At 55.6% G+C, this 57,671-nt stretch carries 49 protein-coding genes and 1 riboswitch (2 of these 50 running past the window's edge); of the genes, 14 read left to right on the top strand and 35 right to left on the bottom strand.

Annotated elements, in window-relative coordinates; genetic code table 11:
* Positions 1-955 carry the 3' portion of a methyl-accepting chemotaxis protein gene (locus tag ET33_RS13915; RefSeq protein WP_036682073.1) on the top strand. It extends 1,025 nt beyond the left edge of the window, so the window shows 955 of its 1,980 coding nt (coding positions 1,026-1,980); the start codon falls outside the window, past its left edge; it ends in the stop codon at positions 953-955.
* Between the two features lie 71 nt (positions 956-1,026).
* Here the strand turns inward: ET33_RS13915 and ET33_RS13910 are convergent, their stop codons facing one another.
* The 6 genes from ET33_RS13910 to ET33_RS13885 all read right to left on the bottom strand — a co-directional run bounded on the left by ET33_RS13910 (position 1,027) and on the right by ET33_RS13885 (position 8,634).
* The gene (locus tag ET33_RS13910) at positions 1,027-2,109 is read right to left on the bottom strand and encodes a Gfo/Idh/MocA family protein (RefSeq protein WP_036682070.1); all 1,083 of its coding nucleotides are present in this window, start codon (positions 2,107-2,109) and stop codon (positions 1,027-1,029) included.
* A 172-nt stretch (positions 2,110-2,281) separates the two neighbouring features.
* On the bottom strand, positions 2,282-3,286 hold the full coding sequence (locus tag ET33_RS13905) for a Gfo/Idh/MocA family protein (protein WP_036682066.1): 1,005 nt from the start codon (positions 3,284-3,286) through the stop codon (positions 2,282-2,284).
* 130 nt (positions 3,287-3,416) lie between these two features.
* Entirely contained in the window at positions 3,417-4,136 is a 720-nt protein-coding gene (locus ET33_RS13900) for a response regulator transcription factor (RefSeq protein ID WP_036682055.1), read from the bottom strand.
* A 96-nt stretch (positions 4,137-4,232) separates the two neighbouring features.
* Positions 4,233-6,032 (bottom strand): two-component system histidine kinase PnpS, encoded by a 1,800-nt coding sequence (gene pnpS / locus ET33_RS13895; protein WP_036682052.1) that lies wholly within the window; start codon positions 6,030-6,032, stop codon positions 4,233-4,235.
* 61 nt (positions 6,033-6,093) lie between these two features.
* Complete coding sequence (locus ET33_RS13890) at positions 6,094-7,089, bottom strand: bile acid:sodium symporter family protein (protein WP_036682050.1); 996 nt, start codon at positions 7,087-7,089, stop codon at positions 6,094-6,096.
* Positions 7,090-7,098: 9 nt separating this feature from the next.
* Positions 7,099-8,634, bottom strand: a complete 1,536-nt coding sequence (locus ET33_RS13885) for a fumarate hydratase (protein WP_036682048.1) — start codon at positions 8,632-8,634, stop codon at positions 7,099-7,101.
* A 271-nt stretch (positions 8,635-8,905) separates the two neighbouring features.
* Here ET33_RS13885 and ET33_RS13880 point away from each other — a divergent pair, with 271 nt between their 5' ends.
* Together ET33_RS13880 and yfbR are read left to right on the top strand one after the other, a co-directional pair.
* Positions 8,906-10,057: a polysaccharide deacetylase family protein gene (locus tag ET33_RS13880; protein WP_051775325.1), complete on the top strand. Its 1,152-nt coding sequence runs from the start codon at positions 8,906-8,908 to the stop codon at positions 10,055-10,057.
* 52 nt (positions 10,058-10,109) lie between these two features.
* A complete protein-coding gene (gene yfbR, locus ET33_RS13875) occupies positions 10,110-10,691 on the top strand; it encodes a 5'-deoxynucleotidase (protein WP_036682045.1) in 582 nt (193 codons plus the stop codon).
* 131 nt (positions 10,692-10,822) lie between these two features.
* Here yfbR and ytaF read toward each other — a convergent pair whose 3' ends face one another.
* Positions 10,823-11,458 carry a sporulation membrane protein YtaF gene (gene ytaF / locus ET33_RS13870; protein WP_036682042.1) on the bottom strand — a complete coding sequence of 212 codons (636 nt, stop codon included), beginning with the start codon at positions 11,456-11,458 and terminating at the stop codon, positions 10,823-10,825.
* A gap of 130 nt (positions 11,459-11,588) precedes the next feature.
* On the opposite strand from ytaF, the gene ET33_RS13865 reads away from it, so the two are divergent.
* Entirely contained in the window at positions 11,589-12,251 is a 663-nt protein-coding gene (locus tag ET33_RS13865) for a DUF1232 domain-containing protein (RefSeq protein ID WP_036682037.1), read from the top strand.
* A gap of 19 nt (positions 12,252-12,270) precedes the next feature.
* Here the strand turns inward: ET33_RS13865 and mgtA are convergent, their stop codons facing one another.
* On the bottom strand, positions 12,271-14,907 hold the full coding sequence (gene mgtA / locus ET33_RS13860) for a magnesium-translocating P-type ATPase (protein ID WP_036682589.1): 2,637 nt from the start codon (positions 14,905-14,907) through the stop codon (positions 12,271-12,273).
* 350 nt (positions 14,908-15,257) lie between these two features.
* A riboswitch (M-box (ykoK) riboswitch) is annotated at positions 15,258-15,429 on the bottom strand.
* 114 nt (positions 15,430-15,543) lie between these two features.
* Here mgtA and ET33_RS13855 point away from each other — a divergent pair.
* Together ET33_RS13855 and ET33_RS13850 are read left to right on the top strand one after the other, a co-directional pair.
* Complete coding sequence (locus ET33_RS13855; protein ID WP_051775324.1) at positions 15,544-16,032, top strand: MgtC/SapB family protein; 489 nt, start codon at positions 15,544-15,546, stop codon at positions 16,030-16,032.
* A 107-nt stretch (positions 16,033-16,139) separates the two neighbouring features.
* Complete coding sequence (locus tag ET33_RS13850) at positions 16,140-16,961, top strand: undecaprenyl-diphosphate phosphatase (protein ID WP_036682034.1); 822 nt, start codon at positions 16,140-16,142, stop codon at positions 16,959-16,961.
* Here the strand turns inward: ET33_RS13850 and ET33_RS13845 are convergent, their stop codons facing one another.
* Both ET33_RS13845 and pepF read right to left on the bottom strand, forming a co-directional pair.
* A complete protein-coding gene (locus ET33_RS13845; RefSeq protein WP_235206710.1) occupies positions 16,962-19,511 on the bottom strand; it encodes a S8 family serine peptidase in 2,550 nt (849 codons plus the stop codon).
* 3 nt (positions 19,512-19,514) lie between these two features.
* Positions 19,515-21,326 (bottom strand): oligoendopeptidase F, encoded by a 1,812-nt coding sequence (gene pepF, locus ET33_RS13840; protein ID WP_036682028.1) that lies wholly within the window; start codon positions 21,324-21,326, stop codon positions 19,515-19,517.
* Positions 21,327-21,413: 87 nt separating this feature from the next.
* Between pepF and ET33_RS13835 the strand changes: the two genes are divergently transcribed.
* On the top strand, positions 21,414-21,716 hold the full coding sequence (locus ET33_RS13835) for a hypothetical protein (protein WP_036682024.1): 303 nt from the start codon (positions 21,414-21,416) through the stop codon (positions 21,714-21,716).
* Here ET33_RS13835 and ET33_RS13830 read toward each other — a convergent pair.
* On the bottom strand, positions 21,703-22,644 hold the full coding sequence (locus tag ET33_RS13830; protein WP_036682023.1) for an MsnO8 family LLM class oxidoreductase: 942 nt from the start codon (positions 22,642-22,644) through the stop codon (positions 21,703-21,705). The genes ET33_RS13835 and ET33_RS13830 overlap by 14 nt on opposite strands.
* A 128-nt stretch (positions 22,645-22,772) precedes the next feature.
* The gene (locus ET33_RS13825; RefSeq protein ID WP_036682021.1) at positions 22,773-23,552 is read right to left on the bottom strand and encodes an SDR family oxidoreductase; all 780 of its coding nucleotides are present in this window, start codon (positions 23,550-23,552) and stop codon (positions 22,773-22,775) included.
* 606 nt (positions 23,553-24,158) lie between these two features.
* Here ET33_RS13825 and serS point away from each other — a divergent pair.
* The gene (serS, locus tag ET33_RS13820) at positions 24,159-25,457 is read left to right on the top strand and encodes a serine--tRNA ligase (RefSeq protein WP_036682018.1); all 1,299 of its coding nucleotides are present in this window, start codon (positions 24,159-24,161) and stop codon (positions 25,455-25,457) included.
* 56 nt (positions 25,458-25,513) lie between these two features.
* On the opposite strand, the gene ET33_RS13815 is transcribed toward serS, so the two are convergent.
* From ET33_RS13815 to citZ, 6 genes are all read right to left on the bottom strand, one after another.
* Positions 25,514-25,933: a hypothetical protein gene (locus ET33_RS13815; protein ID WP_036682016.1), complete on the bottom strand. Its 420-nt coding sequence runs from the start codon at positions 25,931-25,933 to the stop codon at positions 25,514-25,516.
* 87 nt (positions 25,934-26,020) lie between these two features.
* A complete protein-coding gene (locus ET33_RS13810; RefSeq protein ID WP_036682014.1) occupies positions 26,021-29,134 on the bottom strand; it encodes an efflux RND transporter permease subunit in 3,114 nt (1,037 codons plus the stop codon).
* Positions 29,131-29,730, bottom strand: coding sequence for a TetR/AcrR family transcriptional regulator (locus tag ET33_RS13805; protein WP_036682013.1), 600 nt, complete (start codon positions 29,728-29,730; stop codon positions 29,131-29,133). Before ET33_RS13805 ends, ET33_RS13810 begins: the two co-directional genes overlap by 4 nt.
* A 249-nt stretch (positions 29,731-29,979) precedes the next feature.
* Positions 29,980-30,921, bottom strand: coding sequence for a malate dehydrogenase (gene mdh, locus ET33_RS13800; protein ID WP_036682012.1), 942 nt, complete (start codon positions 30,919-30,921; stop codon positions 29,980-29,982).
* Positions 30,922-31,298: 377 nt separating this feature from the next.
* On the bottom strand, positions 31,299-32,594 hold the full coding sequence (gene icd / locus ET33_RS13795) for an NADP-dependent isocitrate dehydrogenase (protein WP_036682011.1): 1,296 nt from the start codon (positions 32,592-32,594) through the stop codon (positions 31,299-31,301).
* A gap of 191 nt (positions 32,595-32,785) precedes the next feature.
* Positions 32,786-33,898, bottom strand: a complete 1,113-nt coding sequence (gene citZ / locus ET33_RS13790; protein ID WP_036682010.1) for a citrate synthase — start codon at positions 33,896-33,898, stop codon at positions 32,786-32,788.
* A gap of 1,090 nt (positions 33,899-34,988) precedes the next feature.
* On the opposite strand from citZ, the gene ET33_RS39225 reads away from it, so the two are divergent.
* The gene (locus tag ET33_RS39225; RefSeq protein WP_051775323.1) at positions 34,989-35,414 is read left to right on the top strand and encodes a hypothetical protein; all 426 of its coding nucleotides are present in this window, start codon (positions 34,989-34,991) and stop codon (positions 35,412-35,414) included.
* A 24-nt stretch (positions 35,415-35,438) separates the two neighbouring features.
* A complete protein-coding gene (locus ET33_RS13775; protein ID WP_036682004.1) occupies positions 35,439-35,768 on the top strand; it encodes a hypothetical protein in 330 nt (109 codons plus the stop codon).
* A 3-nt stretch (positions 35,769-35,771) separates the two neighbouring features.
* On the opposite strand, the gene ET33_RS13770 is transcribed toward ET33_RS13775, so the two are convergent.
* On the bottom strand, positions 35,772-36,269 hold the full coding sequence (locus ET33_RS13770) for a hypothetical protein (protein WP_036682002.1): 498 nt from the start codon (positions 36,267-36,269) through the stop codon (positions 35,772-35,774).
* A 13-nt stretch (positions 36,270-36,282) separates the two neighbouring features.
* On the bottom strand, positions 36,283-36,528 hold the full coding sequence (locus ET33_RS13765) for a hypothetical protein (RefSeq protein ID WP_036681999.1): 246 nt from the start codon (positions 36,526-36,528) through the stop codon (positions 36,283-36,285).
* A 150-nt stretch (positions 36,529-36,678) separates the two neighbouring features.
* Between ET33_RS13765 and ET33_RS13760 the strand changes: the two genes are divergently transcribed.
* Positions 36,679-38,220, top strand: coding sequence for a Ppx/GppA phosphatase family protein (locus ET33_RS13760; protein WP_036681996.1), 1,542 nt, complete (start codon positions 36,679-36,681; stop codon positions 38,218-38,220).
* Here the strand turns inward: ET33_RS13760 and ET33_RS13755 are convergent.
* From ET33_RS13755 to ET33_RS13700, 12 genes are all read right to left on the bottom strand, one after another.
* Positions 38,186-40,279 (bottom strand): RNA degradosome polyphosphate kinase, encoded by a 2,094-nt coding sequence (locus tag ET33_RS13755; RefSeq protein WP_036681993.1) that lies wholly within the window; start codon positions 40,277-40,279, stop codon positions 38,186-38,188. The genes ET33_RS13760 and ET33_RS13755 overlap by 35 nt on opposite strands.
* Positions 40,280-40,527: 248 nt before the next feature.
* A complete protein-coding gene (prpB, locus tag ET33_RS13750; protein ID WP_036681984.1) occupies positions 40,528-41,436 on the bottom strand; it encodes a methylisocitrate lyase in 909 nt (302 codons plus the stop codon).
* A gap of 45 nt (positions 41,437-41,481) precedes the next feature.
* Positions 41,482-42,942: a bifunctional 2-methylcitrate dehydratase/aconitate hydratase gene (locus tag ET33_RS13745; RefSeq protein WP_036681982.1), complete on the bottom strand. Its 1,461-nt coding sequence runs from the start codon at positions 42,940-42,942 to the stop codon at positions 41,482-41,484.
* 24 nt (positions 42,943-42,966) lie between these two features.
* Positions 42,967-44,097 carry a citrate synthase gene (gene mmgD, locus ET33_RS13740; protein ID WP_036681980.1) on the bottom strand — a complete coding sequence of 377 codons (1,131 nt, stop codon included), beginning with the start codon at positions 44,095-44,097 and terminating at the stop codon, positions 42,967-42,969.
* Between the two features lie 129 nt (positions 44,098-44,226).
* Positions 44,227-45,102 carry a LysR family transcriptional regulator gene (locus tag ET33_RS13735; protein ID WP_036681978.1) on the bottom strand — a complete coding sequence of 292 codons (876 nt, stop codon included), beginning with the start codon at positions 45,100-45,102 and terminating at the stop codon, positions 44,227-44,229.
* 156 nt (positions 45,103-45,258) lie between these two features.
* Entirely contained in the window at positions 45,259-45,660 is a 402-nt protein-coding gene (locus ET33_RS13730; RefSeq protein ID WP_081890319.1) for an acyl-CoA thioesterase, read from the bottom strand.
* A gap of 109 nt (positions 45,661-45,769) precedes the next feature.
* Entirely contained in the window at positions 45,770-47,527 is a 1,758-nt protein-coding gene (gene pyk, locus ET33_RS13725) for a pyruvate kinase (RefSeq protein ID WP_036681955.1), read from the bottom strand.
* On the bottom strand, positions 47,520-48,494 hold the full coding sequence (locus tag ET33_RS13720; RefSeq protein ID WP_036681953.1) for an acetyl-CoA carboxylase carboxyltransferase subunit alpha: 975 nt from the start codon (positions 48,492-48,494) through the stop codon (positions 47,520-47,522). The genes pyk and ET33_RS13720 overlap by 8 nt, the downstream gene beginning before the upstream one ends.
* Positions 48,487-49,410, bottom strand: coding sequence for an acetyl-CoA carboxylase, carboxyltransferase subunit beta (gene accD, locus ET33_RS13715; RefSeq protein WP_036681951.1), 924 nt, complete (start codon positions 49,408-49,410; stop codon positions 48,487-48,489). The genes ET33_RS13720 and accD overlap by 8 nt, the downstream gene beginning before the upstream one ends.
* A 33-nt stretch (positions 49,411-49,443) precedes the next feature.
* Positions 49,444-49,635, bottom strand: a complete 192-nt coding sequence (locus ET33_RS13710) for a hypothetical protein (RefSeq protein WP_010496159.1) — start codon at positions 49,633-49,635, stop codon at positions 49,444-49,446.
* Between the two features lie 137 nt (positions 49,636-49,772).
* Positions 49,773-50,267 (bottom strand): phosphatidylglycerophosphatase A family protein, encoded by a 495-nt coding sequence (locus ET33_RS13705; protein WP_036681948.1) that lies wholly within the window; start codon positions 50,265-50,267, stop codon positions 49,773-49,775.
* A 106-nt stretch (positions 50,268-50,373) separates the two neighbouring features.
* Positions 50,374-54,057, bottom strand: a complete 3,684-nt coding sequence (locus ET33_RS13700) for a DNA polymerase III subunit alpha (RefSeq protein WP_036681945.1) — start codon at positions 54,055-54,057, stop codon at positions 50,374-50,376.
* A gap of 142 nt (positions 54,058-54,199) precedes the next feature.
* Between ET33_RS13700 and ET33_RS13695 the strand changes: the two genes are divergently transcribed.
* From ET33_RS13695 to ET33_RS13685, 3 genes are read left to right on the top strand one after another with little or no spacing between them, the layout of a single operon-like run.
* Positions 54,200-54,532, top strand: a complete 333-nt coding sequence (locus tag ET33_RS13695; protein ID WP_010496167.1) for a YtrH family sporulation protein — start codon at positions 54,200-54,202, stop codon at positions 54,530-54,532.
* The gene (locus tag ET33_RS13690) at positions 54,529-55,056 is read left to right on the top strand and encodes a hypothetical protein (protein WP_036681939.1); all 528 of its coding nucleotides are present in this window, start codon (positions 54,529-54,531) and stop codon (positions 55,054-55,056) included. The genes ET33_RS13695 and ET33_RS13690 overlap by 4 nt, the downstream gene beginning before the upstream one ends.
* Entirely contained in the window at positions 54,996-55,406 is a 411-nt protein-coding gene (locus tag ET33_RS13685) for a YtpI family protein (RefSeq protein WP_327204059.1), read from the top strand. The genes ET33_RS13690 and ET33_RS13685 overlap by 61 nt, the downstream gene beginning before the upstream one ends.
* 96 nt (positions 55,407-55,502) lie before the next feature.
* Here ET33_RS13685 and ET33_RS13680 read toward each other — a convergent pair whose 3' ends face one another.
* The 3 genes from ET33_RS13680 to ET33_RS13670 all read right to left on the bottom strand — a co-directional run.
* Entirely contained in the window at positions 55,503-56,849 is a 1,347-nt protein-coding gene (locus ET33_RS13680; RefSeq protein ID WP_036681936.1) for a DRTGG domain-containing protein, read from the bottom strand.
* Positions 56,850-57,060: 211 nt separating this feature from the next.
* Entirely contained in the window at positions 57,061-57,342 is a 282-nt protein-coding gene (locus ET33_RS13675; RefSeq protein WP_036682581.1) for a hypothetical protein, read from the bottom strand.
* Positions 57,343-57,424: 82 nt separating this feature from the next.
* Positions 57,425-57,671 carry the final stretch of an acyltransferase gene (locus ET33_RS13670; protein WP_036682579.1) on the bottom strand. It continues 860 nt past the right edge of the window, so the window shows 247 of its 1,107 coding nt (coding positions 861-1,107); its start codon lies off the right edge, out of view — the gene reads right to left on this strand; it ends in the stop codon at positions 57,425-57,427.

Below are 57,671 nucleotides of genomic sequence, written 5' to 3'. Positions count from 1 at the left end.
CGAAGCCGCATTCAATACCCACACCGGTTCCCGGTCGATGGAAGCGCTCAGACAGTCGGCCGACCGGTCGGGAGACGTTCTCCGGCAAGTGACCGTCGCGATGGAGACCTTGTCGCAAAGCTCGGCGCAAATCGGCAAAATTGTCGGCACGATTGCGGAAATCGCCACGCAGACCAACGTGCTGGCGCTCAATGCGTCCATCGAAGCGGCGCGGGCCGGAGAACACGGCAAAGGCTTCTCCGTCATCGCGGAGGAGGTCCGCCAGCTCTCTTCGCAGACGGCCGAATCGTCCAAGAGGATCGGGCTGATCGTCAAGTCGCTGCAGATCCAAATGAGCGAGATGGAAGCCTCGTTTGAGGAAGCCCGCCGCTCGTTTGACGAGCAGAACGGGAAGATGGACGAGAGCATGGAAGCATTCAGCTCGATTCGTTCCTCGATGGACGAGCTTTCCGGCCACATCGGCCAAATTCACGAGCTGATCACCGATGCGCAGGAGAAAAACGGCCAGCTCGTCGATGCCGTACAGCACGTTGCCGCCATTGCCCAGGAATCCGCGGCGGGTGTGGAAGAGGTCAATTCCTCATCGCACCAGCAGGATACGGCCATTCGGCACATTGCTTCGCAGGCGGACGATATGCTTTCGCTATCGCGGCGGCTGTTCGAGGAAATCGACAAGTTCAAGATGGATGATATCGAAGCGGAGGAAGCTGGGAAAGCCGAGATTCCCGTATCGCCGGAGATGGACGAAAGCCGGGTCCAGAAGGAAGAGGATCGCGAGGTAAGCCCCGCGGTCAAGAGTGCGGGGCAAGCCGTGGCCGAGGTCGTAGCTGCACCATCGGCACCTGCAGCGTCGACTGACACCGGGACGCAAGCAGCGCCTCAAGAGCAGGCGGAATGCAAGGATTACGATGCCGCCCGCCGGGAAGAAGAGGAAAAGAAGCTGCAGCCGGTTTGATGCCAAGAAGTCGGCAGGCATACGAAAAGCCCCGGTTTTCGCATCCAATGCGAGGCCGGGGCTCCCTACGTTTATTCGAAATAGATGGCTTTACCCGTACGGGAAGATTCGTAGATCGCTTCGAGAATTTCCGATACGACGCAGGCCTGCTCCGGCGTAACGACCGGATCGATATCCTTGTCGATCGCTTCCAGCCACAAGCGGGCTTCAAGATCGGCCGGGTTTTCGCCGTTGCCTTCGTAAAAATCGACGCCTTTAGCATCCAGCTGAATTTCGTTCATGAACAAGCGGCTGTGCTTCTCGCCGTTGATGCGCAAGCCGTCCCACATGTCGGCGCCGCCCTCGGTGCCGCACAGCGTCGTTTTGGCTTCGCCGGTTTGCAGCAGGTTAATCGCCCAGCTCGATTCGAGCACGATCGTCGCTCCGTTCTGCATCGTAATCATGCCGAACGCGGAATCCTCGACCGTGAATTTCTCCGGGTCCCAAGAGCCCCAAGCGTTGGCAGCGTTTGCTTTCTTCGACAGCTTATGAAACGCGGTCCCGAGAACGGCCTTCGGCTTGTAATTGTCCATCATCCACAGCGTCAAATCAAGCGCGTGCGTCCCGATATCGATCAGCGGGCCTCCGCCTTGCTTCTCTTCATCCAGAAAGACGCCCCAGGTCGGCACGGCGCGGCGGCGGATCGCGTGCGCTTTAGCGTAGTAAACGTCGCCGAGCTCGCCTTCCTCGCAAACCTTTTTCAAATATTGGCTGTCCGCGCGGAAACGGTTTTGATAGCCGACCGTCAGCTTTTTGCCGGTCCGCTTCGCGGCTTCCACCATACGTCTCGCATCCGCTGCGGTTTTCGCCATCGGCTTCTCGCACATCACGTGCTTACCGGATTCCAGAGCGTCGATCGTAATGTCGGCGTGGGAATCGTTCGGCGTACAAATATGAACGAGATCGAGCGTCGTATCGGCCAGCAGCTGCTTATAATCCGAATACACTTTCGCTCCCGGCGCGCCGAACTTGCTTGCGGCCTCATGCGCCCGCTCTTCGACAATATCGCAAAATGCGACCATTTCAGCGTTAGGTTGATTTTTCAGCGCAGGCATGTGCTTGCCGTTGGCAATCCCCCCGCAGCCGATAATTCCAATTCGGTATACTTTAGACATGAAGACGGCGCCTCCTTCGTCATTCGCGGTTTGATTCGTAATCCCAAGCCTTAGTATAGACAAGTTGCGGGCAAAAAGATATTTCGGAATTGGCGTTCGTTATATGCGATTGTGTCATCATAGCTTCCGGTTCCGTAATAGAGCACCGCTGCGTTCGTCATATATCGGCTTCTCATTCGGCAGACGCCTGTACGCTCACCCTGCGCTCTGTACGGGCTGCCTCCAGCAGCGCATCCATAACCCGCGCTTGTCGGAGCGCTTCTTCGGCTCCGTCGCTGTCTTCTGAACGCCCCTGCTTCCGAAGCAGCACCGCATCCGCGAAGCTCTCCGCCTGCAAGCGAAACGGCGTGAGCCGGTCGGTGACCCATTCCTTCCACCGGCTATCGAGCCGACAGCGAATCCGCAGCTCCTCCGCGGTCACGTCGAGCTCAACCTGCAGCTTCCCCTTCGTGCCCCATAGCTCGAAGCTGGCTCCATGAGGCAGATCCAGAGCCGCATCCAATTGGGCCGTACGCCCCTCGCCAAAGTAGAGTGTACCCGTGAACCGCCGGTCTACGCCATGCAGGGGATGCAGGTCCAGAGCCGCATCTGCGGCTATCGGCTCCTCCCGGGTGAAGTACCGCGCCCAAGCGACCGGATAACAGCCGATGTCGTACAGCGCGCCACCGCCCCAGTCTTTGCGCCAGCGGCTGCTGGCCTCGTCGGCCAGGAACGAAAAGCGCCCGTAAAAACGGGCCCATTGCCCAATCGCGCCTTCCCCGATCCAATCGCGTATCTGCTCGAATCCGGGGTAATATTTCCACACAAATGCTTCCCGGACCAGCACGTTATGCTTTTGGGCCGCATCGGCAATCGCATTAGCCTCGCTCCCGCTCAAAGCAAGCGGCTTTTCCAGCAGCACGTGCTTTCCAGCTTCGCACGCTTTCACCGCCCATTCTTTATGCAGATGATTAAGTAAAGCGATATACACCGCATCAATCTCGGGATCGCGCAATAAGGCCTCATAGTTCTCATAAGAATGAGGCACACCGAAGCGTTCGGCAGCAGAATGCCCGTTCTCTTCCGTCCTTCCGGCTACTCCATGCCACATTCCGTTTGCCGCTTCTTTTATCGCCATACCGGCTTTGCCTATAATGCGTCCCGTCCCTAGAACTCCCCATTTGATTCGATCCGACATCAATTCACCCGCCTTTCGACCTATTTCCCGGGAAATGGATACTGATCGCCACGATTCGACCCAAAGAATTCCGCTTATGCAAAAAGAAAAGGAGGCCGCGATATCTGCTGCCTCCTCCCTGCTGCGTAAGCTATCCTTTTTTTCCTGCCGAACTGACCAGCTTGTAGCCGACGCCGCGAATCGATTCGATCTGCACCGATTGCTGGTTCATTTCCAGCTTTTTGCGGAGGGAACTGACGTGCACGTCCACCGTCCGCTGACCGCCGATATAGTCGAAGCCCCAGACGATGTTCATCAGGTCATCCCGCGTCACGACGACGCCCGGCCGCTGCACAAGATACAGCAGCACTTCGAACTCCTTCGGACGAAGCGGAATCGATTCGCCGCCGAGCAGCACCTCGTATTTTTCCGGATAAATATACAGGTCGCCCGCAGTGATGACCTTCTCCCCGCTTCCGGGCTTATCCAGCAGGCCGTCATCAGCCGTCGTCCGTCGCAGCACGGCGGATACCCGTGCCAACAGCTCCGCCACGCCGAAAGGCTTCGTAATATAGTCGTCGGCTCCGTATTTGAGCCCCTGCACGACTTCTTCCTCGGCATTGCGGGCGGTCAGGATGATCACCGGCGTTTTGTTTCCTTTTTGCCGGAGCTTGGATAAAATCTCAAAACCGTTCATCCCGGGAAGCATGATGTCCAGGACGATGAGATCGAACTGATGCTGCAGCGCTGCCTGCAATCCGTCGCTTCCGTGATCGACCACTTTGGTTTCGTAGCCTTCTTGCGTAAGATTATAAGACAACAGCCTCGCCAGCGTAGGCTCGTCCTCAATAACCAAAATTTTTTGCGGCATGTTACTCCCCCGGGCATTTATTCTATATCTAAAGCTTAACATAGCCTATATTTATTGACAAACGGTAAATGCTTTTTTGGCTAAAACAGCCTGAGCTCAGTGAATCATCGGCATATCGATCTCGAACTTCGTTCCCACGCCGACTTCGCTTTCCACCCGGATCGTACCCTTGTGAAGCTCCACCAGATGCTTGACGATCGACAGTCCGAGTCCCGTGCCCCCGGAGCTGCGGGAACGCGCCTTGTCCACCCGGTAAAACCGCTCGAAGATGCGCGGCAGGTCCTTCTTCGGAATGCCGATCCCCGTATCCGCAATCGTAAACCGGACCTTGTCGTCCGCCGCCTCCGACGTTCCGCCGAGCAGCTGCTCGACCTTCACTTTCACTTTGCCGCCCTCCGGCGTATAGTTGATCCCGTTGGACAGCAGGTTGATCAAAATCTGCCGCAGCCGGTCCTCGTCCGCTTCCATATAAATGTCCTCGGGCACCTGCATGTCCAGCTCGATCGATTTCTTCGCCGCCTCCGTCCGCATCACGTTGACGCAATGACCGACGAACGTTTCCAGATGCACCGGCGAGAACTGGAGCGGAATGCGCTTCGATTCGATTTTGGACAGCTCCAGAATGTCCCCGATCAACCGGTTGAGCCGCTCGCTCTCGTCGAAAATGATCTGGAGAAACGACCGCGCCGTTTCCTTGTCGTTCAGCGCCCCGGCCAGCAGCGTTTCGGCGAAGCCTTTGACCGCGGCGATCGGCGTCTTCAGCTCGTGGGACACGTTGGCGACGAATTCGCTGCGCATCCGCTCCAGCCTCCGGACGGCGGTGATATCGTGCAGCACGATGAGAAGCCCCGTCCATTCCTGGCTCGAATCCGAGATCGGACTCAGGTTAATTTCCAATATGCGCTCGCTTGGGTAGTAGAAAATCATTTCGTCCCGCATATGCTCGCGCACATCGATACATTCCTGGATCAACTGGGTGAATTCGAACTGCTGCTTCGCCTGATCGAATTTTTTCCCTAGAAGCTCTTGCGCGGAAAAGCCGAGAATGTCTTCGGCCGAACGGTTCAGAAGCACGATCTTGCCTTCCCGGTCGATCATCATGACGCCGCTGATCATGTTCTCCAGCACGCTCTTGAGCCGGTTCTCGTCCTCCAGAATGCGATTCATCTGCAGCTGCAGACTATCCGCCATCCGGTTGATTGCATGGCCCAGCTGCCCGATCTCGTCTTTTTTGTTGAGCCGGACACGGTACTTGTAATTCATATCCGTAATCTGCTGCGCGACGCTTGTGATCAGCTCGATCGGCCGCGTAATGCCGTAGGCCACGCGATAGCTGATTAGACCGGCCAGCAGGAACACCGCCAGCAGCCCGCCGAGCAGAACGTACCATACTTTGCGGATGGACTGCTCGACCTCCGCCAGACTCATCGCGAGCCGCAGATAGCCTTCGGTCTTGTCTCCTATCTGCACCGGAATGGCGACGTAGAGCATATTTTGACCGATCGTGCTGCTGTAGCGCTTCGCGTAGCCGACTTTCCCCGAGCTTGCCGCAGCTTCAATCTCTTCGCGGTGAAGGTGATTCTCCATCTCCGCCGGATTGGAATCCGAATCGGCCAATACTTTGCCGTCTCCGCGGATATACGTGACCCGGGCGTCGGCAAACTGTTTCAACCGGGCGGCCCGTTCCGAGAACTCCTTCATCAGCTCCGGCTCCGATCCCCGGTGGCTCCAATCCATCGTCGCGAGAATAATTCGCAGCTCCCGCTCCATATTCGTTTTCAGCGAGTCGATATACGATTGCTGCAGCATTTGGGCCATGAACAAACCGGCCATCAGCACGGAAGCGCCGATCAAAGCGATAAAAATCAAGGTCAATCGGGCGCGGAACATCTTCATAAGGTGCGTTTTCCCTCCAAGCGAGCTGCGCGGGCGCCAAGGTCCCGACAAACGTTTTTACTCAATATCGTACTTGTTCGTCCGGCGAAGCGCCAGTTAATTTTGTGTAAAGGGACGAGCGCAAATACTTTTTCATCAACCAATGATTGAGCGTCGCCATCGGCTGCTGGATCAAAATCGACAGAACGACGGGCACCGCGGTCAACGGCTCGAAATAAGCGAGCGCCAGCACCAGCCCGAGCGAAATGTTGCGCATGCCGGACGAATACGTAATGGTAATGACCAAATCGGGCTTGCGCAGCCAAACCGAGCCTGCGAAGCCGATCAAGTATGACAAAAGCACCAGTAGCACGACCAACGGAATAACGACGATCATATCGCTCTTCATCTGCGCCACATACGGCTCAATCGCAGCCGCATTGATCATGACCACGACGGCCAGCGCCAGCTTGGAGGTCGGGCCGCAGACGGGAGCCGACCAACTCTTGAAGCGCTGCTTGGACACCTCGTTCACGAGCACGCCGAGAATCGTCGGCACCACGATGATTTCGACCAAATCCAGCATCACCTTCGTATGGTCAAACGCGATAGCTTCGCCGAAGATCAGTTCCACCGCGGCCGGAATGACAAACGGGCTAAGGGCCGAATCGATCACGATCATGGCCAGGGCCAGCGGCACATGCCCTTTGGACAATCCGACCCAGATAACGGACGATACCCCGAGCGGGATGATCGCGAACAGGACGAACCCGACCACATAAGGCGATTCCGCGCCGAAGGCGGTACGGCCGATCGCATAACCGAGCGCCGGCGCCACGATATGCGATAGCACGAACGTCAGCGCCATCGGCACCGGCATCCGAAACGCCTCGCGGATTTGGCCGAAGCTGCAGCCGGTCGCCATGACGAAGGTCAAATAGGCGAACAGCAGCGGCACGGCCGCCGTCCAGCTATTCATATAATGAGACAAAAGAAACCCCAGTATCAACGATACCGGGACAATGACGGACAAATATTTTTCTATCCAGGCGTTCAGCCTGATGCCGAATGATCCCATGGCCGGGCCTTATACGAACACCGGTTCTTTGAACTGGGCCAGCTTCTCGCGCGACTCCTGCTCGACGTCGGCATGCAGGCTGTTGCCGTGGGAATCCATCGTGACGATGGCTGCAAAGCCTTCCGTTTGGAGATGCCACATCGCTTCCGGAATGCCGAATTCCATGAAGTCGACGCCTTCCACTTTCTTAAAGCATTCCGCATAGTATTGGGCTGCGCCGCCGATCGCATTCAGGTACACCGCGCCGTGCTCCTGCAGCGCTTTGAGCGTTTTGGCGCCCATGCCGCCTTTGCCGATGACCGCGCGGATGCCGAACTTCTTAATAATGTCGCCTTGGTAAGGCTCCTCGCGGATGCTGGTCGTCGGGCCTGCCGCTTTCACGACCCAGTTTCCTTCCGCATCCTTGGCCATAACCGGTCCGCAGTGATAAATCACCGCGCCGTTCAGATCCACCGGAGAATCGTGATCCATCAAATATTTGTGCAGCGCATCGCGGCCCGTGTGCATCGGTCCGTTGATAATTACGACGTCGCCGACGCGGAGCTGGCGGATCTGCTCCTCGGAGATCGGCGTCTGCAGCACGACTTCACGGCGTTCGCCCGACTCGGATGCGGCAGCCGGCTCGTCCTTCTGCATCGGCAGCTCTTCACCCTTGCGGTATGCCCACTTCGTGATCGCGCCTGTTGCCGGATCAAGCAGCACGCCTTGTCTGCGGAACGCCCAGCAGTTATATGCGACGGAGACGAAGAAGCTTGCCGGCAGCCGGTTCATGACGCCGACCTTGCAGCCGAGCAGCGTCACTTGACCGCCGAAGCCCATCGTTCCGATGCCGAGCTTGTTGGCGTTGTCCATAATGTATTCTTCCAGCTTGCGGAGCTCATCGTTCGGATTGACGTCGTCCGCCGCCCGGAACAGCTGGTGCTTCGCCAGCTCGTAGCCGGTCGTCCGGTCGCCGCCGATGCCTACGCCGATGAACCCGGCGCTACAGCCTTGGCCTTGCGCTTGATAGACCGCATGCAGGATGCATTTGCGGATGCCGTCGAGATCGCGGCCCGCTTTGCCGAGGCCTTCGAGCTCGGTCGGCAGGCTGTATTGAATGTTCTTATTTTCACAGCCGCCGCCCTTGAGGATCAGCTTCGCTTCGATTTCATTCCGTTCCCACTGTTCGAAGTGGATGACCGGGGTGCCCGGACCGATGTTGTCCCCGCTGTTCGCGCCGGTCAGCGAATCGACGGAGTTCGTCCGCAGCTTGCTGTCCTTCGTCGCTTGGGCAACGGCGGCGATAATCTGTTTCTTCATCTCGATCTGGTTGGCGCCGACCGGACAATGAACGATAAACGTCGGCATTCCCGTATCCTGACAGATCGGCGATACGTTGCACTCCGCCATCCGAATGTTGTCTGCAATCGTAGACAGCGAAAGCGCGGAACGCGTTCCTGCATCCTCCCGGGCACGGGCGGCTTGAATCGCTTCCCGGACGTCGGCCGGAAGGTTCGTGGACGTTTCGACGATCAATTGGTAGATGCTCTCTTGAAAATGCTGCATGATGGCAAAAGACTCCTTTCGTTTTTCGCAAAAACGTTACTTGATAACATGGAAACGCATAAATCTATAATAGCATATTCGGACGGGGACCAACACCGCGTTTTTGCGCGATTCCGAAGGGAGGAAAGCCCGGTTCAAGGGGATCGGCTTTACAAAACATTATTTTTTGATAAAAGCGCTTTCTTGAAGGAAATGAAAGCAGATTTGTCGAATGATGTAGAAAAAAGCGAATAGGTCCATTTAACCACGTCCGAAGGAGTTAAGAACTACCATGAGAAAGCTGGTCCTCCAAACGGTCCTTCTGGCCTTCCTTGGCCTCGGCCTCATCTTCCAGCCGCTGAGTGCGGCCAAAAGCGCTATCCTTTATAAAGACCAGGTGGCCGTGATCATCTACCACCACATCGACGACGACGCCAAGAGCGGCGGGACGATCACCGCCCAGCTCCTCAAGGATCAGCTGACCTATCTCAAAAGCAAAGGGTACCAGTTCATCACGCTCAAGCAATTCAAGGCGTACATGGAAGGAGCGCCGGTTCCGAACAACGCGGTGCTGGTAACGTTCGACGACGGATACGAAAGCTTCTACGTCAACGCCTATCCCCTCTTGAAGCAAATGCGCGTCCCCGCGGTCAATTTCGTCATCACGGGCGATTTGGAAAATCCGCTCGCCAGCTATATTCCGTCTATGTCGCGGGACGATATTATGGAAATGACGAGCGATACCAACTTCACCGATTTTCAGTGCCACAGCCATCATTTTCATTATAAGCTGCCAAGCGGCGGCGCCGCATTGGTCAGCCGGCTCGTGAAAGACGGCGTCAAGGAAACGGAGGAGCAGTACAAGCAGCGGGTCGTCGGCGATACGAAAGCCTGCGTCGGAGCGCTAAGCGAGCTGTATACGGAGCCGGTCGATTCGTACGCTTACCCCTTCGGCATATACGACAAGCCGGCGATGGAGCATATCCGGCAGGGCGGCATCAAATACGCGTTCACCGTTGTCCCGGAGGTGGCTACCCGCGAGGTGGACCGGATGCAAATTCCGCGGATCGACGCCGGCAACAGCGGGGTATCGCCGGAGCGGCTACATCAAGCGATCCAGCGGCGCGTCGTCGCTCCGATGCCGCCAACGAGCGAAGTGCCGCTGGCCGAGACGGTCAGTGCATTCGGCGGCAAGGTCGCGCAGTCCCGTGACGGCACCGTGCAGATCGGATTCGGAACGCATACCTGGAGCGGCGCAGCCGGCGGCACGAAGCTGACCGCGCCGGACGGCCGGACGCTGGCGCTTCATAAACCGCTGACATGGAAAAACAATAAAATCTTCATCACTCTGAAAGATTTAGAGCAGGCGATCGGGGGACAAATCGTGTATAATCCAAATGTACAAAGCTTCGCCTTACGCCAAACGATCGATACGAAGCCTTGACCGGATGCGCGCATGAAGCCGAAGCTGAATTCTTAACTTAGGATGATGATGGATGGAAAGTCATTTTTTGGCTTATTTGTACCGACTGCGGTATATTGAGCGCTGGAGCCTCATGCGGAACGTGCTGAAGGAAAATGTCGCTGAGCACTCATTTCACGTCTCGATTCTGACCCATGTGCTTTGCACGATTGCCAACGAGGTGTACGGCAAGGAGGTGCCGACGGAGCGTGCCGTCAGCATGGCGCTGTTCCACGACGCGACGGAAGTTTTTACGGGAGACATTCCGACGCCGGTGAAGCACCACAATCCGAAGATTCTTTCCAACTTCCGCGAGATCGAGCAGCTTGCCGCCGAGCGTCTGCTGGACATGGTTCCGGAGCCGCTGCGACACGTGTACGACCCGCTGATCGTTGCGAAGAAGGATGCCGATCCCGAGCTGAAAAAATACGTCAAGGGCGCCGATCTTCTGGACGCCTATCTCAAATGCGTGTCCGAGCTGTCCGCCGGCAATCGCGAATTCGCCACGGCGAAGAAGCAGATCGAGCAATCGATTGAAGCGCTGAACATGCCCGAGCTGGACTATTTCTTGCAGCATCTGGCCCCGAGCCTGGAGAAGACGCTCGACGAACTATAGCCCTAACGAAAAAAGCAGTCCGACGCAAACCCGCGCCAGACTGCTTTTCTCCTATCTTTCGTTTCTTTCCTGTCATAACAAGCAGCCGCAGCCCGTAGTATAGTAAAGACAAGTAGCCGAGAACAGCTTCCTTAGTCAAACAGGGAGTTGCATGCAATCAAGAGAAGAATCACCCCGCTGATCAACGTCCCGAATTGTCCCAAGGAGAAGGACCCGATGCGGACCCCCGCCACTTTCCGGCCGATCACGACGCCGATCCAGATCGTAATGAAGCTTCCTTGCGCGGCCGTGAGCGAGATAGCAAGCGGCGACAAGCCCATCAGCCCTGCGCTGAGACCGTTCGTGACGGCATTCGCCGAAAGCGCGATGCCCAGAACAACCGATTCGCCGATCCCGATGGAGCCGGATTTATCCTTGTCGGCCTTTTCGGGATGCTGCAGGATATCTTTTAACGATGAACCGTCGGACTGGTCCTCTTTTACCTCGGGAGACGTCGATTGTTTTCGCGGGATGGCCAACAAAACGATGCGCAACCCGATGACCGTCATGATGAAGGCACTGATCAATACAGGAAGAATTCCCGGAAGCACCTCCGAAAGCCACTGTCCGAATAAAATCCCCGTTTCACTGAACATAAAACAAATCATGGCGATGATCAAATTCGATAATACGCCGACGCGGATTCGCCGGATCCCATAGGATAAACCTGCACCCAAATTATCCAGACTCGACGAGACGGCAAAGCCTACGATAAGCAACCAAGTCATGTTGTTTCACTCCTTTTTACTTTATATTGGCATCATATTGAGGATTCGGTAAAAATGTGCCTATCCGTCTCAACACTGTTGAGAATTTTTCAACATGCTGGCTCAATATAAGCAATCGGGAGGAATGGCGATGACCGACAAGAAAAAAGAACCGGAGCTGGGCTCAACCTTAAAATCACTGCTCAAAGGCCGCTCTTTATCCATGCGCAAGCTGAGCCTACTTACCGGAATCGATACGGCGACGATCTCGCGTATCGTCAACGGCAAGCAGCAGGCAAAGCCCGACCACCTGCAGCAGTTCGCCGTCCATCTCGGCGTTCCGACGGAGCAGCTGTTTCAAGCGGCCGGGTTCGACGTCGGTTCCCGCCAGTCGGAACAAAGCTCGGATATTTACGCCTCCGTCGAAAGCATCAAGGATGTTCTTCTCTCGTCCAACTTATTCGATCGGCAGTTTACAACCGAGCTTGTCAGCAAGGAATTGAGCAAATACGAGCAATATGCGATGACCGAAGAAGGACAGCGGATCATCGTCGACGATTTCCGCACGAAGGTGGAAAGCGTCAATGGCGCCGGGCCTTTTATCGACGAGCTGAGGCAATTGTATGAGCTGTACTGCCGGGAGGACACGACGCCGGAGAGGCGCGCGATCGCCGGCAGCGCTCTGCTTTACTTTATTTTGTCGGCGGATATTATCCCCGATTACGTCTTTCCCTTGGGGTATCTGGACGATGCCATCGCCGTTCAGATTGTTACCGGCCGGCTTTCCCAATCGGCGGATAAAATCGAACCGTAAGCCTCGTTCGTACTTGATCCTACAGCCACTCGTTGAATTTGCGGATATACCATGTTTTCACCAGCTGCGTCAGCACGCAGTAGCTTAACAAGATTCCGACCAGCCAAGGGAAATAGCTGAGCGGCAGCGGCTGCAGCCCGATGCTGGCCCCGAAAGCGGAGAACGGAATATAGATGCCCGCCATGATGATGAGGCTGGTCAGCAGAATGACGGGGAAGCTCGCCCGGCTTTGGAAAAACGGAATTTTCTCCGTACGGATCATATGCACGATCAAGGTTTGCGACAAGAGCCCTTCGATAAACCAACCGGATTGAAACAGCGATTGCGCCTCGCCTGTATTGGCCGCAAAAACGTAATACATCAGGAAATACGTGGCGTAATCGAATATGGAACTGATCGGGCCGATAAACAGCATAAATCGGCCGACCGATTTGGCGTCCCATTTTCTCGGCTTGCGCAAAAACTCCTTATCCATCCGGTCCCACGGAATCGAAAGCTGCGAAATGTCGTAAAACAAATTTTGAATCAGCAGATGGATCGGCAGCATAGGCAGAAAAGGCAGGAATGCGCTGGCGCCCAGTACGCTGAACACGTTGCCGAAGTTGGAGCTGGCCGTCATTTTGATATATTTGACGATGTTGCCGAACGTCTGGCGCCCTTCAATGACTCCGGCTTCCAGAACCATTAAGCTTTTTTCCAGCAGGATGATATCTGCGGACTCCTTGGCGATATCGACCGCCGTATCCACGGAAATGCCGACATCCGCATCCCGCAGCGACGCCGCGTCGTTGATGCCGTCGCCCATGAAGCCCACAGTATGCCCTTTCGTTTGCAGCGCTCTAACGATTCTCGCTTTCTGGAGCGGGTTCAGCTTGGCAAATACCGTCGTACGCTCCGCCAAATCGGCCAACTGCGCCTCGTTCAGCCGATCAATGTCGTTCCCCAGCACAACCCGGTCGACTTCCAAGCCGACGTCCCGGCACACTTTCCTCGCGACAGCCCCGTTGTCTCCCGTTAATACCTTGACCTCCACGCCGCTTTCTTGCAGCGCCCGAATCGCCGAGGCCGCCGTTTCTTTCGGCGGGTCCAGGAAGCCGATATACCCGACCAGCACGAGGTCCTTCTCATCTTTCAAGCCGTACGGCTCGTCATTCCGCTCCGTCGTTTTCACGGCCACGGCAATGACGCGCAGCCCATCGTTATTCCATTTGCGCACATGCTGCTTTGCTTTGACCGTGAATTGCGGCGTCAGCGGCACGACTTCGCCTTGATCGGATACATGCGTGCACACGCTGAGAATTTCCTCAATCGCTCCCTTGCAAATCAGGAGATGGCCGTTTCCTCCTTTTTCCAGCACAACCGACATCCGGCGGCGGTTAAAGTCGAACGGAACCTCATCGATTTTCGTATAATTCCCTCTTGTTACCAGAACGTCCGTCAATTCCGCATGCTCCAGGACGGCGACATCCAGCAAATTTTTCAGACCCGTTTGATGATAGCTGTTTAAATAGGCGTATTCCAGAACCGTCAGGTCTTGGTTGCCGTGAATGTCCGAATACGTCTCAAGAATGATTTTATCCTGCGTGAGCGTCCCCGTTTTATCGGTGCACAAAATGTTCATCGCGCCAAAATTTTGAATCGCGTTCAGCTTTTTCACGACGACTTTGTTGCGGGCCATGACGGAGGCGCCTTTGGCCAGATTGGCGGTGACGATCACCGGCAGCATTTCCGGCGTAAGCCCGACGGCAACGGACAGACCGAAGAAGAATGCCTCCCACCAGTCTCCTTTGGTGAAGCCGTTGATGAAGAAAATAATCGGCACCATGATGAGAATAAATCGGATCAGGACGAAGGTAACGTTATTGACTCCTTTATCGAAGCTGGTCGGCGGCCGCTTGCCCGTCAACGTTTTGGCCATCGAACCGAAGTAGGTGGAATCGCCCGTGGAGGCCACGATTCCCGTTGCCGTTCCGCTAATGACGTTCGTGCCCATGTAGCACATATTGGAAAGCTCCAAAGCGTTGCGAGACTTGACATGTTGCACTGGTGAACGGGCCGCTCCCCGCGGCGACGTATCCTGCTTCTCCACAGGCAGCGCTTCCCCCGTGAGCGCCGATTCGCTGACGAACAAGTCCTTGGATTGAAGCAGCCGGACGTCCGCCGGTACCAAGTCCCCTGCCGACAGGTGAATGATGTCCCCGGGAACGAGATCCTCCATATCGATCTCCTGCTTGAGCGATTGTCGGGTCACGGTTGCGGTCGTTTTGACCATCGCCTTCAGCTTTTCCGCCGTCCGGATCGAGCGGTATTCCTGCGTGAACGTAATCAGCACGCTGATCGATACCATGGTGCTGATAATAATGACGGCCTCCATGTCGTCGGTAAAATACGAAAATAGTGCAAGTCCCAGCAAAATCAGAATGAACGGATTTTTAAAGCAAAGCAGCAGCTGCACGAACCATACCGGCGGTTTTTCGTAAGCGATCCGGTTGCTTCCGTACTGCTCCATCCGCTCTTGGGCTACCCTTTGGGGAAGTCCTTGCGGGGACGTGGACAATTCTTCCATCATTTCTTCAACCGTACATTCGGAGGATTTCAACAGGCGCTCGGAGATTTCGTGCTTCCAAGCTTCGCCATTCGCTTTGTTCATTTTCATTTTCATGTTCGGTTCCTCCACTACGTAAAAATTTGAACGCAAAAAAGCTCTTTCCTTGGAGGAAAGAGCCCGTAGCTTACGAACGCGAAACTCATGGCGCCTGAACCCATGTCAAATAAGCATACCTAACTATACCCGTCCGCCAGATCAAGAGCAGGGGAAAAGAGGCATGGGAAACATGGGAGGGCCACAGCTGCGCGGCTCTTCCTCGTTACAACATATGGACTTGTAGAAAATAACCGTCTAAATCGACTACTACTGCTACTGTCCATGTGTATGTTTCCCCCCTCTCAAAATGAAAAACCCCTCAGTTGACTTGAGGGGTTCGATAAGCGCACAAAATACACCATCGCTAACCCCCTGGTCGAGTTTTGGCACTATACAACGTAAAGAACGCACTTGCTCTTAGCCACGTTAAGAAAAGCCTTAATCCGGCAGTTCCTGTTCTACCCATTGGCATCTTTCGATATTTCCGGGCAGTGGCCTATGTTTGTATAGGAGCCTCACCTAACGAGGTCATGTGAAATTACATAGCTCATCATATGCTCGCGCAGTTCAATTGTCAACCCTTTTTTATAAAAAGGCGAAGGCCTGGGAATCTTTAAAAGAATACAAGCCGAAACAAAGGAGTCCGGGATGGAAACTTTTTTAGTAGAAATCCATAATTTTCCCGTTATTGCACTGCGGCTGATCGCCGCTTTCATCGCGGGCGGATTTATAGGATGGGAAAGAGAAACGTATATCGATTTGCCCGTCTCGCACCGGGGCTCCATTTTCCGATTATACGCGCTCGTTTGCTTCGGGTCCTGCCTGTTTACCATTGCGGGTTTATTTGGCTTTTCCCTGCCCAATAACATTTCCGATAGAATCTCCGCCCAAGTGGTCAGCGGCGTCGGATTTCTGGGGGCCGGAACCATATTAAGAGACCGCAAAGGAATCATTCGCGGCTTGCCGACAGCGGCAGGAATTTGGGTAAGCGCTTCGATCGGACTGACGATCGGTTCCGGTCATCTGCTTTCCGGTTTTTTTGGAACCTTATTGGCCTATATCATTATGATTTTGCCGCACCGTTTTCCTCATTTTTTTGTCGGTCGCAAAAAGAAGATGGATCACAGTGACGAATAAATTGTCCCGAAATTCATCTTTACAAAACATTAACAATTTTTAACATATATCATGCTATACTTTAGGAAAAGTCTTATACTTCCTAAACTATTGGAGGAACTTGTGGCATGGATTTTATTCAAACCGTCATTTTTGCCATTATCCAAGGAATCACCGAGCTGTTCCCGGTAAGCAGCGTGGCACATGGAGTTTTAACTCCTTATGTCTTTCATTGGAATCTGGACCCCGAATTCCTCAAAGAGCACTTTTTGCCTTACGTCGTCATGCTTCACTTGGGGACAGCCGTTGCCCTGCTTCTCTTTTTCAGCCGGGATTGGGTCAATATGCTCCGCTCTCTATTTTCAGGCGGGCAGTCGAAATCCAGAAAGATCCTGCTTCTTGTCATCGCGGGAACCATACCGGCGGCCGTGATCGGAGTCGTTTTCGAAAAAACGCTCCGACACCTGTTCAGCAGCGTGACCAGCGCCGCCATTTTTCTTATCATCAACGGACTGTTATTGTTCCTCGGAGAAAAAGCTTCCGGCCGTGGCACTAAAGAAGTGGAAGAGCTAGGCTACGGGCAAGCGTTTATTATCGGCTTGTTCCAATCGTTGGCCTTGGTCCCCGGTTTTTCGAGATCCGGCTCAAGCATGACCGCAGGTTTTTGGATGGGGCTTAAGCATGAAGCCTCCGCACGCTTTTCCATGCTTTTGGCCACACCGATTATTGTAGGCGCAAGCATCCTGGAAATTCCCAAGCTGAAGTCCGGGATGAACGGACTGCTGGGCATGTCGATCGTAGGCGGCGTATTGTCCGGGATTTTTGCCTTGCTCGCCGTCTGGCTGCTGATGCGGTGGTTCAAAACCCATGAAATCAAAGCCATGAGGCCCTTTGCTTATTATTGCTGGATCGTAGGCGCGATTGTTCTGTTGTCTGTGTACGCTTTTTGATCAATTCATCGTTCGCGTCAGCAGGGTCACAAACTCAGCCCGCGTCGCCTGGTTTTCCGGACGGAACGTTCCGTCCGGGAAGCCGGTAATCCAACCTTCCGCTTTCAGCTGCTTCAAAATGCTTACTCCCCAATCCGTCTCTTTCACATCTGCAAAAGGCGACGTTCCTCTTTGTTTCCCGCTCATCTTCATGCTTCTTGCCAGCATGGCGGCCATTTCCATACGGGTAAGGTACCGGTCCGGGGCTAGCGATCCATCGGGGTAACCGTCGATGATCTCCGCCTGGGCCGCTTTGGCGATGAACGGGTAAGCCCAATGATCGGGTCCAAAATCCGTATAGCGGACTTCTTTTTGCTTCGTTAGCTTTAACCCCCGGACCAGCACCGCCGCAGCCTCCGCCCGTGTGATCGGTCGATCCGGCATGAAGCGGTATTGATCATACCCGTCGATGATTTTCCGCTCGGACGCCTGCTTGATCACCGCCTCGGCCCAATGCCCTTTGATGTCGGCATATCCGCCAACCAGCGGCTTTACCTCGGCTTTAAGCTCATAGAACCGGTCATCGAATGCCGTATCCGCCGTTAAGCGGATGTAATAAACGCCCGGCTGCCAAAGCTGACTGAGCCGTGCCTCCGACGTGCCGTCCGGATTCGTGACGGAGTCGATCGGCTTGAGCGTGCCGTTATAAGCGGACATCGTCATCCGTATGTTCTGCGGAATGCCGGATAAACGAAGCTCGACCAGGCTTTCCTCGTTGATGTTCACCGAAAACCAGTTTGCGCCGCCGCTCTTGTCCAGTAGCCCTTGATATTTCGTTCCGGGCTGCATGACCGTAGCCGAGTATGGCTTATCGTGCGGACCGTTCGGATCGAGCAGCTTGGGCTTGTATTGGATCGCTAGCGTGTATTCGCCCGTAATGGGAGGGATGTAGCCCTCGGCATTGCTGACTCGAATGTAATAGTCGCCCGGATAGACGTCCGTCACCGGAAAATATTCGGACTCCCCTTCACCGCCTTCATCGATCGTCTTGCCCTTTTCCCCTCTCTTTTGAACGAACAACACCGGGTCCATCCGGTTCGTATCGACGGATAACCGGACGCTCAGCTTGCCCGTTTGCGTAATCGGGAGCATGTACCAGTCCTGATCGTTGTTCCGGTGAAACGTCCCTTTCAAGGTCTGACTTTGCGCCGGAAGCACGTAGGCCTTAAACTGCTTGCCGTTATCGGCATAGGCATCCTTATAAATTTCAAAGGAGGTCGTAAGCTTGAATTCAAGCTTGCGCTTGGCGGCGGCGTTTTTGAGCTGCAGCTTCAAGTAGCTTTTACCTTTCTTCACCGGCATCGTGACCGGCCCCGCTGCGCTTAAGGAATAATCTTTTACGCCTCCTCCGGCATCCGTATGCGTAACGGCTATCTCCTCCTTCGGGTCCAACTCCAGCTCCAGCTTGACGCTGCCGTCGTAAGGCGCCTCGAAGGTAAACCAGTTCGGATCGCTCCCGTTCTCAAACGAACCGCTGACCGTTTTGCTTACCGAGATGGGGGTGGCCTGCTCCTTTCGGTCGTTCCGCTTATACATATGCTCCGAATAAGGGTCTTTCAGAACGCGGTCGGCGCGCAGCAAACCGTAGCCGGTTCCGGGGCTCCAGCCGTTCCCGCTAAGGTCTTCAGCCGTTTGTCGGAGCAGGCTGCGAATTTGATACGGCTTCATCCAAGGATACTTAGCCCAGGCCAAAGCGCAAACCGCCGCAACCTGAGGCGCCGCCATGGAGGTGCCGTCCTTGTGTTCGTATCTCCCGCCGATCGCCGTCGTAAAAACATCCCACGGCGCCACCAGATCGACCTCGGGGCCGCTGTTGGACAGCTTATGCGCCTTCTTGTCCGCCGCCATTCCGCCGACGGCCAGAACGGTCGGATACGCCGCCGGGTATTTGACGCTGTTTCCCTCGTTGCCGGTGGCGGCGACGAGCAGTACCCCCTTCGTCTCGGCATAGCGCACGATTTCGCTCATGTAGTCCGAATACTTATTTAAACCGAGCGACAGTACGACGATTTTGGCTCCGTGATCAACGGCGTAGCGGATGCCCTCGCCCAATTTGGCTTCGCTGCCCGTGCCGTCGTTCTCTACCGCCTTCACGGGCATCAGCTTGGCCTTCCATAAAATACCGGCGATTCCTTTATCGTTGTTGGCCGCAGCGCCGATGATTCCGGCGACGTTCGTGCCGTGTCCGTTGTCGTCGCGCGGCGGCTGGCCGGGCTCGATCAGATTGATTCCTTTCACCAAATTCGGCATAAGATCCGGATGATTCAAATCGACGCCCGTATCCACGATCGCAATCACGATCGAGTCGTTTCCGGTCGCGACGTCCCAAGCCTCGCTCATATGAATTTGCTGTAAATAGGCTTGCTTTTCCACCAACGGGTCGGTCGGGTAAGCCGAGATCTGCACATCCCTCGCTTCCTCGGCCGCCGCTATGGAAGGAAACGGAACCCATGATGACCATAGGAGTAAAATACAGAGAGTGACGATAATATTAAATTTTTTAACAGGCATCGCTTATTGGAATAACTCCTCCAGTTCGTCGATCAAGGAGCCGACATAGGCGACCGCGCTGCGAATCGGCTGCGGCTCGGACATATCGACGCCGGCGAGCTTCATCAGCTCAAGCGGCCGCATCGTGCCTCCGGCCTTGAGTACATCAAGCCAGCGGTCCACGGCCGGCTGCCCTTCCTCGCGGATGAGCTCGGCTACGGCTGTCGAAGCCGTTAACCCCGCGGCATACGTATACGGATATAGCCCCATATAATAATGCGGCTGGCGCATCCAGGTTAATTCCGCTCCCGCGTCGATGTCGACCGCATCGCCCCAGAACTCCGACAGCACACTTCCCTTCAGCTCACGGAGCTTTTTCGCCGTCAGCGCCTTGCCCGCTTCCGCCGCCTCGTACACCCTTCTCTGCATGTCGCCTTCCAGCAGGTGCGTGACAAAATTGTGATAGTAGGTGTTCAGAAGCTGAAGAATCACCCAGCGTTTTAGACGCGGATCGTCGGACTGCTCCATCAGATGCCGGGCGAGAAGCAGCTCGTTCATCGTCGAAGGCGCTTCGATAAAATAGGTAGACGGCCTGTAGTTCGTATACCGTTGATTGCGCGCAGCCAACATCAGATGGCCCGCATGCCCCAGCTCGTGCGCCAGCGTAAAGGCGCTGCGCATGTTACCCGCCCACGTGATCAGGATGTAGGAATGCGTGCTGTATGGACTCGAACAGAAAGCTCCAGTCGACTTGCCGATATTATCGGCGTAATCGATCCAACGCCCGGTCAGCGCCTGCTCCATAAGCTCCGTATATTCGGGCCCCAGCACCCGCAGAGCGTCCAAAATCGTCTGGCCCGCCTCTTCGAACGTGACCGAAGGACTGAAATCCGGATCAAGCGGAGTTTTCAAGTCGCAGAACCGGATGCGATCCAATCCGAGCACCCGCTGCTTCAACCGAGCCAATCGCCGCATGTGCGGCGCCAACTCCGTGCGGATAATATCAAGGATGTTATGATACATCGGAATCGTAACCTGCTGCGGCTGAAGCAGCATTTGCGTCACGGATTCGTAGCCGCGCAGCCGGGAAATGACCGTCTGTTTCTTCACTTCGGCGGCATATACGGCGGCAAACGTATTCTGGTAAGATTCCAGCGTCCCGGTAAACGACTGATAAGCATTCCGCCGCTGCACGGTATCCGGCGACAGCTCGTAGTCGGTTTCGTACAGCGCGAACGAAACCGGACGCGTCACGCCCTCGCCGTCCTCTACGGAAGCGAAGGACATGTCCGACAGCTTGCTTCGCTGGTAGATCGTATAGGGGGCGCCCAGCACTTCCCCGAGCGACGCCAGGACCGCTTCCGTTTCCGCCTGAAGCCGATGCGGCTTCGTTTCCAGCAGATCCGTCAAGCTTTTGCGGAACGATTCCAATTTCGCTTCCTCTCCTATGTAACGCTCCAGCCACCCGTCCGGCAGCTCCAGCAGCTCCAGCAGCTCCGAGCGAATGAACGAAAGCGCGGCTCCCGCTTGCGCAGCGACATCTCCGACCCGGGCAGAATTCGCTTGGTACGCCGGGTTCGTTCCGTCGCCGGATAGCTGCAAGCGAGCATATGTAGCGGCGCGTAAAAGCCGGACGTGCAGCGCCTCCTGGGCTTCCAGACATTCCAGAAGCAGGCCGGCCCCTTCGTGCAGCTTTCCTTGAAATCGCTCCATGGACGGGAGAGCTTCGGCGATGCCGGTCATCTCGGCCTCCCAAGCTTCGTCTCCTGCATATAAATCGGCCAAATTCCAAGTGGATTGCGGCTCGACCTGATCTCTTCTTTTTCTCTCTTTCATTTCCGCTTTCTCCTTTACATTTGAAGTAGACCGTTCCATCCGTCATAATAAAACAATAATAAAATCATCGATAAGGATGACCGGCTTATGGCATTCGGTATTAAAAGAAAAGAGCTCATTCAGTGGAAAGAAGCGGTCACACGCGGGGAGATCGCTTTTTTAACCCATTTTTGGTTCGACCCGCACTTCCCGCAGTTTCATTCGGTCACCAAGGTCGGATGCTCGGATATGAAGCGGCTTATCGCATGGTGCGAAGCCAACAGACTGAATCCCCGGTATATCCACGACCGCGAAAGCTTCCCGCACTACGACCTGATCGGACCGAAGCAGATCGAAATTTTGCAGAAGGAAGGGCTTGGGGAGCACATCGAACGGTTCAAGCTGTGCTGATGCCTCCCGCAGCTCCCCATACGGCATCCGCCAGCAGCTCATACGAACGAAGACGGCTTTCGTAATCGGGCCCCAGCGTCACGATCATAAATTCGTCGACACCGCAATCCCTCTGCAGCTGCTCCAATGCCGCCTTCACTTGTCTCGGAGTTCCGATCATCGGCTTGGGCCGGTCCGCTCCGCTGTCGCCTTCCGGCTGAAGTAGCCGCTTCGACTCGGACGCGAGCCTGTGCGCCTCCTCTTCCGTATCCGCACAGAGGACGCTCACGGCCACGATGGCACGCGGAGCGGCTCCCAAGGACGTCGGCCGGAACTCCCGAGCATAGGCGGAAAACACTTCCGCCCCGTCCCGATCGCTCATGAATTGGCCGAAGACGTATCCGGTCCCGAACTCCGCGGCATACGAGGCGCTCTTCTGATTCGTCCCGAGCAGCCACACCTCCGGATCGGCAGGAGGAACGGGCATGGCCCGAACCGGCACATCTTCCACGCGAAATTCGTCGGCAAGCAAGGCAGACAAAGAACGAAGCGATTCGGGCAGCTGCCGGACATTTTCCAAAAAATTGCCGCTCAGCGCCATGCTCATATGCGCCGACCCTCCCGGGGCTCGGCCAATTCCGAGATCGATCCGCCCGGGATACAAAGCCGCGAGCAGCCGAAACGTCTCGGCCACCTTGATCGGCTTGTAATGCGGCAGCAGCAGCGCCCCGGAGCCGAGCCGTATCCCCTCCGTGTGCGCCCCGATATGCGACAGCAGCACCTCCGGCGCAGGACAGGCCAGCCCCGGCATATCATGATGCTCTGCGGCCCAGTAGCGTGAATACCCCAGCCTCTCCGCCGTCTGCGCAAGTCTGCGCGCTTGCGCCAATGCGGTTGCGGCATCCGCCCCTTCAAGCAAAGGAACAAGATCCAGCAGGCTTAACTTCATGTGCGTCCATTGCTCCTCTCTCAGGGCTTGCTTCATTACTCCCTAAGTTTATCCAACATCTGCCGCGGCATCAACTTTGTCGCATGACGAATTGGCTTCAGACCTTCAGGATCGTTGGCGGGAAAGCCTCAATCCCAAAATCCGCCGTCCGAGTGAATGATTTGTCCTGTCACCCACTGAGCGTCATCGCCGGCCAGAAACCGGATCAACCTTGCGGCATCTTCCGGCTGTCCGATGCGTTCCATCGGAAATTTGGGAAGCAGCATCCGCTTCAGCGCTTCGTCCATCCAGCCCGAATCGGTCGGTCCGGGATCGACCGCATTGACCGTGATCCGGTGCGGGGCCAGTTCCGCCGCGAGCGAGACGGTAAACGCCGAGATGGCCCCTTTGGTCGCAACATATGCCAGATTTCCCGGCATCGGACCTTTGTCTTGTCCCGATACCAGATTGATGATCCGTCCGCCGCTCCCCCCTTTTAACCTGCGGGCAAATTCCACCGAAAGCATGCAAGTGCCGCGAACATTGACGGCGTGATGCGCATCGAGAATATCTGCGTTCAGCGCCTCGAAACCGACTTCTTCGCAATGCGTTGCGTTATTGATCAATATAAACGGGGTGCCCAGCCGGTGCTGCACTTCATCCAACAGCCGAATCGCCGAATCTTGGTCAGATAAATCCAACTCCATTGACCCTGTCCTTACGCCGAGCGCGACAAGCTCCTCCGTCATCTGCTTCGGCCACTCCCACTCGCTTCCGTAAGGCTGAGCTTCGTCATATTTGCGCCAATGGGTAAAAAACAGATCGGCGCCTTCTTCCGCCAGCGCGCGGGCAATGGCGCTCCCGATGCCCCTACGGCGGCTCACTCCCGTCACAATGGCGATTTTGCCTTGCAGTCTTTTCTCGTTCATACGATCTCCTCCTGTAGATGGAGACGCGGCGGTGTGAACTGCCGGAGATGCAATCATTCCCGGCTGACTAAAAAAGCGGATACCATAAGGTATCCGCTTGCCGGGTGTCGGGCTCGTTCCCATAGCGTCCCTGTAATGGTGACAGACAGGCACACCTCTCCCGTTAAACCGATCGGGATCGTGCGCTATCCGGTTCGTCTACCATTACAAAGTACCTGCCATCGGAAAAAATTCCCCTTTCCTGCATCTCTACCCTGATTGTACAAGAATGGCAGTGACCGGTCAATCCAAAACAGGCCGGAAGCCCCCCGCGACTCCATCGCCTCGCTGCCCTGCACTTGAATCCTTTGCCCGAATAAGCTATACTACAACAAATTGAATGACCGACCATTTGCCTATGAAGAGCATCCAACTCGGAGGCGTTCTCGTTAAAGGGACCGATACCGTCCCTCAAGTGAACCGGGCCCGCCCGTTAACGCGGAACCAAAGCGGATCGGACCGCCATGCTGTCCGGTCAAGTTGGGTGGCACCGCGAGACAAGCGCTCCTCGTCCCAAAAGGATAGAGGGCGCTTTTTGTCATTTTCCAAAAAAAGGAGCGGTATCACATGCTGGACATTCACTGGATTCGCCAAAATCACGAAAGGGTACAAACGATCGCCGAGCAAAAAGGAATCGCCGTTTCCGTCGCCGAGCTGCTTGCCTGGGACGAGAAGAAGCGAAATCTGCTTCAAGAGACCGAGAAGCTGCGCCATGCCCGAAACAAGCTGTCGGAGGAGATCGGCACACTCGTTCGTTCGGGAGGCCATAAAGAAGCTGAGCCGTTGAAACGTAACGTGAAGGAGCTGGGCAGCCGCTTGGCGGAGACGGAACCAGAGTTGGCCGAGGTGCAGCGTCAGTTCGATCAACTGATGCTGCGCATCCCCAACGTCGTATCTCCTGACACGCCTGTCGGACGTTCGGATGCCGATAATATTGAAATTCGGCGTACCGGAACGCTGCCCGTGTTCGCTTTCGAGCCCAAAGACCACGTAGCCCTTGGCGAGCTTCATCGGATGATCGACATCCCGCGCGGCGTTAAGACGGCCGGAACCCGGAACTATTTCCTGCGGGGCCCCGGAGCGCTGCTGCACCGCGCCGTACAGCAGCTTGCGGTGGATATGCTGCTAACCCGGGGCTTTACGCTTATGGAGGTTCCGCTGCTCGTACGCGCGGATGCCTTGACCCATACGGGCTACTTCCCCTTCGGCCAAGACCAGGTGTACCGGATCGCGGACGAGGACAAGTGGCTGGTCGGCACCTCGGAAGTACCGCTTGTTTCGTATTACAGCCATGAGGTGGTCGATGTCCGCGAACCGCTCATGCTTGCCGCCGTCTCGCCGTGTTTTCGAAGCGAGGTCGGCTCGGCAGGCAAAGATGTTCATGGCTTATACCGCGTGCATCAATTTTCCAAGGTGGAGCAGGTTATCGTGTGCGAAGCCGAGATTGACCGCTCCGAGCCGCTGCTGGAAGCCATTACGAGCAACGCGGAAGAGCTTTTGCAGCTTCTGGAGCTGCCCTACCGGGTCATGGCTGTCTGCACCGGAGATATGTCGCAAAAAACGTATAAACAGTACGACATTGAAACTTGGATGCCGAGCCGCCAAGCCTACGGCGAAACCCATTCGTCGTCCCACCTGCTCGACTTCCAGGCACGCCGTTCGAACATACGGTATCGCGATTCGGGCGGTAAGCTGCGCTACTGCCATACGCTCAACAATACGGCCGTCGCATCGCCTAGAATATTAATCCCGCTGCTGGAAAATCATCAGGCCGAGGACGGCTCGATCCGCATTCCAGCGGCGCTACGTCGATACATGAACGGCTTGGAGCGGCTGCTCCCTCTGTCCGTCACTTCCAGCGAATAAAGATATGCAAAAAAGGCCGGGATTGTTATCCCGGCCTTTTTATACTCTAACCTGAACTAAAATGGGAATTTCATCAGCGTAACGACAAGAAAGAAGATAATGCCGTTGATCACGCTAAGCGACTTGATGGAACCGATGTGAGCCTTGATGTTGCCGCCAGACGGATCTTGCAGCGCCTTGCGTATTTTGCTGCCAAGAATGCCTGTCAGCGCCCCGATGGCGAGGAACAGAACGACTGCCAGCACCATCCAAAGCACCGAATAGTGCGCCTTGCTGACCAGATAACCTCCGGACAAAAATGCGATCACGAGCGCCAGCTGCCCCGCACGGTTGGCGGCAAACAACACATTCAAGAAACCGAACTGCGCCGTTCCCGATTGCAGTGCCTCCACTCGCATCGCCAAAAACGGCAGCATGAGATAAAAGCCCATCAAAATGGCGCCGAGCACATGTAAATACAAAAACACTTGCTGCATAATCCCGGGACCCTCCCTATTCAACCTCGTTTTCTCTCTCTCCTAGTATACAAGACTACGAGCTTCCTAAGCAAATGCAACCTAGGCTTACGAATGAACCGCTTTACCTGCTTTCGCCGAGCGTTTGTCGCGCCACTTTTGTAAAATGACGAATAGCGACGGCACGACGATCAGCGTCAGCATGGTCGAATACAGCAGGCCGGAAATAATCGTAATTCCCATCGGGCGCCACAGATTCCCGCCCATAATCGTCATCGGCAGCAAGCCGCCGATCGCCGTGGCCGTCGTCAGCAGAATCGGTCGGAGCCGCGCTTTCCCCGCTTCCGCTACCGCTTCGTACAGAGGCAGTCCGCGTTCGCGCGCCTGCTCGATAAATTCGATCAGGATGATCCCGTTCCGCACCACGATGCCCGCCAAGCTGACGAGCCCCATGAGCGCCATGAAGCCGATCGGCGAACCGGAAAGAAACAGACCGATGATCGCGCCGCCTGCCGCCAAATAGACGGTCGAAAGAATGAGCAGCGGAATCGACAACGAGTAAAACTGCATGACCATAATGATGTAAATCAGCAAAAGAACGATAGCCGACAGCTTTCCGATCGAAGCGAACGCTTCGTTACGCTCCTCGTTTTCGCCGCCGAACTGAATCGAATAGCCTGCAGGAACATTGTAGCTTCCCAGCTTGGCCTGCAGATCCTTCACGATATCGTCCGCCAGCCGGTCCTGCGTATAGCTGCGCACGGTAATCGTCCGGGTCTGGTCGCGGTGATGAATCGACTTGATCATTTGGCTGGTGCGGATATCTCCCAACTCGCGCATCTGAACCGTGCCGCCTTTTTGCGTCGAGACGTACATTTTCTTCATCGTCTCCAACGGGTCGGCGGAACGCAGCTTGGCGTACAGAGTCACGTCGATCAGATCTTCGCCTTTCTGCATCTCCGACACTTCCAGCCCTTCGGTTGCAATTCTGAGCGTCGTGGAAAGATCCTTCTCATTCACGCCGAATAGACTCAGCTTCGCCGGGTTCGGTTCCACCTCATAGGTGTTCATAACCTCTCCGACATCGTCGCTTACGCTGATCGTACCCGGGATTTCTTTCAGCATCGATTGAACATCCGCCGAAATCTGGCGAAGCTCCGACAGCTCGCTGCCGCTGATGCGAAGGGCGATCGGCGCACCGACAGGCGGTCCTTGTTCCAGCTCACGCGGAGTAATCTCCACATCGGAGGGGAACATGGCCTTCAACTGCTCCCGCCATTGCACGACGGCGGCTTTCGTATTCAGCTGCTTCACATCGACCTTAACGAACAACTGCCCGATCGAGATGCCCGTCTGATCCGCTTCCGAGTAGTAAAAATGCGGAGCCGTCCGCCCGGCATAAGCCGACACGAAACGCACGCCCGGCTGCTCTCCCATCCATGCCGCGGCTTTGCGGATCGTAAACTCCGTTTCCGCAAACTGACGGCCGGACGGAAGCTTGAAGTCGATGAGCATCTCTTCCTTCTCCGCAGGCGGGAAATACTGCACCCCAAGCAACGGCATCAATCCGAAGGCGGAGGTGCCCAGCAGCAGTGCAGCGAGCCCGGTCAGCAGCGGACGCCGCAAGAAGCGGTGAATCTGTTTGCCGTAAAAGGCGCTCAGCCTTGCGATCAGCTTGCCGAGCAGACCCGGAGTTTCCGTCCCTTCGCTTCCGGCGCCTTTGGTTGGCTCGGCCTTGGAGCCTTTGCGGCGAAGCAGTCGCTCGCCCACCCATTGTCGGAAAATCGGAATAATCGTCAGCGACATCGCCATGGAAGCCGCAAGCGATAAAGAAATGACGACAGGAAGCGGGCGAATGAAGCTCCCGATGTTGCCCTGCAGGAAAAACAGCGGCAAAAACGCAGCAGCCGTCGCAATCGTCGCCGTCAGGATCGAAATGGCAACATCGCGGCTTCCCTCCAGCGAGGCCGTGGCCGGATCGTCACCCAGTTGCAGGCGGCGCTGGATATTGTCGTTCACAACAATGGCGTCGTCGACTAGAATTCCGAGCACGATGACGAGCGCAACGATCGTAATCTGATTCAAATCGATCCCCATCGTTTCGACGGGAATAAAACCGATCGTAATGGACACCGGAATGGCCAAGGCTACGATCAGCGAGGTGCCGAACGTCAGTCCGAGAGAGCAGACGACGATGACCGAAAGAATCCCCATCAGCAGCTCTCTGCCCAGCTCGTTGAACAGATGGTCGAGACTTTCCTTTTGCGTAAACAGCGACTCGATCCTCACATTGGCCGGCAGTTTCGGCCCCAGCTCTGCGACCTTCTTGTCGATGCGCTTCTGCAGCGACGGGACATCCGTTCCTTTCTCCGCATTGATAACCAGATCAAGGGCGGGCTTTCCGTTATGTAAGATGGATACTTCTTTTTTCTTAGAACGCAGCTTGACGTCGGCGACGTCCTTGATCTTCAGCGCACTGCCCGGGGGCAGGCCCAAAAGCTCCGTGTTCGCGATATCCTCGGCGGATTTCCATTCTCCACCCATATTGACGTAATACTGCTTGGCGCCCTTATCCACCGTACCGAGCGGCACCCGGTCATGCTTGCTTTTCAGCGATTGCGCCACGATTCCCCATGGCAGCCTAAGCGTATCGAGCTTGTCAGTATCGAGCGTAATCGCTACTTCCTGCTCGGGCAGTCCGACGACCTCGACGTTGCTCACGCCGGGGACGGTTGCGAGCTGCTTTTTCCAGTAGTCCATCGTCGTCCGCAGCGATTCCAGCTCCTCCGGCGTGTCCACGACAAAATGCAAAATTTGCGCCGCAATTTTGCTTAAGTCGTCGTTCACTTCCGGCTGGTGCGCGTCTGCGGGCAAGTCTCCTTGTGCGGACTGCACCTTCTGGCGCAGCGAGTCCCACGCCCTGCGGATATCCGTATCCGACTTCAGCTCGACTTGTATGACCGACATGTTGGCGGCCGAAGTGGAGCTGAGAACCTTGATTCCGCTGATTTCTTTAATTTTATCTTCCAGCGGACGGGTGACGAACTGTTCTACTTTTTCCGGCGAAGCCCCCGGATAGACGGTTTTCACCAACGCGTACGTGATCTCAATCTCAGGATTCTCCCGCTGCTTCAAGGTGAAAATATTGAACACCCCGAGCACGACCGCCATGACGAAAAACAGCAGCGTCACCTTGCGGTATTTCAGCAGCTTCGCGATCATTCTCCGCTCACATCCGTTTCCGACAGGCAGTTGACGTTGATCCCGACGAGCACCTCGGCAAGCGGGTCAAGCTTTTCCAGACCGTATCCTCTTTCGATGAACCACTGGTAAGCGACCATCTCCAGCATCCCGATTTCCGCGTAAGCGGTCATTTCCAATTGCTCCTCCGTATACCCGGGATAAACGTTGAAGTGCTTGAACATGCCCTTGACAACCTCGCAAACATTGCCGTAAAACTGCTTCGAGATGTCCGCTATTTCCGGTGAGGCGGCGCCATGCCGCTTCAAGATGTTAAGTATGGTCCGGTTCTGGTAATAAATAGTCAGCGTTTGCCGAATCAAACGGTCGTGCATCTTGTCGTTGTGCAATTCACGAGGGTCCAGCGATTCCGGTTCGAGCGCGACGACGATTTCCTTCAAGCATTCCTCCGCCACGCTGCGGAACAAGTCTTCCTTGCTTTTGAAATAAAGATAAAACGTGCCCTGCGCCATACCGGCATCCTTCACAATGTCCGACACTTTGGTGCTGTGGTACCCTTTCTGCTCAAAAAGCTTCAGCGCCGACTCGACGATTTTGTCTCTCTTCTCTACGGCCAATGGCGAATTCTCCTCCCTAGGACTCTCCTCACGGCAGGTCCCGACGTTATGACTGATTCGTCAGTCATTTTGTATCGTACCATGGATTATCATGGCTTTCAATCCCTCGATCGGCAGTTTTTTCACCGGCTCCGCAAAAGAAAAGGGACTGCTCTTATTTCGTTTCATGTTCTTTCCTGAAAATAAAAAAAAGACCAGCTTCGGCCTTTTCAGCGAAAGCTGGTCTTTCTTTGAACAGATAATATGCGATTAGCCCGTAACGACTTTGATAACGTTACGTACGGATTCTGCGGATTTGTCGAGTGCCGCTTTTTCTTCCGGAAGCAGCTCCAGCTCGAATACTTTCTCGATGCCGTCGCCGCCAAGCAGCGTCGGTACGCCCATGAACAGGTTGTCATAGCCGTATTCGCCTTGGAGCAAAGCGATGGAAGGCAGAACGCGTTTCTTGTCTTTCAAGATTGCTTCCGTCATTTGCACGAGGGAAGCAGCCGGTGCGTAGTAAGCGGAACCGTTGCCCAGCAGGTTCACGATCTCGCCGCCGCCGGTACGCGTACGCTTCACGATCGCTTCGATGCGGTCAGCCGGAATGAGCTTCTCGATCGGAATCCCGCCAACATTGGAGTAACGAACGAGCGGAACCATATCGTCGCCATGGCCGCCGAGTACAAAGCCGCGCACGTCTTCTACGGAAACGTTCAGCTCTTGCGCGATGAACGTGCAGTAACGGGCCGTATCCAATACGCCGGATTGGCCGATGACGCGGTTTTTCGGGAAGCCGAGCGCTTGGTAAGCGACATACGTCATGGCGTCTACCGGGTTGCTCAAGATGATGACGATCGATTGTGGGCTCGTTCTCTTGATGTTTTCGCAAACGGATTTCACGATGCCTGCGTTCGTGTTCACGAGGTCGTCGCGGCTCATGCCCGGTTTGCGGGCAATCCCTGCCGTGATAATCACGATGTCGGAACCGCTGGTCTCGTCATAGTTGGACGTGCCGACAATGTTCGCGTCGAACCCTTGCACCGGAGAAGCTTCAAGCATATCTAGTGCTTTCCCTTTGGTCGGGTTCTCCAGCTGAGGGATGTCCAGCAATACGACGTCGCCGAGTTCTTTTTGCGCCAGCATCAGCGCTGTTGTCGCACCTGTGAAACCTGCGCCGACAACCGTAATTTTTTTACGTTGGATTGCCATAATCAATTCCTCCCATTGGTTTGTGCTCTATCGCACATTAATTTTATGTTTCAATTTCGGGAATTAGCATTATTTGTAACGCATGGAAGCGTGTTCTTGTGCAGCACGGCTTTAGCTCGTGCGCACAAGGACGAACGCGTTCCTACACCAACCTTCCGTTCAAACGCCCCGGCACGCATGAAAGCGTGTCTGCGGGCGCCTGGCTTCAGCCGGGCCGCCCGCAGACAAACGCGTTCCATTCTCAAACGCCTCATGGGTGATTCTGTGTCGTACATGCCGACAGCTTTCGTCGTCCAGGGGCCGAAGCCTCCGAGTTTTGCGAAGCAAAACTGCTTCGTAAGCTCTCCCTTACCAAGGGAGGTTTGGAGGGTTGGATCTTAGAAATTCTTAATGATCTCGTCGGCAAACGCGGAGCACTTCACTTCGGTTGCGCCTTCCATCAGACGGGCGAAGTCGTAAGTTACCGTTTTATGGTTGATCGCCGTTTCCATTCCTTTGTAGATCAGGCTAGCAGCTTCCAGCCAGCCCAGGTGCTCCAGCATCATAACACCAGACAAAATAACGGAGCCCGGGTTAACAACGTCGAGACCTGCGTATTTCGGAGCCGTACCATGCGTTGCTTCGAAGATCGCATGACCGGTTACGTAGTTAATATTTGCACCTGGAGCGATACCGATACCACCGACTTGAGCAGCCAGAGCGTCGGACAAGTAGTCGCCGTTCAGGTTGAGCGTAGCGATGACGTCGAAGTCTGTCGGACGAGTAAGCACTTGCTGCAGAGCGATGTCGGCAATCGCGTCTTTTACGATGATTTTGCCGGCTGCTTCTGCGTCTTTTTGCGCTTTGTTCGCCGCGTCAACGCCTTGCTCTTCTTTAATTTTGTCGTATTGAGCCCAAGTAAATGTTTTGTCGCCAAACTCTTGCTCGGCGAGCTCGTAGCCCCAGTTTTTGAACGCGCCCTCGGTGAACTTCATGATGTTCCCTTTATGTACCAGGGTCACGCTCTTGCGGCTATGCTGGATAGCATACTCGATCGCGGCGCGGATCAGACGCTTCGAGCCTTCGGAGGATACCGGCTTGATTCCGATACCGGACGTTTCCGGGAAGCGGATATTTTTCACACCCATTTCGTTTTGCAGGAAAGCAAGCACTTTTTTCACTTCATCGGAACCTGCGGCCCATTCGATACCGGCATAGATGTCCTCGGTATTTTCACGGAAAATAACCATGTCTACCAGCTCCGGACGTTTAACCGGGGAAGGCACGCCTTTGAAGTAGCGAACCGGACGGGAGCACACATACAGATCCAGCTCTTGGCGAAGCGCAACGTTCAAGGAACGGATACCGCCGCCGATTGGCGTCGTCAGAGGTCCTTTAATCGCTACGATATATTCGCGGATCGCCGTCAGCGTATCGCTCGGAAGCCAGTTATTGTATTTGTTGAAGGCTTTCTCGCCTGCAAAAACTTCGTACCATGCGATTTTTTTCTCGCCTTTGTATGCTTTCTCTACCGCTGCATCCAATACGCGCTTGGAAGCCGCCCAAATGTCCGGACCTGTGCCGTCGCCTTCGATGAAAGGAATGATCGGATTGTTCGGAACGTTCAGTTTGCCGTTTGTGATAGTGATGCGTTCGCCTTCAGTCGGAAGTGCATATTGTTCGAATTGTGCCATGAATAGGTAAGCCTCCTTGGAATGGTTTGGAGCCGCTGCAACACGAACTCCGTAGAATAGGGATAATAATGTCAAAAAGATACGGGAGCAGCGGCGCCCGTCCCCTTCTCAGAAGACCGATAACGCCGCAGCCGCCCGTAGGATAGCTGCTTTTTTATTGCTTCCCGCAGGCGCGGGCATCCCAAGCCGGATTAGCGCTGCTCGATCGGAACGAACGCTTGATTCGACGGTCCCGTATATTCGGCACGCGGACGAATGAGACGGTTGTTATCGAATTGCTCGAGAATGTGCGCCGTCCATCCGGACGTACGGCTGATCGCGAAGATCGGCGTGAACAAGTCGCGCGGAATTTCGAGCGACGTGTAGACGGAAGCGGAGTAGAAGTCTACGTTCGGTTTCAACCCTTTTTGGCCGGTCACGATTTCTTCGATTTGAATGGACATGTCGTACCAATTCATGTTGCCGGTAATTTTACCGAGCTCATGGGACATTTTTTGGAGATGCTTCGCGCGCGGGTCGCCGTTTTTGTAAACGCGGTGGCCGAAGCCCATAATTTTTTCCTTGTTGGCCAGCTTATCGTTAATATAGCTGGTCACGTTGGCTGCCGTGCCGATTTCTTCGAGCATCGCCATAACCGCTTCGTTGGCGCCGCCGTGCAGCGGTCCTTTGAGCGCGCCGATCGCGGACGTTACGCCCGAATAAATATCGGACAGCGTCGCAACGGTTACGCGCGCAGCGAACGTTGAAGCGTTCAGCTCGTGGTCGGCATGAAGCACCAAAGCTTTGTCCAAAGCCTGGATGGCGATGGCTTCCGGTTGTTTGCCCGTGAGCATGTACAAGAAGTTCTCGGCAACGGAAGCACAGGATTTCGGCGCGATCGGCTCTTGGCCTTGGCGAATGCGAGCGAATGCCGCTATAATCGTCGGCAGCTGCGCCTGCAGCTTGATCGCTTTGCGGAGGTTGGATTCCGGAGTCATATCGTTTGCCTCGGCATCGTACAGCGCCAAGCTGGAAACGGCGGTGCGAAGCGCAGCCATGGAATTGACGTCTTTCGGGTACAGCTTAATTTGCTCGATCACTTCGGCAGAAACCGAAGCGTTGTCGCTCAGATCTTTGGTTAATTGATCCAGTTCGGAGCGATTAGGAAGCTTGCCGTACCATAACAAGTATATAACCTCTTCGAACGTGGCGTTCTCTGCAAGGTCGTCGATATTGATGCCGCGATAGGTGAGCACACCGTCTATAATGGAGCTGATGGAGGACGTTGTGGCTACAATTCCTTCCAAACCTTTGGTAGCAGTCAAGATAATCTCTCCTTTTGCGTTCAAATTCACATAATTCTAATATAAAGTATTTAGAAACTAAAGTGAACAAATTCAGACATAAAAGTTCATTATCAGCACCATAAACAGATGCTATCTGCAGGTTCGGCCATATGTATTCATAGGACTCAAATGCCTGCCGCTTAAAGGATTTGTCCATTTTCAGTATACTCATAACGATGGATAAAAAAACATGTTAAGGCGCATTGTTCGATCCCTATAATATGTCACGCTCCTCTGAAAAAAATAAAATAATTCCATAAAAACCAGTATTTAAACGATATCGAAGGCATCGAAATATTTCCTGTCAGATCCTTTTCCTTCAAGGCAAAACCGAAACCGATGCTACATAGTATATAAAGTAGCAATTTTTGGGGAGAGCAGGGATACCAGATGCAAGGGAAAGAAAATCATCTTCCCAATATGGGTTGGGGCAAGCTGCATAGTCAAGCAGGCGATGTATTGGGAGAAGACTTTTGGCAGGAGATCGCTGGGCTCATTCCGAATTCCGGGCCCCGCATCGATATTTATTATACCCAAACAACGGTAGTGGTTCTTACGGAACTCCCCGGGCTTCAATCTCCGGATCAAATCCGCATCTATGTCGAGGGCCAGACGCTGATTATAGAAGGGGACATTCCGCGCAGCTACCCGGTTTCGGAGAATCGGATTGCGCAAAGCGACGTATACCGCAGGCCTTCTCGTGGCCGAGCTCCCGATCGAAGAGGGCGATTCCCAAGCCTTCATCCCGGTCGAATTTACGTGATCTCCTTCCCGCAGCTGCCTGTCCCCCGCAGGCTCGCCTTTCATGAATATGGCCCTATCCGCGGTAAGGCAGGAGGTGAGAAACATGGTACGTATCCTTTATCAAAATCTGCAGGTCGGAACGGTACGCGGCACGTCGGGTGTTTTTTATGGAGATAATCGGCAATGACGCTATAAACATACCGCAAAACAAAACCAAGCCTTCGGCACGGGTAACCGGGATGCAGTGCAATGTCTTGGATCTTCGAACCCTGCTGGACGATCACGACCACTGCGATACTTTTTCGACCGGAAAGCGGTGCGAACCGTGAGCTTCTTCTTTTGGAGAAGAGCGACCGATCCGCCGGATCAATTGCTGCGGGATATTGATTCCCGGTTTCGCCGGATTGAAGATTCCCTAGTGCGTCTTTCGGAACGAATCGCAGAGAACGCCCCATCGACTCACGTCACCGTCGAGCAGGTCCATATACACCAGCCTGTGCTGGAGCGGCTTGAATTTCGTTTGGATGAGCTGGATATCGAACATCTGAGCGGTTCTTTGAATCTCGGAAACAATTTCGGTGTCAAAACGAATCCGAAACCGCCGGTGAAATCCGGCGTTTCGCCATCGTCGAACCAAGGCTCTTCGGCCGGCTGCACGGAAAGCCATACCCGCACATCGGAACAGCACTCCGTCGGCGGCGATCCGGATTTGGAGCGTACCGCCTCCGGGTTTCGCCTGAGAAGATCTTAAATTCATTCCCGGAGGTGACGTCCTTTGTCGTCTTTTTTATCCCCTCAATTTGTTATCGGTTCGATTCGGATCGGTTCCGTCGAAAATGCCTCGTGCATCAATATGGGCAATAACTGGCCTTCCGGCTTCGAAAGCCATCAAAAGCTGACGCAAGGCTTCGGTTCGGTCAGCGGCGACCGCAACATCGTCTCCGGCATTCGCTCGCTGTTGAACGACTCCGATTTTTTGGATATGCTCAACATCTCCGACGCCGAAGTGCCGGAATGGCTGCGGCAGATCATCCAATCCGCGGGAGAGAATGCGGGGAAGGGGCCGGCAAACGGCCCTCCTGTCATCGACAAGATTCCCGAATAGCTTTTAACCAACCAGCGTTTCCGCGACGTTGGTTTCTATACGGGCCGGCGAATCGATATAGTCGTTATCCAGGATCGTATTCGAGACCTGTTGAATCCGATTGAGACCGTAGCATTTTCCGGTACCATAATTGTTTTTATGTACGCCGCTCCAGCCGTTTTGTTCGTTTTCGCCTACGGCGATCACGGATTGATTGTTCAGGGAAACGGCATGGATCGAATGCAGAGAAATGTCGCATTGCGGCTGCAGGCTGTCGTTCACCGCCAAGTCAACGCATTTTACATCCTCCACGGACGAATCGATGACATCCGGATCGTACAAAGCGTTCACCATATGAGAAATACAGGAATCTTTCACGCTGCCGAATATCTGGTTGCTTTTGGTGTAATGACTCCACCCGAACGCTTGATTCGTTCCGATAAATATCCCCGAATTATTTTCAATCGCATTCACGAGCAGCTTGTTAAACACAATGCTTGCTTTCGGTTGCGCGAGGTTCATGAGTAATCCCCCTTCATAACACTTGGGACTGAACTGTCGGAACATTCTGGATGTCGGCAACCGGCGTATCGACGATATCGTTATCGATAATAGTGTTGATTACGCCCCCTTCGAAGCTGATGCCGAACATGTTCCCGTTGCCGAAATTATTTTTTCCGTGTTGTGCCCAGCCTGATTGCGCATTCTCGCCAACGGATACGGTCGCTCCCCTGTTCAATGTATTGACATTAATGGCTACGAATGTCACAGTTACCGCCAAAGCTCTCCCCCCTCCGCATTTACGTCATATCGATAGTGTATTCCGGCCAGATGCGGAGGTTCCAACAAAATCCTAATCCCTCCATGGACATTCCCTCCGCCGTAACGGTAAAATAAAACTAACTTTATACCGTTAGCAGGAGGACCAACCATGAACAACAGCCGGCGAATCGGCATCATTGACATCGGCTCCAACTCGATCCGGTTGGCCGTAAACGAACAAACGACGGGCGGAGCATACCGCGTGATCGGCGAATTCAAGGAGTCCGCTCGCTTGAGCCAGCGGATTGGCACCGACGGGACATTGGCTCCTGCGGATATTCAGGTGATCGTGCAGATCCTGTCGCATTTTAAAAGGATATGTCAAGCTCACGAGGTGACCGAATACCGGGTAGCCGCCACGGCGGCCATTCGGAATGCAGCAAATTCTCAGGAGATTCTGGACACGCTGCGGCGCGAAAGCGGATTTCACGTCGAGCTGCTGTCCGGGGAGGACGAAGCCCGACTCGGCTTCTTGGGCATGATCCAAACGATGGATATTTCGGACGGCTTTCTTGTCGACATCGGCGGGGGAAGCACCGAAATTTCGCTCTTCCGCGACCGCACCTTGATCCGCAGCGTATCGTTTCCTTTCGGGGCGGTCAATACGACGCGCAAATTTGCGCCAAACGGCGAATTTCACGAAGAACAGCTGCGGGGCATCCGCCAGATGGTCGAGGATGCGATTGCTCGCGAGCCCTGGATTCGACAGACTCCCGGTCTGCCGCTCGTCGGGCTTGGAGGCGGCGTCAGGACGCTATGCAAAATCAATCAGCGCAAGCTCAAATATTCCTTGCCGCTTACGCATAATTATACGATCTCAGCCGCCGAAGTGGACGAGCTCGCCGCCTGGCTCCCGCTCCTGCCCGGAGAAAAGCGCAAAAAAATCGACGGCCTCTCCAAAGATCGCTACGATATTATCGTCCCGGGGCTGCTGATTCTTCAGACGATCTTTCAGGCAGCCGGCGCTTCGCACTATGTCGTCAGCGGCGCGGGCCTGCGGGACGGCCTGTTCTTTGAAAGCTTTTACCCTGCCGACACGGAGCTAAAGCATATGGCCGAGCGAAGCGCGGACAACCTGCTCGCCCTTCACTCGACGGCCCCCCGGGCACATCTCTCGCAGGTGAGCCGGACGGCCTTGAGGCTGTTCGATGCCTTGACGGAGGCGGGAAAGCACCGCTTCGAGCCGCGCGTTCGTCTGTGCCTGATCATAGCGGCCAAGCTGTACCGGATCGGCGCTTCGCTTAGCTATTACCAGTATCCGAAGCATTCCTTCCATATGATTGCACACACGCGCATCGACGGTCTGACCCACCGCGAAATTCTGATTTGCGCCTTGACCGCTTCGTACAAAACAAAAGCACGGACCCAGCAGGCCGTGCAGCATCATAAGGATATTTTGAAAAAAACCGATATCGACCTGATCGCCCAGCTCGGCACGCTGCTTAAGCTCGCCGTCGCGCTCGATATTAGCGAGACGCAAGCGATTGAAGTGACGGCCGCGTTCTCGGAGAGCAAGGCGCTGCATTTGCGGCTGAAAGCAAAGCATGACCCCTCTGCGGAATACAGAGAGGTCCTCGGACTGCAAAAAGAATTTAAAAATACGTGGGGACAGCAGCTCAAAGTTCACGAGTCGTCGTTTTCCACGAACTGATGCGCATGGCTGCAAATTGACTGCGCAGCTGCGGCTCGCTTCCTTCCGAGTGGACATGCTCGTACATGCCGTTCGGTTGGAGCTGCCGCGCCTTCACGTTATCCTTCAGGTTAAGCCGCAATATATTGATCAGCGACTGCTGGATGCTTTTGTCGAATACGGGACACATCAGCTCGACGCGCCGCGTCAGGTTCCGAGTCATCCAGTCCGCGCTGGCGATATACACTTCCGGCTCCCCGCCGTTCTCGAAATAAAAAATGCGCGAGTGCTCCAGAAACCGGTCCACGATGCTGCGCACCGTGATCCGCTCGCTCAGTCCCGGAACACCGGGCCGCAGGCAGCATACGCCGCGCACGATCAGATCGATCTCGACCCCCGCCTGGGAGGCTGCATACAGTTCGTCGACCATCTGCTGGTTCGAGAGCGAGTTGAACTTGGCGATGATCCGCGCCGGCTTGCCTTCGGCGGCATGCTTTGCTTCGCGGCGGATTTTCTCGAACAGCTTATCCATCATGTCCGTTGGCGCCACGCCGAACGCTTTCCAATTGTGCGGCGCCGAATATCCGGTCACCTCGTTGAACAGCGCGGAGGCGTCCTCCCCAATCTCCTTATGCGCAGTAAACAAGCCGACATCGGTGTACAATCTTGCCGTATTGTCATTGTAATTCCCCGTGCCCACGTGCACGTACCGCCGCAGCCCATCCGCTTCCTGCCGGACGACCAGCGTAATTTTGGCATGCGTCTTCAACCCCACGAGCCCGTAAACGACGTGGCAGCCCGCCTGCTCCAGCTTGCGCGCCCAAGCGATGTTGCGCTCTTCGTCAAACCGCGCCTTCAGCTCCACCACGACCGTCACCTGCTTGCCGGACTCCGCCGCTCGGGCAAGCCCTTGGATGAGCGGGGAATTGCCGCTGACCCGGTACAGCGTCATTTTGATGGCGAGCACATGCGGATCGTATGCCGCTTGAAGCACAAAATCGGTGACGGCATCGAACGACTCGTAAGGGTGATACACCAGCACATCCTGCTGCCTCAGCTTGGCGAACAGATCCTCGACATCGTCGAGCTCGGAAGGATATACCGGTTGGATCGGGCTGTAGCGCAAATGGTCGAAGCCTTGAAGCGCCGACGCCATTTTCATAAAATACGTCAGGTCGAGCGGACCGTCGATTTCGAAAATATTCTCGACAATCTCGAACTCCTCCGTCAGCTGCTCGAGCGCATACGGGTGAATGCCCTTCTGCACCTCAAGCCGGACCGGCGTCCCCCAACGCCGCTTGCGGAGCTGGATTTCGATCTCTTCCAGCAAATCCTCGGCGCCTTCCTCGTTCAGCGTCAAATCCGCGTTGCGCGTTAGCCGGAACGCATGGACCGAGATTGAAATATAGCCGCTGAACAGCGTATGTATATGCTTTTCGATAAGATCTTCCATGAGAATGAATTCGCGCTTCTTGCTGTTGGTTCGTCCGGGCACCGCCAGGTAACGGCTTAAATTGGACGGCACCTGAAGGATGGCAAAATACGGTTCGTCCTCCGGATCGTCCCCTTCCTTCATCAGCACGACCGCCAAATATAAAGCCTGTGTCCGCACCAGCGGAAAAGGCCGCGCTTGATCGACCGCCATCGGCGTCAGCACGGGGAATACGATGTCGTGGTAATATTCGTCCATCGCTTTGCGCTGGGTCACGTTTAAATCGTCGTATTCGGTAAAAATAATGCCTTCTTTGCCAAGCTGCCGGATCATGTCCCGGTACGTCTTATATTGCTCCGTTACCATTTTGGAGGAGCGCTTCATGACGCGCTTGAACAGTCCGGCGGGCGTGTAGCCGGTGAAATCTTTCTTCGTATGGCCCGCTTTGATCTGATCCTTAATGCCGGCTACACGGACGCTCATAAACTCGTCTAAATTGGAAGAAACGATCGATAAAAATTTGACCCGTTCGAGCAGCGGCGTCTCGGGGTCCTGCGCCTCCTCCAGCACGCGCCAGTTGAATTCGACCCAGCTTAAATCGCGGTTTAGATAATGGTTGGCCGTCTCACGTGCGGCAGTGTCCTTCATAAGGTAGTAAACCCTCCATGGCCATTCACCGTTTAGCTTTATTTTTCTGCTTCTTTCATCGTAATTCGACAATGTTAAGCGAGCGTGCTCTTTTTGTTAATTTTATGTAAACGCAAGGGAAAATACACCTAAATTTTCTTCAGGGCCGATTCAAAAAGAGCTTTATCATTATACAACGAAAAGAGCTCCCGAAGGAACTAGCCTCTTCAGGAACTCTTTACGTGACAATTGATGGAAATGAAAGGGATCTATTCGGCTGGCGGCAGGACGGTTTTAGCGATTTTTCCGTCCAAGGCTTCGTAATCGTAATATCGGATCGTATCGTACAACTCCTTGCGGGTTTGCATGTCTTGAAGCGACCCCGCTTGCGTCCCGGTACGGCTAATTTCCGAAAAAACGCGCTCATAGGCTTTGGCCGCTACCCGCAGCGAGGTTACCGGATAAATGACTATATCGTAGCCCCAAGCCTCGAATTGCTCCGCGGTATAATACGGCGTTTTTCCGAACTCCGTCATGTTCGCCAGCAGCGGTGCGTCAATCGCGGCGCGGAACCGCTTGAACTCTTCCTCGCTCTCCAGTGCCTCGGGAAAAATCCCGTCCGCTCCCGCCGCCAAATAATGCTTGGCCCGGTCAACCGCCGCTTCGAAGCCTTCTACGCTTATGGCGTCCGTGCGGGCAATGACGACGAGCGTTGGGCTGATTTCCTTGATCGTCTTGATTTTTTGCATCATTTCTTCGGTTGAAACAAGCTTTTTGCCGTTCAAGTGGCCGCATTTCTTCGGCATTTCCTGGTCCTCGAGCTGGACGGCGGCCACTTTGGCTTCAACCATTTCCTTGGCCGTTCGGGCCGCGTTCAAGATGCCGCCGTAGCCGGTATCGATATCGACCAGCAGCGGAAGCATCGAGGCGCGGACGAGCTCGCGGGCCCGGTCCGCGACCTCGTTCGAATAAATCAGGCCGAGATCCGGCAAGCCCCGGCTGGCCGTATAGGCGGCACCGGACAAATAAAGCGCCTCGAAGCCGAACTGCACGGCTATTCTGGCCGCCATCCCGTCGTGCGTACCTGGAATTTTGAGAATCGGGCCGGTTTCCATCCGTTTCCGAAAAAAGGCAGCCAGCTCCCGTTGGTCCTTCTCTTGCTCCATCAACCAAGCCATCGTTACTCCTCCCGGGAAACCGTATTCCGTAACCTTACCGTTAAACTAAATGACGTACAGGTTCATGTACTCGTTGACCGGCATCTGCTCCAACCGCTCCAAGTCAAGCGACAGCTCGAGGATCTGCGCCGTCTTTTGCCTTGGGAACCTGGTAAGCAGATTGGCTTCGAATTTGTCGATCACCTTCGGCAGCCCTTCGGCCCGCCGTCTGCGGTGACCGATCGGGTATTCGCACTCTACGTTCGCCGTCTCCGTTCCGTCCGTGAACCGGACTTGGATGGCACTGGCAATCGACCGTTTGTCTGGATCGAGGTAATCCCGGCTGTACTGCGGATTCTCCGTGACGACCATCTTCTCCCGAAGCGCATCGATTCGCGGATCGCCGGCCGCCTCATCCTCATAATGCTCTGCCGTCAGCTCGCCATGCAGCAACCCTACCGCCACCATGTATTGGAGGCAGTGGTCCCGGTCCGCCGGGTTATGCAGCGGGCCTTTCTTATCGATGATGCGGATAGCCGATTCATGCGTCGTTATCACAATCCGATCGATCTCGTCCAGCCGGTCCTTGATCTGCGGGTGCAGAGCAAAAGCGCATTCGACGGCGGTCTGGGCGTGGAACTCGGCCGGGAAGGAAATTTTAAACAGCACGTTCTCCATCACGTAAGAGTCGAGCGAGCGTGCAAGCTTCAACGGCTTGCCTTGGAACAAAACGTCCTGAAAGCCCCAGGTTTTGGCCGAAAGCGCGGTGGCGTACCCCATTTCGCCGTTGACGGCCATGAGGGCCAAACGGACTGCGCGGCTGGTCGCGTCTCCAGCTGCCCACGATTTGCGTGATCCCGTATTCGGCGCGTGCCGGTACGTACGCAAGCTGCCGCCGTCCAGCCACGCGTTGGAAAGCGCATTGACCACCTCGTTCCGGCTGCCGCCCAGCATCGCCGTAACGACGGCCGTTGAAGCGATCTTCACCAGCAGCACGTGATCCAAGCCGACGCGGTTGAAGCTGTTTTCGAGTGCTAGCACGCCTTGAATTTCATGTGCCTTCACAGCGGCGTCCAGCACGTCCCGCATCCGCAATGGGGCTTTGCCTTCCGCGATCCGGACGCGGCTGAGATAATCGGCTACGGCCAGTAAACCGCCCAGATTGTCCGATGGGTGGCCCCATTCGGCAGCCAGCCACGTATCGTTGTAATCGAGCCAGCGGATCATACACCCAATATTGAACGCCCCGTGTACGGGATCTAGCTCATAGCGGGTTCCCGGCACCCGGCAGCCGTGAGGCACGGTGACACCTGGCACGACGGGTCCGAGATGCTTCACGCATTCCGGAAAGCGCAGCGCCAAAATGGCGGTGCCGAGCGAGTCCAAGACGACGTGCTGTGCAATGCGCCGCGCTTCCGGACTTTGGACTTCGTATTCCAGCGCGTAATCCGCGATGTCCACTAACAATTGATCCGCAGCGGATGCGGTTCGTCCTTGTTCATAGGCTATGGATGGGTTTGCTGCCATATTAATGTCTCCTCCCATTACCAGCTAAGAGCCGACCGAGGCCGAATTGGGATGCAGATCGCGCGGTCCCTTGTACAGGACGCGGGGCCGGAAAAGCCTGTTGTTCGCATGCTGCTCCATCACATGCGCGCAGACACCGACCGTCCGGGCGGCGAGAAAGACCGGGGTGAACAGGTCGATCGGAATACCCAACAAATAATAAACCGGCGCTGCGTAGTAATCGAGGTTCGGATACAATCCTTTTTCGCGGTTCATGACCTCTTCGCCGATGACGCACATGCGGTACAGCTTCTCTTCGTTTTTGGCGGCGGCCAGCGCGGCCAGCGCCTCTTTCATCAGCATCGCGCGCGGGTCCGGCTTCTTCATGTACACGCGGTGGCCGAACCCCATAATGCGTTCCTTGCGGGTCAATTTGCCGAGGATCAGCGGCTCCATTCCTTCCTCATCTCCCGCTTCCAGCAGCATCTTCATCACCGCTTCGTTCGCTCCGCCATGCAGCGTTCCTTTCAGCGAAGCGACGGCGCCGGTCAGCGCCCCGTACAGATCGGCCTGTGTGGACGCAATGACGCGCGCGGCAAAGGTCGAGTTAGGCATTTCATGCTCGCTGTATACGATCAACGACTGATCGAACGTCTTCTCTTCCATTTCGGAAGGAACCTTCCCGGTAATCATGTACAAAAAGTTGGCGCTGTACGAAAGATCTTGGCGCGGCTCCACCAGAGGCTGCCGCATGGAGGCATGATAGCTGCTCGCCACGATCTGGGGGACTTTGGCCAGCAGCCGGATCGATTTGCGGTAATTCGCTTCCCGCGACCGGTCCTCGATATCCTGGTCATAGCCGGCAATGGCGGAAATGCCCGTTCTTAGAGCATCCATCAGATGCGTCTGCTGCGGAAGCAGGCGCAGGATCGTCAGCGCATCCTCTGGCAATCCGTACTCCGTCTTGAGGCTCAGTTCGAGAGCATTCCGCCATTCGTGCGTAGGCAGACTGCCGTCAAGCATTAACGAAACGACATCCAAATAAGTAACGGTTTTGGCCAATTCGATAAGATCGTAACCCCGCAGCACAATTTGTTCTTTTTCGACATCCAAATAAGAAATTTCGGTCTCGCTTGCGATAACGTTTTCAAGGCCGGGCTGGAATGATCCGCTCATCGTTCTTTCGCTCCTCCCGATGGTTTGACTTTGCCCCTTCAGTATATCGACCTTCTGGAAACGACGTCCAATATCCGTTAAGTCCTTCCTGATATGCAGAACGTATCAAGCGGGCAAAAGGACGCTCATTCAACCGCCGAACGCTTGACCGAGCTTTAAAAATTCATGCAGCGCCGGCGACTTCTCGTCTTTCCGCCAAATAAACGCCGTTTCCAGAACGGCGGCTTCCCGAATATCCCGGTACACGACCCCTTGATTTTGCTGATGCCGAAATGACGCGGGAACCAAGGCGACCCCCATCCCTTCGGCTACAAAGGCGACAACGGTCAAAATTTCAGGCGCTTCCAGCGCAATCTTAGGCGAGAATCCGGCCTTATAGCATAAATGGATGACGGCATCGTGATAAGTAGAACCGTTTTGCCTAGGCGACAAAATAAACGGCTCGTGCTCAAGGTCACGGACGCTAAGCTCTGGCTGGCCGGCCAGTGGATGCGCTTCGGGGAGTACGGCCATAAACGGCTCGCGCATAAACAGCTCCGAATTCAAATGCGGACTGTGAATCGAGCTGCGCACAATTCCGAGATGGATGCTTTTTTCGTGCAGCGCTTGCAGCTGGCTCCCGCTCTTCATTTGATGGAGCTTCAATTCCACCGAAGGAAAACGAAGCCGATACTGCTGCAGCAGCGGAACGATGTGATAGGTCGCGGAACCGACAAAGCCGATCACCAGTCTGCCTGTTTGCCCCCGGCTCGCTTTCTCCGCCGCCTCGCGCGCTTGCTCCACACGCGCTAACGCCGACCGCGACTCCTCCAGGAACACTTTCCCCGCCTCGGTTAATTCGACATGCTGCTTGCTTCGGGAAAACAACGCAAAGCCAAGCTCTTCCTCCAGCTTGCGGATTTGCTGGCTTAACGGGGGCTGCGCCATGTTGAGGCGTGCAGCCGCGCGACCGAAATGCAGCTCCTCCGCAACGGTAACGAAGTATCGCAAATGACGCAGTTCCATCGTGCCTCTCCCCTTTGTTCGTTCAATTCTTGGGTTTACATAAATTATACAATAGGGACGAATCATTTTGGAAAATATAGCATAAAAAGGAATAGGACCTGACCAAAAATGGCCAAGTCCTTCATTGTTTTTAGGTTAGCGGAATTGTGGTGCACTTTAGCCCATGGCTTTGGAGAGGAGAGCATATAAATCCGGCACTTCTCTATCGATCCGCACCGGCTTCCAATCCTGGTTCAGCCAGACGTGCTGGGTTCCCCCGGTGACCAGCATTTCTTCGCCGCGTTTAATTTCATAAGCGAACCGGATCCGAAGACTCGTCAACTCGACAACTTTGGTGTCAATCGTCACCAGATCGTCGTAACGGGCGGGCGAGCGGAATTTCAGGTCCGCTTCGATCACCGGCAGCAGCAGGCCGCGGGTCTCCAGCGCTTGATAAGGTAGGCCCAGTTCGCGGATCATCTCGGTCCGGCCGACTTCAAACCAGTTCAAATAGTTGGCGTGATACACGACGCCCATCTGGTCCGTCTCCTGATAGCGGACGCGTAAAGTATGCTGCATACAAACCTCCTGAATCGCCATGGAAGATAGTTGTAAAGCAAAGGAGCGAAACCGCTGTTCGATTTCGCTCCGATTGTTCTGCTATCGTAAGGCTTTCGACGACGTTCTATTACAGCACGCGGGCGCGGCCGGAATAGATGACGCCAACTTCCGGATAGATGGATACTTCGTCGTTGTCTTTCAAGATGCCAAGCGCGTTGTCTACACCGACGATGACCGGTTTGCCCAAGCTGATGCCGACAACCGCCGCATGGGACGTAATACCGCCCGTTTCGGTAACCACTGCCGCCGCTTTCTCGAAGGCCGGCATGTAGTCTTTATCGGTCGTCACGGTAACCAGAATGCAGCCCTCGGTCGTCTTCGCATTCGCTTCTTCGGCGGAACGGGCCGTCACGACGTGGCCTGTAGCGATTTGCGTGCCGATCCCTTGGCCTTTGGCAATCATTTCACCGATTTGATGAACTTTGATCAAGTTGGTCGTTCCGGAGCGGCCGACCGGTACGCCTGCAGTGATGACGACGAGATCGCCCAAGCTGACGAGGCCCGCCTTTACACTCGCGTCTACGGCATGCTCGAACAATTGGTCCGTCGAGGTGCATGTCTCGCCTTTCACCGGAATAACGCCCCATACGAGCGACAGACGGCGCAGCACGCGATCGTTCGGCGTTACCGCGATAATTGGCGCTTTCGGACGGTACTTGGACACCATACGCGCCGTATAGCCGCTTTCCGTGGAAGTCAGAATCGCTTTGGCGTCCAGATCAAGCGCCGAGTTCGCTACCGCTTGGCTGATCGCCTCGGTTACGGTCGTCTGCTGTGCATTGCTTTGACGGATAAAGATTTCACGGTATTCCAGCGCCGATTCCGCACGCTCGGCGATGCGGGCCATCGTCTGGACGGACTCTACCGGGTATTTCCCTGCCGCCGTTTCGCCCGACAGCATCACGGCATCCGTGCCGTCGAAGATCGCATTCGCCACGTCGCTCGCTTCCGCACGCGTTGGGCGCGGGTTGCGCTGCATGGAATCCAGCATCATCGTAGCCGTAATAACCGGTTTGCCGACCTGGTTACATTTTTTGATCATCGCTTTTTGCACGATCGGCACGTCTTCGGCCGGAATTTCCACGCCGAGATCGCCGCGCGCTACCATGAGACCGTCGGATACCTCCAAAATTTCGTCGAGGTTTTCCACGCCTTCCTGGTTTTCGATTTTGGAGATGATTTGAATATGCGTTGCGTTATGGCGGTCCAGAATTTCGCGGATTTCAAGGACATCGCTCGCTTTGCGCACGAAAGAAGCAGCGATAAAATCCACTCCCTGCTGAATGCCGAAAATGATATCGTTCGCGTCTTTTTCCGTGATGCCCGGCAGGTTGATTTTCACCCCCGGCACGTTCACGCCTTTCTTGCCTCCGAGCAGTCCGCCGTTTTTAATCCGGCACACGATATCCGTTCCGCGGATATCCTCGACCGTCAGTCCGATCAAGCCATCATCGATCAGGATGGTGGAGCCGATCTTGACGTCCTTATACAGGTCGTTGTATGTGATGGAAACGCGCTCGGCGTCGCCGAGTACTTCCTCCGTCGTTAAAGTAATCAGATTGTCTTGGAGCAGTTCGACTTTTTGATCGTCCTTCAGCTTGCCGGTCCGGATTTCCGGTCCTTTGGTATCAAGCAGAATGGCTACGCTTTTGTCGAGCTCCTGACAAGCTTGACGCACGTTCTTGATTCTGTTGCCATGCTCTTCGAAATCGCCGTGGGAGAAGTTCAGCCGAGCAACATTCATCCCTGCATTAATGAGCTTCTTGAACATGTCCAGCGATTCGCTGACCGGTCCGATGGTACACACAATTTTTGTTTTACGCATGATTTCCCTCCTGGATGGTGGTGAACCGACCGATTTGTCTAAATTTATTATAGCGGTCTTCTCTTAATTCATTCTCCGTCATCTTGAGCAATTCCTGCAAGTGGGTCCACAACATTTGCTTAATCGATTCCGCCTGCAGGGCAACATCCCGATGGGCACCGCCCTTCGGTTCGGGAATGATCGCATCGATAACGCCGAGCTTCAAAATTTCGTCCGCCGTTATCTTCATCGCTTCGGCTGCTTCCATCGATTTTGAAGCGTCTTTATATAAAATCGAGGCTGCGCCTTCCGGACTGATGACCGAATAAATCGCATTTTCAAGCATAAATACGCGGTTGCCTACGCCAAGCGCCAGAGCGCCGCCGCTGCCGCCTTCGCCAATGACGACACACAAGACGGGCACCCGCAAGGACGTCATTTCCATCAGGTTCCGGGCGATGGCTTCCCCTTGCCCTCTCTCTTCCGCCGCATTGCCGGGGTAAGCGCCCTTCGTATCGATGAACGTGATGATCGGCCGCTTGAACTTGTCCGCCTGCTTCATAAAGCGCAGCGCTTTGCGGAAGCCTTCCGGATGCGGGCTGCCGAAGTGACGCGCAATATTGTCCTTCGTATCTTTCCCTTTCTGATGGCCGACCACCGTCACCGGAATGCCGTTAAACCGTGCGATGCCCCCCACAATGGCCAGGTCGTCGCCAAATAAACGGTCCCCGTGCAGCTCGATGAAATCGGTGAACAAATGCTGAATGTAGTCCAGCGTCGTCGGGCGCTGCGGATGACGGGCAACCTGCATTTTTTGCCGGGTCGACATGCCGGCGTACAATTCCGTTTCGAGCTGCTCCAGCCGCTGCTCCAAGCGCTTGATCTCCTCGGAGAAATCGATCTGCTTGTCCGCTCCGAACTTGCGCAGCTCGTCGATTTTGGCGCGAAGCTCGACTAGCGGCTGCTCAAAAGGCATTTCACTAGCCATTAACGGTTTCCTCCTTTACCGCGTGCATGCTAAGAAGACGGGTCAGCATACTGCGCATTTCTTTGCGGTGCGAGACCAGGTCCACTTGTCCATGCTTCAGGTTGAATTCCGCCGTCTGGAAGCCTGGCGGCAGCTTGATTCTCATCGTCTGTTCGATGACGCGTCCGCCGGTAAAGCCGAACGCCACGCCCGGCTCGGCAATAATGTAGTCTCCGAGCATCGCGAAGCTCGCGCTGACGCCGCCGAAGGTCGGGTCGGTAATGACGGAAATGTACAGGCCGCCCTGCTCGTTCAGCTTGGCGAGCGCCGCGCTCGTTTTCGCCATCTGCATCAGGCTGAGAATACTTTCCTGCATCCGCGCGCCGCCCGATGTGGAGAAAATGATAACCGGTCGGTTCGTCCGGGTCGCATACTCGATCGCGTTCGTCACCTTTTCGCCAACAACCGATCCGAGCGTTCCGCCCATAAAGTCGAAGCTCATCACCGCTACGACAACCGGATACCCTCCGATCGTTCCTTCGCCGGTAATAACGGCGTCCTGCATGCCGGTAGCTTCAACCGCTTTGTTGTACTTGGCTGTGTAAGCGGGGAATTCCAGCGGGTCCTGGGATGCCATCTCGCTGTCAAATTCCACAAAGCGGCCTTCATCCATCGTCATCTGGATGCGCTCTACGGCATTCAGCTTGTAATGGTACTCACAAGCGGTACATACCTTTAAGTTTTTATCAAGCTCTTTGTTGTACTGGATCGTTCCGCATTTAGGACACTTGTTCATCAGGCCTTCCGGGATTTCACGCTTTGGACGCTCTTCGGGAACGTCGATAGCTCCGTCCATCACCCGGTTCGGAGCCGTCCTGTCCACGGAAGGAACCGTGGCATATTTTCTTTTCTTCTGAAACAAGTCTTTAAATTGCACAATTACACCTCGCTTGCGGTATTTGGGACTTGTTTAGGATCTATGCAAAATGGAGTTCAGCACTTCCTGAACCTCTTCCAATTCGCCTTCGGGAACGACGATCTCAAATTGGTTTTTGGTCATGTTGATGGCGCGGACTTGAACAAGGAAGCCTTCCTCCGTCAGTCTTTGCTTGATTCTCTCAGCGATTTTAGCGGTCGGAGCGATATAGATAACCGTCCACATGAAAAAAGACCTCCCGAACATAATGCAATAATGATATCATAAGTGCACTTTTTCCCGCAACCGAAGCCCGGTATGCCGGAAGGGAGGTCTTTAGTCTTAAAATGTGCGTCGTTTCGGCAATTCGGCAAATCTCGACATCAGCTTTGTGGCGAGAGACCGTCCGCCTCGTCCTGATGCTTGTGCGCGATCCGGGCCGAAGCCGCGGCGGCCAGCCCCGCCACCAGGTCGTCCAAAAAAACGTGAATGCGCTTCGGATGGTCGTTCAGCTCGCGGATGATGCCCGGCTTCTTCTTGTCCAAATAACCGAAGCTGGTCAGCCCGACCATGCCATATACGTGAACGATGCCGAGCGCCAAAGTCTCGTCCACGCCGTACAAGGGTGCGTCCGTCTCCATCAGTCCCTGCAGCGGCTCGGGCAGCCCCTTCCGTTCAGCCAGCTCGTCCAGCGCGATTCCGGTATACAGCACGTATTGGACCTCGCGTTTTTGGAGAACCGTCATCACGCTCTCGATGCACGCCTCCGCGGAAAGTGCGGGATTATAGGGAAGCTGCAGCTCGCGCACAATGTCCGCTATGCGCTCCACGGTTACGCCACGCTTCTTCAAATATTCGACAATAGGTTGGCAGGACATAATAACAACGCCTCCTCCGGTTCCATTCGTAACTCGTGCAAACCGGCGAGTCTCACGTCTCGCCGAATGGGTGCGGGTTACTAAATGTATGCGGGGGAGGCGCGATTTATTTCACTTTAACACTCTCTTTGCCGAGCAGCTCCTCAATGCGGGCGAACAGCTCGGGAGACGGCTTTACCTTGTATTGGTCGCTTAAGCCAAGCGTTTTCTGGGTCCGCTCGTAGTATAGCACAACCGGCAACGGACCGCCATGTCCGGCGATCAGCCGCTTGAGCGATTCCAGCACCGCCGGCTGCTCGCGCTGCGGGGAGATGCGCATGTAGACGCGCTGCCCCGCCGCTGCGGCGCGGGGACCGCGGGCGGTGGCTTCAGCGGCCCGTGCAGGCGGGTCCGCAGCCTTGCGCTCCGCCCCGCCCGCTGAGGGCTTAGACGCTTGATCCGCCGCCGGAGAAGCCGCCGCGTACCGGCTTCTCGACTCGCGCGCTGCCTCCGCCGAAGCTGTGCCGCGGGGCGTAGAGCCCGAAGCGCGCCGCTGACCGCTTCGCGAGGAGCCCGCCGGGAGCGGGGCCGGCTTGATCGCCTTCTGCTCCAGGTGCGGATCATCCAACGCGATAAGCTGATCGGCCAGCAGCTTGTAGTCTTCGTCCCCGAGCTGAAGCTTGGCGACGACCAGCACGGGCTTGCCCTTCTGCACCAGCGGGGCGTACTTTTTCCACGTTTCCGGGAATAGCACGACCTCTGCCTTGCCAACGCGGTCCTCCAGCTCCATGAACGCCATCGCCTGGCCTTTTTTCGTGACGATCGTCTTGTTCGAGATGACCAGACCGGCGACCATGACGTCGCTGCCGTCCGGGTACTCCTGAAGCCGGGACAGCAGGTCCATTTCCAGCTTCTGCAGCACCGCATCGAAGTCGTCGAGCGGGCTGCCGGAAATGTACAGGCCGAGCAGCTCCCGCTCCAGCTCCAGCTTTTGCGTCAGCGTGAACGGAGGAATCTCGGGGTATTCGACCTCCCAACTGACCTCCTCCGTGAAGCCGTCGAGCACAAGCTGCAGATCTTCGCGGTCCTTGCGCCACTTGACCGCCGCATCGACGGCGTCTTCCAGCATCGCGAGCTGCTGGGACCGGTGGCCCGGCAGCGAATCGAGCGCGCCGCCTTGAATCAGCGACTCCATCACGCGTTTGTTGCATACGCGCAGATCGACGCGCCGGCAAAAGTCGATCAAGCTGGCATAGGCGCCCGTACGGCGTTCTGCGATGATCGATTCGATCGCGTGCGTCCCGACGTTCTTGATCGCCGCGAGGCCGAAGCGAATCGCGCCGCCGTTCTCCGCCGCAACCGGCGTAAACAGAAAGCCGCTTTCGTTCACATCGGGCGGGAGCACGGCGATGCCCATGCGGCGGCATTCGTCGGCATATTCCGCGATTTTATGATGACTGCCCGTCACTGCGGTCAGCATCGACGCCATGAACGGCACGGGGTAATGCGCCTTCAGATACGCCGTCTGGAACGCGAGCACGCCGTAAGCCGTCGCATGTGCCCGCGGGTAGCCGTAGTCGGCGAAGCGGACGATCATGTCGTATACCCGGTTCGCCTCGGCTTCGCTATAGCCCTGGCTGAGGCTCCCTTTCACGAAGTGGTCGCGCTCCTTGTCCAGCACTTCCCGCTTCTTCTTGCTAACCGCCCGGCGCAGCAAGTCCGCTTCGCCGAGGCTGAATCCGGCCATCTTCGAAGCGATCTGCATGATCTGCTCCTGATATATGATGATCCCGCACGTATCCCGAAGAATCGGCTCCAACGCTTCATGCGGGTATTCTACCGGCTGCTGCCCGTGCTTGCAGGCGATATATTTCGGGATGAATTCCATCGGGCCCGGGCGGTAGAGCGCGAGCACCGAGATGATGTCTTCGAAGTTCGACGGCCGCAGCTCCTTCAGCACGCGGCGCATGCCGGCCGACTCCAGCTGGAAAATGCCTGTCGTATCGCCCCGACTGAGGAGCTCGTACGTCGCCGGATCGTCCGCCGGAACCTTCGTCCAATCGAAGGGCGCTCCCGTCTGCTCGCTAATCCATTCCAGCGTGCGCTCGATGATGGACAGCGTCCGCAGGCCGAGAAAGTCCATCTTCAGCAGGCCGATCGATTCCAGATGCTCCATCGTATACTGCGTCAGCGCCGTCTGCTCGGTTCCTTCCTGCAGCGGCACGTACTGCGTCAGCGGCTCGCGCGAAATGACAACGCCCGCGGCGTGGGTGGAGGCGTGGCGCGGCATCCCCTCCACCTTCATCGCCAGCTCCAGCAGCTCCGCCGTCTTCGGCTGCTTGGCGGCAAGCGCCTTCAGGTCGGGGCTCGTGCGCAGCGCCTCCTCCAGCGTCATGCCGAGCTGATGCGGGATCAGCTTGGCGGCGCGGTCCACCTCGCCGTAAGGTAGGTTCAGCACCCGTCCGACGTCGCGCACCGCTCCTTTGGCGGCCATCGTTCCGAAGGTAATAATTTGCGCCACCCGGTCCCGGCCGTACTTGCGCACGACATAGTCGATCACCTCGTCACGCCGAAGGTCGCTGAAGTCGATATCGATATCGGGCATCGATACCCGCTCGGGGTTCAGGAACCGTTCGAACAGCAGGTTGTAGCGGATCGGGTCCACATCGGTGATGCGCAGCACGTAGGCGACGATGCTCCCCGCCGACGATCCCCGTCCGGGTCCGGTCGCGATCCCCTGCTCGTGGGCGAAGCGAATGAAGTCCCATACGATCAGAAAATAATCCGAATACCCCATCCGCTCGATGACGGACAGCTCGTAATGGAGCCGTTCTTCCAACTTGCTCCGCCACTCCGCGTCGTTCCATTCCTCAGCCGCGCCGTAACGCTGCTCAAGGCCCTGCCGACAAAGCCCGGAAAGATACGTCCCAGCCGTCATGCCGTCCGGAATCGGGGCAAATTCCGGTAAAATCGACTGCCCGAATTCGAGCTCGAGGTCGCACCGCCGAGCTACTTCCAGCGTATTGTCGAGCGCTTCCGGCGCATGGGCGAACAGCTCCGCCATCTCGTCCGGGCTTTTCAAATAAAGCTGCGACGTATGAAACTTAAGCCGCGCTTCGTCTTCGATCGTTTTGCCCGTACCTATGCAAATGAGGATGTCCTGCACCGCATGGTCCGGCTCGTGAACGTAATGCACGTCGTTGGTCGCGACCAGCGGAATGCCGGTGTCGCGGGCAAGCCGGAGCATATCCTGCATCACTTTCTTTTGCTCCGTCAGGCCGTGATCCTGCAGCTCCAGAAAGAAATCGTCTCCGAAGATCGCGCGGTAACGCAGCGCCGCCGCCTTTGCCTCATCGTAGCGTCCGTGCAGCAGATGCTGCGACACCTCGCTGCCAAGGCACGAGCTGGTGCAGATCAGCCCTTCCGCATAGTGCTCCAGATGCTCCAGATCGATCCGCGGCTTGTAGTGATAGCCTTCCAAATGTCCGATGGAGCACAGCTTCATCAGATTTTGATAGCCGGTTTTATTTTTGGCTAGCAGAATCAGGTGATAGATCGGCTGCTCTTGACGGCTGCCTTTTTGCCGGATGGAGCCCGAAGTGAAATAAACCTCGCACCCAATAATCGGCTTGATCCCCCGCTGCTTGCACGCTTTATAAAAAGGAATGGCGCCGTACATCACCCCGTGATCCGTCAGCGCCAGCGCCTTCATACCGAGCTCGGCCGCACGGCCGACCAAATCGTCGATGCGCGCGGCACCGTCGAGCAGACTGTATTCGCTGTGCACATGCAAATGTACGAAATCGCCCATCCGGGCCGCCTCCCCGCGTTTGAAATATTTATCCATAGTTTAGCATAATGCGAACAAGTGTGCCATATATTTAGTAAGGCGAAGTCGGCCAAGCCCCGAACGGCTGGGAACGGCTCAACAGGTCCGGAAAGGATGAGGAACGATGTCTCCATTTGTATCCAGATGCTTTCTTGATTTTTTCGTAGCGTTCGGAGTCGTGCTCGGGGGGACGATGCTGGCCGGCATTGGCGCCGTATTGACGCTCGAACCGCCGGTGTACCGGATGACGAGTGTCGCGGAGCAAATCAAAATTTGGGCGATCGTCGCCGCCATCGGCGGAACAATCGATCCGATCCGCGCGATTGAAACGCATTTTATCGAAGGACACATCTCCCCGGCGATCAAGCAAATCTTGTACATCGTCTGCGCCTTTGTCGGCGCGCATATGGGCTCGACCCTGATCCAGTGGATCTGCAAAGGAGGTAGCGAAGGGTGAAGGCCCCGGCTTCCGGTTCGTCCGGCGGTTTTTTGCATGCGGCGGGCCTTCTTATGGCCGGGATGGTCATCGGCGCCGCCCTGTTTCTGAGCGTGTACAATCAACGCTTGAATATGATGATCGAGCAGAACCGGGAGCTGCTCTCCGCCAAGGTGGATCTGGAGGTCAAAATCGCCGATTTGACCAAAACGAAAAATCAGCAGACGACGATCAATCTCCTGAACATATATATCGAGCCCGGCGAGCACACGACGCTCGACAAGGTGACGGAAAGCGAGCTGAAGCGCCGCATTCACGGCGATTTGAAAAAAATCGTCGTCGGCCGCAAAATATCGGATTTTGCCGCCATGCCCGACGTGTACGAGCAAATTTTGACGGAAAAGCCTTACGTCGGCGTGCTGGATAAGGATTATGTTATACTGGCCGTCAAATGGATCGTGCTGACGCAAACGGAGCTGAAGGTATGGGTCACGGTCAAAGAGTGGAAGCGCATCCCGCTCTCGTATTCTCCCGCTGCCGGTTGATTTCCCGGGCGGAAATCGCTAAAGTGGAAGCAGAACCCGTACATAAGGATGTGCCGCTCAAGATGCAAACCATTCAATGGACGCTCAGCGTGCTGATCGTCATCTTCCTCATATTGTCGCTCTATTTCAGCGTGCGTTACCGCCGGGAAGCGGAACCGAAGCAGCGCGGCCTGTACTCGGCCCGGATGAACATCTTCATGGGGCTTATGCTTGTCGTCATCGCCGTATCCCAACTGTTCTTCTTCGAAGATTCCGCAACCCGCCGCATCTTCGGGACCGTATGCCTGCTGCTCGGCTTGTTCAATCTGTTCGCGGGCATCCGCAATCACAATCTGTTCAGCCGGAAATAAACCGGACGCCCGCAAAGCCCGTGAAACTCATGAAGCCGTTTGAACTCAGCCGTGTTTTCGCGGGCCCGAACGGCTTCGCAGCCGCCCTCTCCCCCTCTAAGGCTCGAATACTTGCGCCGTCAGCATCGCCTTAGCCACCAAGACCCCGTCGAGATGCATCTCGACATCGATTTTGCCGAATTTGCGGCTCACCTCGATGATGCGGGGACGAATTTCTACCGCGCTGTCAATCTGCACCGGCTTGATAAAATACGAAGCCATGTTATCCAGCACCAGATCGCCCTTCTTGACATCCTGCACCGCGTGATAAGCAGCCTGTGTCATCAGCACCGTCAGCACGCCTTCGGAGACGGTGCCGAGCCGGTTCGTCATCTGCGGGGTAATCGTCCCTCGGAAGACGGTATGCCCGTCCCCGTCCTTCTCCTCGCAGAAGCCCGACCAGATCAAATCCTCGAACGTCTCCCCGTGCTGCGGCTGGCGCTGTATATGCTGCATCGCCTTCAACACGTCCTTGCGGCTGATGATGCCGGTCAGCTTGCGGCTCATGTCGATGATGGGCAGCAGCTCGATGCCCTCCCATACCATCAGATGGGCCGCCGCAGCCACCGACGTGTTTGCGCTTGCCGTCACCGGTCCCCGGGTCATCCGCTTGTCGATCGTCTGGCCCGGCTCGGCGCCGATCAGATCCTTCGACGTAATCATGCCGATGACGCGGTTCCACTCGTCCACCACCGGAAAACGGCTGTGTCCGGTTTCCTCGTGCAGCCGCTGCCAGTCTTTCAGCGTATGGTGCGCCTTCAGCACGTATACCTGCATTGATTGAGGGACGATGTCCTCGATCAGCAAAATTTTCTTCTTGATCAGCCGGTCGTAAATCGCCCGGTTGATCAAGGATGCGACCGTGAACGTATCGTAGCTGCTGGAAATGATGGGAAGCTCCAGCCGGTCGGCAAGCTCCCTGACCTCCTCGCTTGTCCCGAAGCCGCCCGTAATCAGCACGCCCGCCCCTTGCTCCAGCGCGCCCAAATGCGCCGTACTCCGGTTTCCGACGATCAGCAGGCTGCCCGGATCGATATAGCGCATCATCGCATCCTGCTCCATCGCGCCGATGACGAACTTGTTCAAAGTCTTGTCCAAGCCAGCCATACCGCCGAGCACTTCGCCGTCGACCATATTCACGACCTCCGCGAACGTCAGCTTATCCATCTGGTCACGCAGCTTTTTCTCGACACGGACCGTGCCTACCCGCTCCTTCGTCGCCACAAGTCCGATCGCATCCGCCTCCTTGATCGCGCGGTAAGCCGTCCCTTCGCTGACCCCCAGCATCTCGGCGATTTTGCGGACGGAGATTTTGCTGCCGATTTTCAAGCTCTCGATATATTTCAAGATTTGTTCGTGCTTCGTTGCGGTTTCCTGCACGTTGGTCGATTCGGTTTCACTCATCTGTCTCACCAATCCATTCTAATTCTGTATCACTCTGTACTACATCTTATCATTTTTTTGGCGCAAAAAAAACTGTACTCTGGAGCAGAAAATCAGCCCGGCGCGTGACGCGGAAGCTTTCAACCGACGCTGGGACCGAATCCGTAATGCGCATCCGGGCAGAAAAAAGTCCGTTTCCCACCGCACAAAGGGGGAAAACGGACTTATTTCGCTATTTTTTGATCTGCAACAGGCTGCGCCTGCCCTGCAGCGATTGCTCCAGCCGCCATTTTTTCATTCGTTTGATCTTGAGCAGCTCCCGCTTCGTCTCCTCCTCCACGCCAAGCAGCTCGTGCAGATGCGCGGCAGTGACGAGCAGCGCAAAGGCGATCCATCCTGCGCCGAATACGGAAGCCAGCGTCCAGCCCCCGCCGAAATCGAGCCTCGGTACGGCGTATAGCATCATGCCCAGCGCCAGGGCCAACCCCACGATATTTCGGGTCCCCTTCAAAATTCCAGCCTCCCCTCGTACAACTTGTACGATACATTGTATGAGGGGTCCAGCCAAAATAGCACTTATCGGCTCCTTAACTTCGCTAAGCGCTCCCTGCGGGGCTCGGCTTCTTCTTCTTACGCCGGAACGGCCGCATGGCTTGCCCGTACAGGAACGTAGCGATCCACGGCACCGTCAGGCTAAGCGCGAACGCCCCAAATACATAGGCATAATAAGCCGACATGGCGCCGCTGTAAGGGAGGACATGCGTTTTGTAATAGGTCAGCACCGCCGGATGCGCCAAATAAATGCCGAACGAGGCGGCTCCGAGCGCCATGAGCACGCGCGCC

Source organism: Paenibacillus tyrphae (assembly GCF_000722545.1).
Taxonomy (GTDB): Bacteria; Bacillota; Bacilli; order Paenibacillales; family NBRC-103111; genus Paenibacillus_G; species Paenibacillus_G tyrfis.
This window is presented reverse-complemented; position numbering and strand designations above follow the sequence as displayed.

Excerpts from the sequence above, each read along its gene's own strand:
- ET33_RS13910 (WP_036682070.1), bottom strand. The coding sequence starts at position 2,109 with ATGTCTAAAGTATACCGAATTGGAATTATCGGCTGCGGGGGGATTGCC.
- ET33_RS13905 (WP_036682066.1), bottom strand. The coding sequence starts at position 3,286 with ATGTCGGATCGAATCAAATGGGGAGTTCTAGGGACGGGACGCATTATA.
- ET33_RS13900 (WP_036682055.1), bottom strand. The coding sequence starts at position 4,136 with ATGCCGCAAAAAATTTTGGTTATTGAGGACGAGCCTACGCTGGCGAGG.
- pnpS (WP_036682052.1), bottom strand. The coding sequence starts at position 6,032 with ATGAAGATGTTCCGCGCCCGATTGACCTTGATTTTTATCGCTTTGATC.
- ET33_RS13890 (WP_036682050.1), bottom strand. The coding sequence starts at position 7,089 with ATGGGATCATTCGGCATCAGGCTGAACGCCTGGATAGAAAAATATTTG.
- ET33_RS13885 (WP_036682048.1), bottom strand. The coding sequence starts at position 8,634 with ATGCAGCATTTTCAAGAGAGCATCTACCAATTGATCGTCGAAACGTCC.
- ET33_RS13880 (WP_051775325.1), top strand. The coding sequence starts at position 8,906 with ATGAGAAAGCTGGTCCTCCAAACGGTCCTTCTGGCCTTCCTTGGCCTC.
- yfbR (WP_036682045.1), top strand. The coding sequence starts at position 10,110 with ATGGAAAGTCATTTTTTGGCTTATTTGTACCGACTGCGGTATATTGAG.
- ytaF (WP_036682042.1), bottom strand. The coding sequence starts at position 11,458 with ATGACTTGGTTGCTTATCGTAGGCTTTGCCGTCTCGTCGAGTCTGGAT.
- ET33_RS13865 (WP_036682037.1), top strand. The coding sequence starts at position 11,589 with ATGACCGACAAGAAAAAAGAACCGGAGCTGGGCTCAACCTTAAAATCA.
- mgtA (WP_036682589.1), bottom strand. The coding sequence starts at position 14,907 with ATGAAAATGAACAAAGCGAATGGCGAAGCTTGGAAGCACGAAATCTCC.
- ET33_RS13855 (WP_051775324.1), top strand. The coding sequence starts at position 15,544 with ATGGAAACTTTTTTAGTAGAAATCCATAATTTTCCCGTTATTGCACTG.
- ET33_RS13850 (WP_036682034.1), top strand. The coding sequence starts at position 16,140 with ATGGATTTTATTCAAACCGTCATTTTTGCCATTATCCAAGGAATCACC.
- ET33_RS13845 (WP_235206710.1), bottom strand. The coding sequence starts at position 19,511 with ATGCCTGTTAAAAAATTTAATATTATCGTCACTCTCTGTATTTTACTC.
- pepF (WP_036682028.1), bottom strand. The coding sequence starts at position 21,326 with ATGAAAGAGAGAAAAAGAAGAGATCAGGTCGAGCCGCAATCCACTTGG.
- ET33_RS13835 (WP_036682024.1), top strand. The coding sequence starts at position 21,414 with ATGGCATTCGGTATTAAAAGAAAAGAGCTCATTCAGTGGAAAGAAGCG.
- ET33_RS13830 (WP_036682023.1), bottom strand. The coding sequence starts at position 22,644 with ATGAAGTTAAGCCTGCTGGATCTTGTTCCTTTGCTTGAAGGGGCGGAT.
- ET33_RS13825 (WP_036682021.1), bottom strand. The coding sequence starts at position 23,552 with ATGAACGAGAAAAGACTGCAAGGCAAAATCGCCATTGTGACGGGAGTG.
- serS (WP_036682018.1), top strand. The coding sequence starts at position 24,159 with ATGCTGGACATTCACTGGATTCGCCAAAATCACGAAAGGGTACAAACG.
- ET33_RS13815 (WP_036682016.1), bottom strand. The coding sequence starts at position 25,933 with ATGCAGCAAGTGTTTTTGTATTTACATGTGCTCGGCGCCATTTTGATG.
- ET33_RS13810 (WP_036682014.1), bottom strand. The coding sequence starts at position 29,134 with ATGATCGCGAAGCTGCTGAAATACCGCAAGGTGACGCTGCTGTTTTTC.
- mdh (WP_036682012.1), bottom strand. The coding sequence starts at position 30,921 with ATGGCAATCCAACGTAAAAAAATTACGGTTGTCGGCGCAGGTTTCACA.
- icd (WP_036682011.1), bottom strand. The coding sequence starts at position 32,594 with ATGGCACAATTCGAACAATATGCACTTCCGACTGAAGGCGAACGCATC.
- ET33_RS13770 (WP_036682002.1), bottom strand. The coding sequence starts at position 36,269 with ATGAACCTCGCGCAACCGAAAGCAAGCATTGTGTTTAACAAGCTGCTC.
- ET33_RS13760 (WP_036681996.1), top strand. The coding sequence starts at position 36,679 with ATGAACAACAGCCGGCGAATCGGCATCATTGACATCGGCTCCAACTCG.
- ET33_RS13755 (WP_036681993.1), bottom strand. The coding sequence starts at position 40,279 with ATGAAGGACACTGCCGCACGTGAGACGGCCAACCATTATCTAAACCGC.
- prpB (WP_036681984.1), bottom strand. The coding sequence starts at position 41,436 with ATGGCTTGGTTGATGGAGCAAGAGAAGGACCAACGGGAGCTGGCTGCC.
- ET33_RS13745 (WP_036681982.1), bottom strand. The coding sequence starts at position 42,942 with ATGGCAGCAAACCCATCCATAGCCTATGAACAAGGACGAACCGCATCC.
- mmgD (WP_036681980.1), bottom strand. The coding sequence starts at position 44,097 with ATGAGCGGATCATTCCAGCCCGGCCTTGAAAACGTTATCGCAAGCGAG.
- ET33_RS13735 (WP_036681978.1), bottom strand. The coding sequence starts at position 45,102 with ATGGAACTGCGTCATTTGCGATACTTCGTTACCGTTGCGGAGGAGCTG.
- ET33_RS13730 (WP_081890319.1), bottom strand. The coding sequence starts at position 45,660 with ATGCAGCATACTTTACGCGTCCGCTATCAGGAGACGGACCAGATGGGC.
- pyk (WP_036681955.1), bottom strand. The coding sequence starts at position 47,527 with ATGCGTAAAACAAAAATTGTGTGTACCATCGGACCGGTCAGCGAATCG.
- ET33_RS13720 (WP_036681953.1), bottom strand. The coding sequence starts at position 48,494 with ATGGCTAGTGAAATGCCTTTTGAGCAGCCGCTAGTCGAGCTTCGCGCC.
- ET33_RS13710 (WP_010496159.1), bottom strand. The coding sequence starts at position 49,635 with ATGTGGACGGTTATCTATATCGCTCCGACCGCTAAAATCGCTGAGAGA.
- ET33_RS13705 (WP_036681948.1), bottom strand. The coding sequence starts at position 50,267 with ATGTCCTGCCAACCTATTGTCGAATATTTGAAGAAGCGTGGCGTAACC.
- ET33_RS13700 (WP_036681945.1), bottom strand. The coding sequence starts at position 54,057 with ATGGGCGATTTCGTACATTTGCATGTGCACAGCGAATACAGTCTGCTC.
- ET33_RS13695 (WP_010496167.1), top strand. The coding sequence starts at position 54,200 with ATGTCTCCATTTGTATCCAGATGCTTTCTTGATTTTTTCGTAGCGTTC.
- ET33_RS13685 (WP_327204059.1), top strand. The coding sequence starts at position 54,996 with ATGGGTCACGGTCAAAGAGTGGAAGCGCATCCCGCTCTCGTATTCTCC.
- ET33_RS13680 (WP_036681936.1), bottom strand. The coding sequence starts at position 56,849 with ATGAGTGAAACCGAATCGACCAACGTGCAGGAAACCGCAACGAAGCAC.